The organism is Macrococcoides goetzii (genome assembly GCF_002742385.2).
Lineage (GTDB): Bacteria > Bacillota > Bacilli > Staphylococcales > Staphylococcaceae > Macrococcoides > Macrococcoides goetzii.
This window is the reverse complement of the sequence record NZ_MJBI02000001.1, coordinates 1-57,671: the sequence shown is the minus strand read 5'-3', so window position 1 is coordinate 57,671 and position 57,671 is coordinate 1. Positions and strand designations below refer to the sequence as shown.

69 protein-coding genes, 2 pseudogenes, 2 riboswitches and 1 other annotated feature (1 of these 74 running past the window's edge) are annotated in these 57,671 nt (G+C 33.3%); of the genes and pseudogenes, 22 read left to right on the top strand and 49 right to left on the bottom strand.

From position 1 onward, the window contains the following. On the bottom strand, positions 1-439 hold the 5' portion of the coding sequence (locus BFS35_RS00345) for an MDR family MFS transporter (RefSeq protein WP_099579789.1). The gene continues 731 nt to the left of window position 1, outside the view; only the first 439 of its 1,170 coding nucleotides appear in the window; its start codon is at positions 437-439; its stop codon lies off the left edge, out of view. Between the two features lie 88 nt (positions 440-527). On the opposite strand from BFS35_RS00345, the gene BFS35_RS00340 reads away from it, so the two are divergent. Both BFS35_RS00340 and BFS35_RS00335 read left to right on the top strand, forming a co-directional pair. Next, entirely contained in the window at positions 528-1,475 is a 948-nt protein-coding gene (locus BFS35_RS00340) for a tRNA modification radical SAM protein MnmL/YtqA (protein ID WP_099579787.1), read from the top strand. Further along, a complete protein-coding gene (locus tag BFS35_RS00335; protein ID WP_099579785.1) occupies positions 1,476-2,027 on the top strand; it encodes a tRNA 5-(aminomethyl)-2-thiouridylate-methyltransferase MnmM in 552 nt (183 codons plus the stop codon). Positions 2,028-2,069: 42 nt separating this feature from the next. Here the strand turns inward: BFS35_RS00335 and BFS35_RS00330 are convergent, their stop codons facing one another. Together BFS35_RS00330 and BFS35_RS00325 are read right to left on the bottom strand one after the other, a co-directional pair. Then, a complete protein-coding gene (locus tag BFS35_RS00330; protein ID WP_099579783.1) occupies positions 2,070-2,477 on the bottom strand; it encodes a transcriptional regulator, SarA/Rot family in 408 nt (135 codons plus the stop codon). A 32-nt stretch (positions 2,478-2,509) separates the two neighbouring features. Then, positions 2,510-3,328, bottom strand: a complete 819-nt coding sequence (locus BFS35_RS00325) for an alpha/beta fold hydrolase (protein WP_099579781.1) — start codon at positions 3,326-3,328, stop codon at positions 2,510-2,512. Between the two features lie 83 nt (positions 3,329-3,411). On the opposite strand from BFS35_RS00325, the gene BFS35_RS00320 reads away from it, so the two are divergent. Further along, on the top strand, positions 3,412-3,936 hold the full coding sequence (locus BFS35_RS00320; RefSeq protein ID WP_099579729.1) for a gamma carbonic anhydrase: 525 nt from the start codon (positions 3,412-3,414) through the stop codon (positions 3,934-3,936). Positions 3,937-3,975: 39 nt separating this feature from the next. On the opposite strand, the gene BFS35_RS00315 is transcribed toward BFS35_RS00320, so the two are convergent. The 5 genes from BFS35_RS00315 to BFS35_RS00295 form a co-directional block, all read right to left on the bottom strand. Beyond that, positions 3,976-4,308, bottom strand: a complete 333-nt coding sequence (locus BFS35_RS00315; RefSeq protein ID WP_099579727.1) for a hypothetical protein — start codon at positions 4,306-4,308, stop codon at positions 3,976-3,978. Positions 4,309-4,444: 136 nt separating this feature from the next. Beyond that, positions 4,445-5,110: an NAD(P)H-dependent oxidoreductase gene (locus BFS35_RS00310; protein WP_331466694.1), complete on the bottom strand. Its 666-nt coding sequence runs from the start codon at positions 5,108-5,110 to the stop codon at positions 4,445-4,447. Positions 5,111-5,184: 74 nt separating this feature from the next. Beyond that, positions 5,185-5,559 (bottom strand): VOC family protein, encoded by a 375-nt coding sequence (locus BFS35_RS00305; protein ID WP_099579723.1) that lies wholly within the window; start codon positions 5,557-5,559, stop codon positions 5,185-5,187. Between the two features lie 77 nt (positions 5,560-5,636). Beyond that, positions 5,637-6,362: a nicotinamide riboside transporter PnuC gene (gene pnuC, locus BFS35_RS00300; protein WP_099579721.1), complete on the bottom strand. Its 726-nt coding sequence runs from the start codon at positions 6,360-6,362 to the stop codon at positions 5,637-5,639. Between the two features lie 11 nt (positions 6,363-6,373). Further along, positions 6,374-7,468, bottom strand: a complete 1,095-nt coding sequence (locus BFS35_RS00295) for an AAA family ATPase (RefSeq protein WP_099579719.1) — start codon at positions 7,466-7,468, stop codon at positions 6,374-6,376. A 156-nt stretch (positions 7,469-7,624) separates the two neighbouring features. Between BFS35_RS00295 and BFS35_RS14090 the strand changes: the two genes are divergently transcribed. After that, the gene (locus BFS35_RS14090; protein ID WP_275068208.1) at positions 7,625-7,756 is read left to right on the top strand and encodes a hypothetical protein; all 132 of its coding nucleotides are present in this window, start codon (positions 7,625-7,627) and stop codon (positions 7,754-7,756) included. Between the two features lie 168 nt (positions 7,757-7,924). Further along, on the top strand, positions 7,925-8,914 hold the full coding sequence (locus tag BFS35_RS00290) for a proline dehydrogenase family protein (protein WP_099579717.1): 990 nt from the start codon (positions 7,925-7,927) through the stop codon (positions 8,912-8,914). Positions 8,915-9,162: 248 nt separating this feature from the next. On the opposite strand, the gene ribH is transcribed toward BFS35_RS00290, so the two are convergent. From ribH to BFS35_RS00255, 7 genes are all read right to left on the bottom strand, one after another. Further along, positions 9,163-9,627: a 6,7-dimethyl-8-ribityllumazine synthase gene (gene ribH, locus BFS35_RS00285; protein WP_099579715.1), complete on the bottom strand. Its 465-nt coding sequence runs from the start codon at positions 9,625-9,627 to the stop codon at positions 9,163-9,165. Further along, positions 9,624-10,814: a 3,4-dihydroxy-2-butanone-4-phosphate synthase gene (ribB, locus tag BFS35_RS00280; protein WP_099579713.1), complete on the bottom strand. Its 1,191-nt coding sequence runs from the start codon at positions 10,812-10,814 to the stop codon at positions 9,624-9,626. The genes ribH and ribB overlap by 4 nt, the downstream gene beginning before the upstream one ends. Further along, positions 10,814-11,437 carry a riboflavin synthase gene (locus BFS35_RS00275; protein WP_099579711.1) on the bottom strand — a complete coding sequence of 208 codons (624 nt, stop codon included), beginning with the start codon at positions 11,435-11,437 and terminating at the stop codon, positions 10,814-10,816. The genes ribB and BFS35_RS00275 overlap by 1 nt, the downstream gene beginning before the upstream one ends. Then, the gene (gene ribD / locus BFS35_RS00270; RefSeq protein ID WP_158554218.1) at positions 11,418-12,467 is read right to left on the bottom strand and encodes a bifunctional diaminohydroxyphosphoribosylaminopyrimidine deaminase/5-amino-6-(5-phosphoribosylamino)uracil reductase RibD; all 1,050 of its coding nucleotides are present in this window, start codon (positions 12,465-12,467) and stop codon (positions 11,418-11,420) included. The genes BFS35_RS00275 and ribD overlap by 20 nt, the downstream gene beginning before the upstream one ends. A 136-nt stretch (positions 12,468-12,603) precedes the next feature. Then, positions 12,604-12,730: riboswitch (FMN riboswitch) on the bottom strand. A 122-nt stretch (positions 12,731-12,852) separates the two neighbouring features. Further along, complete coding sequence (gene hutI, locus BFS35_RS00265) at positions 12,853-14,082, bottom strand: imidazolonepropionase (RefSeq protein ID WP_099579707.1); 1,230 nt, start codon at positions 14,080-14,082, stop codon at positions 12,853-12,855. Between the two features lie 54 nt (positions 14,083-14,136). Beyond that, on the bottom strand, positions 14,137-15,786 hold the full coding sequence (gene hutU / locus BFS35_RS00260) for a urocanate hydratase (RefSeq protein WP_099579705.1): 1,650 nt from the start codon (positions 15,784-15,786) through the stop codon (positions 14,137-14,139). Between the two features lie 20 nt (positions 15,787-15,806). Further along, positions 15,807-17,081: a YjiH family protein gene (locus BFS35_RS00255; protein WP_099579703.1), complete on the bottom strand. Its 1,275-nt coding sequence runs from the start codon at positions 17,079-17,081 to the stop codon at positions 15,807-15,809. 123 nt (positions 17,082-17,204) lie between these two features. Between BFS35_RS00255 and BFS35_RS00250 the strand changes: the two genes are divergently transcribed. Beyond that, positions 17,205-18,089 (top strand): LysR family transcriptional regulator, encoded by an 885-nt coding sequence (locus BFS35_RS00250; RefSeq protein WP_099579701.1) that lies wholly within the window; start codon positions 17,205-17,207, stop codon positions 18,087-18,089. Here BFS35_RS00250 and hutG read toward each other — a convergent pair. Beyond that, entirely contained in the window at positions 18,049-19,017 is a 969-nt protein-coding gene (hutG, locus tag BFS35_RS00245; RefSeq protein WP_099579699.1) for a formimidoylglutamase, read from the bottom strand. The genes BFS35_RS00250 and hutG overlap by 41 nt on opposite strands. Before the next feature lie 2 nt (positions 19,018-19,019). Next, entirely contained in the window at positions 19,020-20,477 is a 1,458-nt protein-coding gene (locus BFS35_RS00240; RefSeq protein WP_099579697.1) for an FAD/NAD(P)-binding protein, read from the bottom strand. A 119-nt stretch (positions 20,478-20,596) separates the two neighbouring features. On the opposite strand from BFS35_RS00240, the gene BFS35_RS00235 reads away from it, so the two are divergent. The 5 genes from BFS35_RS00235 to BFS35_RS00215 all read left to right on the top strand — a co-directional run bounded on the left by BFS35_RS00235 (position 20,597) and on the right by BFS35_RS00215 (position 24,968). Beyond that, positions 20,597-21,727, top strand: a complete 1,131-nt coding sequence (locus BFS35_RS00235; protein ID WP_099579695.1) for a betaine/proline/choline family ABC transporter ATP-binding protein — start codon at positions 20,597-20,599, stop codon at positions 21,725-21,727. A 2-nt stretch (positions 21,728-21,729) separates the two neighbouring features. Further along, positions 21,730-22,374: an ABC transporter permease gene (locus BFS35_RS00230; RefSeq protein WP_099579693.1), complete on the top strand. Its 645-nt coding sequence runs from the start codon at positions 21,730-21,732 to the stop codon at positions 22,372-22,374. Further along, complete coding sequence (locus tag BFS35_RS00225; RefSeq protein WP_099579691.1) at positions 22,371-23,282, top strand: osmoprotectant ABC transporter substrate-binding protein; 912 nt, start codon at positions 22,371-22,373, stop codon at positions 23,280-23,282. Before BFS35_RS00230 ends, BFS35_RS00225 begins: the two co-directional genes overlap by 4 nt. Position 23,283: 1 nt before the next feature. Next, positions 23,284-23,970 carry an ABC transporter permease gene (locus tag BFS35_RS00220; protein ID WP_099579689.1) on the top strand — a complete coding sequence of 229 codons (687 nt, stop codon included), beginning with the start codon at positions 23,284-23,286 and terminating at the stop codon, positions 23,968-23,970. A gap of 80 nt (positions 23,971-24,050) precedes the next feature. Further along, positions 24,051-24,968, top strand: coding sequence for a DUF6612 family protein (locus BFS35_RS00215; RefSeq protein ID WP_099579687.1), 918 nt, complete (start codon positions 24,051-24,053; stop codon positions 24,966-24,968). 44 nt (positions 24,969-25,012) lie between these two features. Here BFS35_RS00215 and BFS35_RS00210 read toward each other — a convergent pair whose 3' ends face one another. From BFS35_RS00210 to BFS35_RS00175, 9 genes and pseudogenes are all read right to left on the bottom strand, one after another. Further along, the gene (locus tag BFS35_RS00210) at positions 25,013-26,647 is read right to left on the bottom strand and encodes a peptide ABC transporter substrate-binding protein (RefSeq protein ID WP_099579685.1); all 1,635 of its coding nucleotides are present in this window, start codon (positions 26,645-26,647) and stop codon (positions 25,013-25,015) included. A 118-nt stretch (positions 26,648-26,765) separates the two neighbouring features. Next, on the bottom strand, positions 26,766-27,614 hold the full coding sequence (locus BFS35_RS00205; RefSeq protein ID WP_099579684.1) for an N-acetylglucosaminidase: 849 nt from the start codon (positions 27,612-27,614) through the stop codon (positions 26,766-26,768). A 104-nt stretch (positions 27,615-27,718) separates the two neighbouring features. After that, positions 27,719-27,916: a DUF6440 family protein gene (locus BFS35_RS00200; protein ID WP_099579681.1), complete on the bottom strand. Its 198-nt coding sequence runs from the start codon at positions 27,914-27,916 to the stop codon at positions 27,719-27,721. Further along, complete coding sequence (locus BFS35_RS00195; protein WP_158554217.1) at positions 27,916-28,239, bottom strand: general stress protein; 324 nt, start codon at positions 28,237-28,239, stop codon at positions 27,916-27,918. The genes BFS35_RS00200 and BFS35_RS00195 overlap by 1 nt, the downstream gene beginning before the upstream one ends. Before the next feature lie 87 nt (positions 28,240-28,326). Next, positions 28,327-28,992, bottom strand: a complete 666-nt coding sequence (locus tag BFS35_RS00190) for a YjjG family noncanonical pyrimidine nucleotidase (RefSeq protein WP_117945928.1) — start codon at positions 28,990-28,992, stop codon at positions 28,327-28,329. 102 nt (positions 28,993-29,094) lie between these two features. Continuing rightward, positions 29,095-30,237: a 5-methyltetrahydropteroyltriglutamate--homocysteine S-methyltransferase gene (locus BFS35_RS00185; RefSeq protein WP_099579675.1), complete on the bottom strand. Its 1,143-nt coding sequence runs from the start codon at positions 30,235-30,237 to the stop codon at positions 29,095-29,097. 104 nt (positions 30,238-30,341) lie between these two features. Beyond that, positions 30,342-30,584 (bottom strand) — a binding site (T-box leader). A 287-nt stretch (positions 30,585-30,871) separates the two neighbouring features. Further along, positions 30,872-31,522 (bottom strand): SDR family oxidoreductase, encoded by a 651-nt coding sequence (locus BFS35_RS00180; protein ID WP_099579673.1) that lies wholly within the window; start codon positions 31,520-31,522, stop codon positions 30,872-30,874. A 99-nt stretch (positions 31,523-31,621) separates the two neighbouring features. Next, entirely contained in the window at positions 31,622-31,798 is a 177-nt protein-coding gene (locus BFS35_RS13785) for a hypothetical protein (protein WP_158554216.1), read from the bottom strand. Positions 31,799-31,860: 62 nt separating this feature from the next. Next, positions 31,861-32,245: pseudogene (locus BFS35_RS00175) on the bottom strand (VOC family protein). A gap of 88 nt (positions 32,246-32,333) precedes the next feature. On the opposite strand from BFS35_RS00175, the gene BFS35_RS00170 reads away from it, so the two are divergent. Together BFS35_RS00170 and BFS35_RS00165 are read left to right on the top strand one after the other, a co-directional pair. After that, positions 32,334-32,861, top strand: coding sequence for a GNAT family N-acetyltransferase (locus BFS35_RS00170; protein ID WP_099579671.1), 528 nt, complete (start codon positions 32,334-32,336; stop codon positions 32,859-32,861). Between the two features lie 11 nt (positions 32,862-32,872). Then, positions 32,873-33,502, top strand: a complete 630-nt coding sequence (locus BFS35_RS00165; protein ID WP_099579669.1) for a hypothetical protein — start codon at positions 32,873-32,875, stop codon at positions 33,500-33,502. 386 nt (positions 33,503-33,888) lie between these two features. Here the strand turns inward: BFS35_RS00165 and BFS35_RS00160 are convergent, their stop codons facing one another. Beyond that, positions 33,889-35,454: a BCCT family transporter gene (locus BFS35_RS00160; RefSeq protein ID WP_099580141.1), complete on the bottom strand. Its 1,566-nt coding sequence runs from the start codon at positions 35,452-35,454 to the stop codon at positions 33,889-33,891. Positions 35,455-35,748: 294 nt separating this feature from the next. On the opposite strand from BFS35_RS00160, the gene BFS35_RS00155 reads away from it, so the two are divergent. Both BFS35_RS00155 and BFS35_RS00150 read left to right on the top strand, forming a co-directional pair. Then, positions 35,749-36,228 carry a hypothetical protein gene (locus BFS35_RS00155; RefSeq protein WP_099579667.1) on the top strand — a complete coding sequence of 160 codons (480 nt, stop codon included), beginning with the start codon at positions 35,749-35,751 and terminating at the stop codon, positions 36,226-36,228. A gap of 9 nt (positions 36,229-36,237) precedes the next feature. Beyond that, positions 36,238-36,450 carry a helix-turn-helix domain-containing protein gene (locus tag BFS35_RS00150; RefSeq protein WP_099579665.1) on the top strand — a complete coding sequence of 71 codons (213 nt, stop codon included), beginning with the start codon at positions 36,238-36,240 and terminating at the stop codon, positions 36,448-36,450. Between the two features lie 19 nt (positions 36,451-36,469). On the opposite strand, the gene BFS35_RS00145 is transcribed toward BFS35_RS00150, so the two are convergent. From BFS35_RS00145 to BFS35_RS00095, 11 genes and pseudogenes are all read right to left on the bottom strand, one after another. Beyond that, positions 36,470-37,285: a thermonuclease family protein gene (locus tag BFS35_RS00145; protein ID WP_099579663.1), complete on the bottom strand. Its 816-nt coding sequence runs from the start codon at positions 37,283-37,285 to the stop codon at positions 36,470-36,472. A 115-nt stretch (positions 37,286-37,400) separates the two neighbouring features. Beyond that, positions 37,401-38,708: a hemolysin family protein gene (locus BFS35_RS00140; protein ID WP_099579661.1), complete on the bottom strand. Its 1,308-nt coding sequence runs from the start codon at positions 38,706-38,708 to the stop codon at positions 37,401-37,403. 37 nt (positions 38,709-38,745) lie between these two features. Further along, complete coding sequence (locus BFS35_RS00135; protein ID WP_158554215.1) at positions 38,746-39,141, bottom strand: MerR family transcriptional regulator; 396 nt, start codon at positions 39,139-39,141, stop codon at positions 38,746-38,748. A gap of 136 nt (positions 39,142-39,277) precedes the next feature. After that, complete coding sequence (locus tag BFS35_RS00130) at positions 39,278-40,372, bottom strand: hypothetical protein (RefSeq protein ID WP_099579657.1); 1,095 nt, start codon at positions 40,370-40,372, stop codon at positions 39,278-39,280. A gap of 599 nt (positions 40,373-40,971) precedes the next feature. Further along, positions 40,972-41,787, bottom strand: coding sequence for an aldo/keto reductase (locus BFS35_RS00125; protein ID WP_099579655.1), 816 nt, complete (start codon positions 41,785-41,787; stop codon positions 40,972-40,974). Positions 41,788-41,867: 80 nt separating this feature from the next. After that, a complete protein-coding gene (locus BFS35_RS00120; protein ID WP_099579653.1) occupies positions 41,868-42,170 on the bottom strand; it encodes an excalibur calcium-binding domain-containing protein in 303 nt (100 codons plus the stop codon). 88 nt (positions 42,171-42,258) lie between these two features. Then, on the bottom strand, positions 42,259-42,486 hold the full coding sequence (locus tag BFS35_RS00115) for a hypothetical protein (protein ID WP_099579651.1): 228 nt from the start codon (positions 42,484-42,486) through the stop codon (positions 42,259-42,261). A 2-nt stretch (positions 42,487-42,488) separates the two neighbouring features. Continuing rightward, a complete protein-coding gene (locus tag BFS35_RS00110) occupies positions 42,489-43,379 on the bottom strand; it encodes a helix-turn-helix domain-containing protein (protein ID WP_240628314.1) in 891 nt (296 codons plus the stop codon). Between the two features lie 190 nt (positions 43,380-43,569). After that, positions 43,570-43,977: pseudogene (locus BFS35_RS00105) on the bottom strand (rhodanese-like domain-containing protein); the annotation flags it as partial. Between the two features lie 131 nt (positions 43,978-44,108). Further along, on the bottom strand, positions 44,109-44,522 hold the full coding sequence (locus tag BFS35_RS00100; RefSeq protein ID WP_099579649.1) for a universal stress protein: 414 nt from the start codon (positions 44,520-44,522) through the stop codon (positions 44,109-44,111). Position 44,523: 1 nt separating this feature from the next. After that, positions 44,524-45,987: a SulP family inorganic anion transporter gene (locus tag BFS35_RS00095; RefSeq protein WP_099579647.1), complete on the bottom strand. Its 1,464-nt coding sequence runs from the start codon at positions 45,985-45,987 to the stop codon at positions 44,524-44,526. Between the two features lie 124 nt (positions 45,988-46,111). On the opposite strand from BFS35_RS00095, the gene BFS35_RS00090 reads away from it, so the two are divergent. Both BFS35_RS00090 and BFS35_RS00085 read left to right on the top strand, forming a co-directional pair. Then, positions 46,112-46,654, top strand: a complete 543-nt coding sequence (locus tag BFS35_RS00090) for a recombinase family protein (RefSeq protein WP_099579645.1) — start codon at positions 46,112-46,114, stop codon at positions 46,652-46,654. Positions 46,655-46,709: 55 nt separating this feature from the next. After that, on the top strand, positions 46,710-47,222 hold the full coding sequence (locus tag BFS35_RS00085) for a GrpB family protein (protein ID WP_099579643.1): 513 nt from the start codon (positions 46,710-46,712) through the stop codon (positions 47,220-47,222). A gap of 264 nt (positions 47,223-47,486) precedes the next feature. Here the strand turns inward: BFS35_RS00085 and BFS35_RS00080 are convergent, their stop codons facing one another. The 3 genes from BFS35_RS00080 to BFS35_RS00070 form a co-directional block, all read right to left on the bottom strand. Next, positions 47,487-48,143: an anti-sigma factor family protein gene (locus tag BFS35_RS00080; protein WP_099579641.1), complete on the bottom strand. Its 657-nt coding sequence runs from the start codon at positions 48,141-48,143 to the stop codon at positions 47,487-47,489. Continuing rightward, on the bottom strand, positions 48,133-48,630 hold the full coding sequence (locus BFS35_RS00075; protein WP_099579639.1) for an RNA polymerase sigma factor: 498 nt from the start codon (positions 48,628-48,630) through the stop codon (positions 48,133-48,135). Before BFS35_RS00075 ends, BFS35_RS00080 begins: the two co-directional genes overlap by 11 nt. 170 nt (positions 48,631-48,800) lie before the next feature. Then, a complete protein-coding gene (locus BFS35_RS00070; RefSeq protein ID WP_099579637.1) occupies positions 48,801-49,043 on the bottom strand; it encodes a hypothetical protein in 243 nt (80 codons plus the stop codon). A 289-nt stretch (positions 49,044-49,332) separates the two neighbouring features. Between BFS35_RS00070 and BFS35_RS13745 the strand changes: the two genes are divergently transcribed. Then, the gene (locus BFS35_RS13745) at positions 49,333-49,500 is read left to right on the top strand and encodes a VraH family peptide resistance protein (RefSeq protein WP_147329895.1); all 168 of its coding nucleotides are present in this window, start codon (positions 49,333-49,335) and stop codon (positions 49,498-49,500) included. Positions 49,501-49,873: 373 nt separating this feature from the next. Here BFS35_RS13745 and BFS35_RS00065 read toward each other — a convergent pair whose 3' ends face one another. Genes BFS35_RS00065 through BFS35_RS00055 form a run of 3 tightly spaced genes read right to left on the bottom strand, consistent with a single transcriptional unit; the run spans position 49,874 to position 50,952 of the window. Then, a complete protein-coding gene (locus BFS35_RS00065) occupies positions 49,874-50,119 on the bottom strand; it encodes a hypothetical protein (protein ID WP_099579635.1) in 246 nt (81 codons plus the stop codon). A 59-nt stretch (positions 50,120-50,178) separates the two neighbouring features. After that, the gene (locus BFS35_RS00060) at positions 50,179-50,709 is read right to left on the bottom strand and encodes a hypothetical protein (RefSeq protein WP_099579633.1); all 531 of its coding nucleotides are present in this window, start codon (positions 50,707-50,709) and stop codon (positions 50,179-50,181) included. Positions 50,710-50,757: 48 nt separating this feature from the next. Beyond that, positions 50,758-50,952: a hypothetical protein gene (locus BFS35_RS00055; RefSeq protein ID WP_099579631.1), complete on the bottom strand. Its 195-nt coding sequence runs from the start codon at positions 50,950-50,952 to the stop codon at positions 50,758-50,760. A gap of 161 nt (positions 50,953-51,113) precedes the next feature. Then, a riboswitch (SAM riboswitch) is annotated at positions 51,114-51,215 on the top strand. A 73-nt stretch (positions 51,216-51,288) separates the two neighbouring features. On the opposite strand from BFS35_RS00055, the gene BFS35_RS00050 reads away from it, so the two are divergent. After that, positions 51,289-51,525, top strand: a complete 237-nt coding sequence (locus BFS35_RS00050; protein ID WP_099579629.1) for a hypothetical protein — start codon at positions 51,289-51,291, stop codon at positions 51,523-51,525. Between the two features lie 32 nt (positions 51,526-51,557). Here the strand turns inward: BFS35_RS00050 and BFS35_RS00045 are convergent, their stop codons facing one another. Next, on the bottom strand, positions 51,558-51,800 hold the full coding sequence (locus BFS35_RS00045) for a hypothetical protein (RefSeq protein ID WP_099579627.1): 243 nt from the start codon (positions 51,798-51,800) through the stop codon (positions 51,558-51,560). Positions 51,801-52,073: 273 nt separating this feature from the next. On the opposite strand from BFS35_RS00045, the gene BFS35_RS00040 reads away from it, so the two are divergent. Then, positions 52,074-52,292: a helix-turn-helix domain-containing protein gene (locus tag BFS35_RS00040; protein WP_099579625.1), complete on the top strand. Its 219-nt coding sequence runs from the start codon at positions 52,074-52,076 to the stop codon at positions 52,290-52,292. Between the two features lie 18 nt (positions 52,293-52,310). On the opposite strand, the gene BFS35_RS00035 is transcribed toward BFS35_RS00040, so the two are convergent. The 4 genes from BFS35_RS00035 to BFS35_RS00020 form a co-directional block, all read right to left on the bottom strand. Continuing rightward, positions 52,311-52,889: a hypothetical protein gene (locus BFS35_RS00035; protein WP_099579623.1), complete on the bottom strand. Its 579-nt coding sequence runs from the start codon at positions 52,887-52,889 to the stop codon at positions 52,311-52,313. Positions 52,890-53,018: 129 nt separating this feature from the next. Beyond that, complete coding sequence (locus BFS35_RS00030; RefSeq protein WP_099579621.1) at positions 53,019-53,276, bottom strand: hypothetical protein; 258 nt, start codon at positions 53,274-53,276, stop codon at positions 53,019-53,021. A 176-nt stretch (positions 53,277-53,452) separates the two neighbouring features. Continuing rightward, on the bottom strand, positions 53,453-54,037 hold the full coding sequence (locus BFS35_RS00025) for a hypothetical protein (RefSeq protein WP_099579619.1): 585 nt from the start codon (positions 54,035-54,037) through the stop codon (positions 53,453-53,455). A 126-nt stretch (positions 54,038-54,163) separates the two neighbouring features. Further along, positions 54,164-54,568, bottom strand: coding sequence for a very short patch repair endonuclease (locus BFS35_RS00020; protein ID WP_205757129.1), 405 nt, complete (start codon positions 54,566-54,568; stop codon positions 54,164-54,166). A 177-nt stretch (positions 54,569-54,745) separates the two neighbouring features. Here BFS35_RS00020 and dcm point away from each other — a divergent pair, with 177 nt between their 5' ends. Both dcm and BFS35_RS00010 read left to right on the top strand, forming a co-directional pair. Beyond that, on the top strand, positions 54,746-55,987 hold the full coding sequence (dcm, locus tag BFS35_RS00015; protein ID WP_099579617.1) for a DNA (cytosine-5-)-methyltransferase: 1,242 nt from the start codon (positions 54,746-54,748) through the stop codon (positions 55,985-55,987). Positions 55,988-56,122: 135 nt separating this feature from the next. Beyond that, entirely contained in the window at positions 56,123-57,439 is a 1,317-nt protein-coding gene (locus tag BFS35_RS00010) for a Sau3AI family type II restriction endonuclease (RefSeq protein WP_147329894.1), read from the top strand. Positions 57,440-57,671 lie beyond the last annotated feature (232 nt).

Here is a 57,671-nt window from a genome sequence, read left to right as displayed (position 1 = left end):
CTGCCCCTAATGCCACTCCTATATTTTGGGATAAATAGATGGCATTAAATGTTTTACGTCCCCCTTGTGGCCAAGCTGTACCTGCCATCGCATAGATAGAAGGAAAAACTATACCAGATCCAAACCCTAAAATGATGAGCCACACAGCATACCATGGCCATCCATGTAAGAATAAAATACCGATTAAACTAAGCATTGAAATAACGATACCAATCAGTATCGAACGGTAGCCACCGTATTTATCGAACATCGTCCCACCTAACAAGTTGCCAAGCACAGAAGCACCAGAATTAAACATTAATACTAATCCTGCTAAACTTAAACTTTTCCCTAGTTCATTATGTAAATAGATGGTATTAAGCGGCCATACTAAACTTGCACCTGTAACATTTACTGCCATTCCGATGACAAGAAGCCAAACGAGTTTTGGCATTTTCATTGCATTTACCTCACTTTCTTAAAATTTATTTTTTCCGATTTCCTCTATTATATGTTAAAATCCATATGTTAAGAAAGAGGGAGACATAATGACACAATTTAAATATGCACTAGATTCAAAACTTTATCATACATGGAACTATCATTTAAGACAAAAATTCGGTACAAAGATATTCAAAGTCGCTTTAGAAGGTGGATTCGATTGCCCCAACCGTGACGGTACTGTAGCGTTTGGCGGTTGTACGTTCTGTTCTGCTGCGGGAAGCGGTGATTTTGCAGGTGATCGTGTAGATCCTATCCCTGTCCAATTTGAAAAAATAAAAAATAAAATGCATGAAAAATGGCATGACGGTAAGTATATCGCCTACTTTCAGGCTTATACAAATACACATGCTCCACTCGAAGTACTAAAGGAAAAATACGAAGCCGCACTAGCGCAACCTGGTGTAGTCGGATTATCTATTGCAACACGTCCTGACTGTCTACCGGATGACGTCGTTGAATATTTAGCAGAATTAAATAAAAGAACATACCTCTGGGTTGAACTTGGACTACAAACCGTTCACGAAAAAACTTCTAACATCATCAATCGTGCACATGATATGCAGTGCTATTATGACGGTGTTGCGAAACTGCGTAAACATAATATCAATATTTGTACACATATTATTAATGGATTACCGTTAGAAGATTATGACATGATGATGGAAACTGCGCGAACTGTTGCACAAATGGATGTACAAGGCATTAAGATTCATTTACTTCATCTATTAAAAGGCACACCAATGGTTAAACAATACGAAAAAGGCATGGTCGAATTTATGAGTCAGGAAGATTATGTGAAACTTGTTGCCGATCAGTTAGAAGTTTTACCGGAAGAGATGATCATACATCGTATCACAGGTGACGGACCTATTGACTTAATGATTGGACCGATGTGGAGTGTCAATAAATGGGAAGTATTAAACGGGATTGATGCGGAACTCAAAAATCGAAATAGTTATCAAGGTAAATTTTATAAGAAGGAAACAGTATAAATGAAAGCTTTAGGTATACTCCCTTATGCACGTGCACTTATAACAAATTATATTGAACCGGACGATATCGTTATCGATGCTACGTGCGGCAATGGAAACGATACTTTATATTTAGCCCAACTTTTGAATAATACAGGTCATATACACGCATTCGATATTCAGACGCAGGCAATTAACAATGCTAAAGAAAAAACTAAGGGTTACCATAATATCAGCTATCATCAGACAGGTCATGAAAATGTGCTGGATGTGTTAAACCAAACTGTAAAACTTGCTATTTTTAATCTTGGTTATTTACCGAAAGGTGATAAGAGCATTGTAACGATACCAAAGACAACTATTCAGGCCATCGACAATATATTTTCAATACTTGAAGTTGGAGGCATCATCATACTCGTCATCTATCCTGGACATCCTGAAGGACAGGTTGAAAAAGATGCAGTACTTGACTATCTTAAACAAATAGATCAGAACAAGGCGCATATCTTTAAATATGAATTCATTAACCAGAAGAATAATCCACCATTTGTCGTAGGGATTGAAAAAAGATAAAAAAAAAGCAAGTGTTTGTCATTAGACATCCACTTGCTTTTTCTATAATCCACAAATCTCTAATATCGAATCAAATTGTTGCTTTAACTTTTCTTTCTTACCTTTCAGGTTAGAACAAGCTGCATCTACTATCTTTTCTTTTTCAGGTAGACGATCCTCATTGTAATATATCATAACAGTACGCTCATCATCTGCCGGACGAACTTTCTTAATCCAGCCATTCGCTACTAGATTATTGTAGAAACGCGTTCTTTTATATGGCTTAATATCTAAATATTTGTCTAATTCTTTCATCGGCATTGGTCCCTTGTCCCAAAGTGCCACCATTACGATATATTCTTCTTTCGTTAAGTTAAATTCTGAAGATATCATTTCGAAAATTTCATCTATTTCTTTCTGTAAGTCATTTAACAGAACCATATCACTTACTTCATGTTTATCTTTTGACATTCATTTTCACCCTCTAAATTTGCAATATCTTATTATATACCCACTTCCTCTGTAATCAATCCAATATAATTCATTCTATTGTTCATAAATGATTCGATATAGTATAAAACATTGTCTTTTTCAGGCTCATTGTGAAGTTCATGAAATAGCGTACGCCAGTTTTTAATATAAATTTCAGAAGACTTAATTTCCTGTGAAAATAATTTAATCTGTTCGATATCTGCAATTTGGTCTTGTTCTGAATACATAATTAGTACGGGAATATCATTGATTTTGTGAATATTCTCCATCGTCTCCTTCATGCTTTCAATAATTGACTTATACCAATTAAAACTAACTTTTTGGAGCATCAAAGGATCGCTTTTCATTTCAGCAATAATTTCTTTATCACGCGAGAAATCTTCTAAAGGAATATTCATATCAAACTTCGCATCCTTTGAAATAGAACTTAAACTTGATGCGAGGAAATTTTTACGTGTAGTGACTGTGTTCTGGAACCCAAATAAAGGTGAAATCAGCATCACACCTTCTAATTTTATATTTACCTTTTCAAGTAAATTGACAGCGATTAAGCCACCTAGTCCAACACCTAGTAAAAATACCGGAAGATGATATTCTTCTGCAACTTCAATCCATTCTAATACTTTCTCTCGATATTCATCGAAATTTTCGATATGACCTCTATTTACACGAGAAGTTTGTCCTTGTCCCGGTAAATCTCCCATAATCACATGATAACCATCACGTCTTAAATGTGTAATAAACCATGCATATCTACCATGATGCTCTAATATATTATGTACAATTACAACTATCCCTTTTGGTGCCTTTTCAGTTTCCCATTTCCACATAATGATACTCCTTTAATAATTTCTTTATCCGCCTTTTTAATGATATTATTATTATATCAAAACTTAAGAAAGGTGGTTACAATATGTTATATGAATATGATGGCAAGTATCCTGAAATTGATGATAGTGCCTTTATCGCACCGAATGCAGTGATAACTGGTGATGTAAAAATCGCAAAGGATGCTTCAATCTGGTACGGTACAGTAATCCGAGGAGATGTCAGTCCAGTTGTTATCGGAGAACATTCAAATGTCCAGGATCTATGCTGCCTCCATCAATCACCGGATGCACCACTTATCATTGAAGAGAATGTAACGGTTGGACATCGCGTCACACTTCATTCAAGTATTATTCGTAAAGGCGCACTCGTAGGAATGGATTCTACAGTTCTTGATGGTGCCGAAATTGGTGAAGGTGCATTTTTAGGAGCAGGATCTTTGCTTACACAAGGTAAAAAGATTCCACCAGGTATGCTCGCTATGGGCAGACCAGCTAAAGTAGTAAGAGCTTTAACGGAAGAAGATAAACAAGATATGGCACGCATCCAGCAGGAGTATGCTGATAAAGCAAAAGTATATAAAGCGATGCATGAAACGCATAAACAATAAAAAGGTGAAGCCGAATCGGCTTCACCTTTTTTAAAATAATTATGCAATTCCAAATTTCTTATGCATGAATGGTAATCGAGCGATAATATAGCTGAATACGAACTCATAGAACATTGAGAAGAAATTAGCAAAGAAATATGTGAATGTATGACTTATTACCGCACCTATACCTTCAGCAGCAAAAGCAAAGTTTGCATCAATAGCACTATCCACTAAGTTTAATAAAATAATTACAATTCCCATTAACCACGCTTTTTTCGTTACCATTGCAACAATTACAGCGATAATTGTAATAACAATCGGTTCAAAAACAAATAATTGGAAAAACGGATCTAAACCACCGAAAATATAATACGCCATATCTTTAAACATATAGACACCTCTTCATTGATATACTTTATAATTCACCTTTTATTCTAACATTGAAAAGGAATAATCAATATTAAGATTATTTAAAGATTACTCAGTTACATTTACAAAGAATTTACAAATGACTAGTGACGTTGATTTAGAACCATGTGATCACTTCGTCAACAGATTTTCTTGCTTTTTCGTGTCGCGGGTCCAACTTACGATAACCAAACGAAACCATTACGGAAATTCCTTCTTTCTGACGATCGATGATTCCCGCTTCTTCTAAAATAGCATTCACCTTACGATAATCGAACCCTTCTATCGGACATGAATCAATACCAATTTGTGCAGCAGCAGTCATCATATTCCCAAGCGCAATATACGACTGTTTACTTGACCAGTCAAATAGAGTACGCTCTGAATCTACCACTTCGATATGTTCTGTCTGAAATTCTTCATAGATTGAGAGCATACGCTTTAATTTATCTTCATCTGGTTGACGTCGCTTAAAATGCTCAATAAAATACTCTGAATCATAACGTACATCCTTACGCGCTAAGATTAATACGAAATGACTTGCAGTCGCCAGTTGTTTCTTTGCACCCCAGGCTACATCGCTAATCTTATTCTTTATTTCTTCATTCTCCAATACAACAAATCTCCACGGCTCTAATCCCACTGAAGATGGACTAAGTCTTGCCACTTCCAGAATAAAATCCATATCCTCTTTAGGAATCTTCTCTTCATTATATTCTCTTGCAGCATGTCTAAAGTGATGTGCTTTTAGTATTTCTTCCTTGATTATTGATTTATCCATCATTGTCACCTCTTACATTATATATACAACGCCTATATGAAAAATCAAAATAAAAAGACTCAACTGAGTCTTTTAAATTATTGCTTTTGTGTTACTGCAAAGTAGTTACCTTCAAAATCTGAGAAGTTGAATACTTTACCTGTCGGCATCTCAACAAGCTCACCGACTGTTACATCCATTGACTTCATTCGATTATATAATGCTTCTAAATCATCTACTTCAAACATTAATGATGGTGGATCAAGTGTTACTCCAGGACTATATTTTTCGATAAATGCTCTATCAAATAACACAATCGTCGTTTCACTTTCTTTCGTCGCACCAATTTCATAAGATTTATATTCTTCCATTAGCGCTGACTCATTAATGATTTCAAATTGCATCACTTCAGTCCAGAACTTAACCGCCTGCGACTGATCTTTAACATAAAGCATCACACTTTGTAATTTCATCTGTTTCTCCCCTTTTTTATCCATTATATATGAAACATAAAAAACTCTCCCTAATAAATATAAGAGAGAATAAAAATTTATTGTTGTGTTTCAATCTGAAGTTTCTTCCAGTAGTAGTAACCGTAGACACTGTTAATCAGGAATCCAACCCACATCACAACCATTGTAACACCTGTTGCATCGATTGCACCTGTATGCATCATTTTTCTCACCCAAAGTGTAATAGATACGATATTTACAACAATCCAGAAGAACCATTGCTCTTTAAATCGAAGTGACATCAATACTTGACCTGTTAAGTTTAAACTGACATTTAACGCATCAAGAAATGGTTGACCTGACTTAATACTTTCAAGATATTTAGCAAATGCGAAGTAAAAAGCTCCGCCAAGTAATAAAGTAATGACCCATTGTAAAGCAGTTAAACCTTTCGTATCAACTTCCTGAACTTCTACTTTAGGTGTGCTTAACGTGTGCATATTACGAATCCATGCATATAAACCGATAAACTGGAATACACCAAATACAACCTGTAAGTAAACTTCACCCATTAAATTTGCCTGATAACTGATCCAGCCATATGTGATGACCTGAATTAAACCGTATAGGAATGTACTTAAACGACCTTTCGCACTCATGATCACACATAGGATACCAGAAATACTTGCTATGACGTTAATCCAGTCAATTTCCTTCGTTTTGATAAAGAAATATACAAGAATAGCCACTTGAGCTAATAGAAATAACCCAAAGAACATTTTTTCATATTTCGTAAATCCTCTAAAGTCTTTAATTAAAAACATATCCCATCTCCTTAGTTATCTTTTCCATCTGCTAAAATTTCATCTACAAGACGATGTGCTTCTTCATATTTTTCCTGGAAGCTGTCCCCTTTAAGCACAACCATCTTATCTTCCAGTCCTTGATATTTTATTTCATCTAAGAACATCTGATGCATATCAAGACGTGCTTTCTGATCCGCCATACTCATATCACGGAAACCATCATCGACGTACTGCGTCGTAGGAGGTAATACGATGATCAATGCCCATGTCTGTAAAGAAATATAATAATCGAAGACCGGTGCAATTTTTTCGTAATCTTCTGGTAGTGCATATAATTTCGTATAAAGTTTTGTTGTCATCACGTCTGTATCTGCAAAGAATACTTTACGTGTACCTGGCGAATGAATATGCTTACGATTCAGTTCAAACTGACCGATTCCAATTGCATGTAAGTCTTTAATATCAAGTTCATCATCACGCACCTGACGTGTCGTCTGATATTCTCTTGAATATTCTAATGAATACGAAGTAGAATAACGACGTGCTAAATCTCGTACGAGTGTTGTTTTACCCGTGCTTGCCGTTCCGATAATCAATATATTCTGTACAAAGAAACGTCTGAATGGGCGCGTTACAAAATCCCAGTTTAATATCGGATTCTCACGAATAGAAGTTCCGCTTATACCAGTGATACGACGATCCACTTTCGTAATCTGAACGTCGCTTGATTTGAATACACCTTTAAAATACTCATCAAGCGGCTGAATATATTCTTCTTCACCAACATAAAATGTTACAGATTCCATCGCATAGTCATTTTCTTTTGCTGCTGTTTCAATCTTTTCCTGAAGTAAAGCAAGCCATGGACCCCAACCGTCAGGATAACGTGGAATATTCGTTTCATCCAATGTTAAAACAGTAACATTCGTGTCATCCTTTAATAATTCACGCATTGCTTTCACACGGTTTGTTAAACTCATACCTGCTAAATCACCACGATCACCATCATATCCAGAAACAATTACTAACGCATGCGCATTTTCACGTTTCGCTCTAATAATCTGTTCCAGATGTCCAACATGACACGGTGCGAACGTACCAAAATAAATTCCTAAATCTCTCATCTGTCTTACCCCTTTTATGTAAATTAATATCATTATAGCAATTATACGATAATTATCTATCTTATTATTATTTACAATTTCTATATCAACACTTTACATATAATTCATTGCTTCTTCACATTCAAAGTTTAAACTGAAATATGAAGGAGGCGCGTTATGAAATTTATAAAAAAATTAATTATCGTTTTAGCTATCTTTTTAGCTTTACCCCATTTTATAGAAATTAGTAACGAACCTATCGAAAAAACATTCGTCGCAGATATGAAGAAAGCTCAGTCAAATGACTAAGCTTTTTCTTTGTTTTAAAAGTGAATTTTTTGTGAATTTAGTGTTAAATGATACTTAATTTTTTATGATTATTTAAATTTTCCTTTGACCTTTAAAAGCGTTTTCATTATGATTATTCTATTAGGGGATTGTAATCAGATGATTACTATAATTAAGGAGGAACAATAGATGGGATTATCAAGAGATTTTTTTATTGCTTTAAGTGAGAACGCAACTTTAAATGAAGCCGCTAAGAAGTATGGTTTAGCATTAGGTGCTAACAAAGTTGTTGCTGGAACTGATGTTGAAACAACAATCGAATCAATTCGTGCATTAAATGCACAAAACATTTCTGCAACTGTTGATAATTTAGGTGAATTTGTTTTCTCTAAAGAAGAAGCAACAGCAGCAAAGAACAATATATTAACGATGATCCAGGCATTATATGATGCTGGTGTAGATGCACATATGTCTATCAAGTTAACACAAATCGGTTTAGATGTAGATCCGGAATTCTGTTACGAAAATGTACGTGAAATTCTTTTAAAAGCACATGAGTGTGGTAACATGCACATCAACATGGATACTGAAGACTACAATCATACAGTTCAAACTTTTGAAATGTTAGATCGATTAAAAGGTGAATTTAAGAATGTTGGTACAGTAATTCAAGCTTACTTATTCCGTGCAACTGAAGAAATCGAGAAATATAAAGATGTACGTTTACGTTTAGTTAAAGGTGCTTATAAAGAAGATGCATCTGTTGCTTACCAATCTAAAGAAGATATCGATGCAAACTACATTAAAATTATCGAACAACGTTTATTAAACGCTAAAGCAATGACTTCAATTGCAACACACGATCATAATATTATCGATCACGTGAAGAAGTTTATCGCGCAACATAACTTAAATAAAGACTTAATCGAATTCCAGATGTTATATGGATTCCGTTCTGAGTTACAAGTTGAAATCGCAAACTCTGGTTACAACTTCTGTACGTATGTTCCTTACGGTGAAGACTGGTACGGTTACTTTATGAGACGTTTAGCAGAACGTCCACAAAACTTACAATTAGTTTATAAATCAATCGTTACACCTGAAGTAGAGCGTGGTGCGATTGTTGCTGGATCTGCATTAGCCGGACTTGTAGTATTAAGAAAATTATTTAAGAAATAATCGTTTGAAGACCGTGAACAAGATAGTGTTCACGGTCTTTTTTTGTTTTTGAGATTATGAAATTGGGAGTTCGCCAATTTCGGGTGTGATTTCGAGCGTGAAATTGGGAGTTCGCCAATTTCGGATGAGATTTCAGGCATGAAATTGGGGGATCACCAATTTCGCAACAGATTTCGCCCACCAAATTGGGGTTTCACCAATTTCGCAACAGATTTCGCCCACCAAATTGGGGTTTCACCAATTTCACACTAGATAGATTCAACCATCTTATTAAGATTTGCCATTTCTATAGCACCGATTGCCGCTTCTCCACCTTTATTGCCTGCTTTCGTACCTGCTCTTTCAATCGCCTGTTCGATTGTTTCAGTTGTAACTACACCAAATATTACTGGTATTCCATATTCTCCAGCTTTAGCAATCCCTTTTGCTGCTTCATTACATACGTAATCATAGTGTGTTGTCGCACCTCGTATCACACATCCTAAAGTAATGATTGCATCGTATTTTTTCTTTTGTGCGAGTTTACTCGCGATAAACGGTAATTCAAACGCGCCTGGTACTAAGAAAGTGTCAATATTCTCACTATCAACACCATGTCTTTCTAAAGTGTCAACCGCACCTTCTGTTAAACGGTCTGTTATAAAATGATTAAATCTTGATGTAACAATCGCAATCTTCAAGCCTTGTCCTGTTAATTGTGCACTATAGTTCATATTAATTTCTCCTCCAGTAAATGTCCTAATTTTTCTTTTTTCGTTTCTAAATAGTGTTTATTTATCGCATTGCTTTGAAATTGATGTGGAATTCTTGTTTCAACTTCTATGCCATATTTGATTAATCCGTTAATCTTTCTTGGATTATTTGACATCAGATTTACTTTACCTACACCTAAATCTTTTAATATTGAAGCAGCTACGGCATAATCACGCATATCACTATCAAATCCTAATGCATGGTTTGCTTCGACTGTATCAAGTCCTTGTTCAATCTTTTCGTATGCTTTAAGTTTATTGATCAGTCCGATACCTCGACCTTCTTGTCGTAAATAGATTAAAATACCGCCATTTTCTTCAACATGTTGCATGCCTTTTTCTAGTTGTATCCCGCAGTCACATCGCTTACTGTGGAACACATCACCTGTCAGACATTCAGAATGTATTCGAATATCAGGAACACCCTTATAGTCCTTTACATATACAACGTGTTCTTTATCGCTATAGATTTCACTAAATCCATACATCGTAAATTCACCAAATTCAGTTGGCATATTTACTTTAGCTTCGCGTGTTACGAGTGGCTTTTCACGTTTTATATACTCAACTAAATCGGCAATAGTTATCATCTTTAATCGATGTTCATCTTTATATATTGCAAGATCATCTCTTCTTGCCATCGTTCCGTCATCTTTAATAATTTCACAGATAACACCTGTCTCACTTGCACCACAAAGTTTTGCTAAATCTACACATGCTTCTGTATGTCCGACACGTTCAAGGACACCGTTCGGTTTAGCAATTAACGGGAATACATGTCCCGGTTGATTGAAGTCACTCAATGTAACATTTGGGTCCGCCAATGCCTTCACTGTACAATATCTTTCAAATGCACTGATACCTGTGGTCGTTGAAACATGGTCGATACTAATGGTAAATGCAGTTTTACTTGGATCCTGATTATTATATGTCATCGGCTGTAAATTCAAGCGCTCATTTAACGCTGCAGATATTGGTGCACACACCAATCCTCGAGCATGTGTAATCATAAAATTTATCGTATCTTCAGTCATAAAATCTGTTATCGCTACAAGATCACCTTCATTTTCACGATCTTCATTGTCGACCACGATAATTGGCTTACCTGCCTTTAAATCTTCTAATGCACTTTCAATAGCATCAAACATTACATCATCATCTCCAATTTAGATAAAGAAAGACCACTTTCTTCTTGTTTACTGTTCAATATATACTTTCCTAACATATCGAATTCAATATGTACTTTATCACCTGATTTAAGTTCTGACAGCATCGTACTTCTTACCGTTTCAGGTATAATATTCAGCTCAATTGCATGATTTAATTTAAATATCGTTAATGATATACCATTAACTGCGATCGAGCCTTTCGGTATAACAAATTTACGAAATTCATCTGGAAGTCTGAGCTTTAATTGCATTGTCTTTTCCATGTGTTTTACGCTTTCTACAACGAGACTCGTATCGACATGACCGCTTACAAAGTGACCACCAAGCCTTGTTGTCGGTAATAATGCACGTTCTAAATTTACCTTTGTACCTTGCTTCATATTTCGAAACAACGTAATAGCACGCGTATCTTCTAATATATCCACATTGAAGCTCGATTGATTAAAGGCTGTGACTGTAAGACATACACCGTTCACACTGATTGAATCACCTATGTGCATGTCTTCTATAATACGATTACACTCAATCGTCATAAAGGTAGTATCTCCCTGTTTATTCAGTTGTGCTATGACACCAACTTCTTCAATGATGCCTGTAAACATCAACATCATCCTTTCTGTAAATCAGTAATACATCCTGGTCGAAAGTCTTAACAGAGACAAGAGAAAGGTCAGTAATTTCTGACATTTGTGAAGGTTGATCAGTTGTTAAAAACTGATGTTTTGAGGATCCACCTAAAATTTTCGGGGCAATATACTGGTGTATTTCATCAAAAGTTCTGGCAGTTACAAACGAACGAATCGTCTGCATACCGCCTTCTATAATTATGCGGTTAATTTTATGTAAATATAATGATTCTAAAATGGTTTCAGGATGTAGATCAGTGAGTACAATTACCGTAACACCATCAATCGACTGTTCAGTTGTCGTCACAACGATTAATCGTGACTTATCATAATCGTTATCATCTTTATCATTCAACTCGAATAATCCTTTAGAAATAACAACTTTCCTGATCCATTTATCTTTATAGTTTCTACTATCCAGTGTTGGCTGGTCATGTTTGTATGTATTGTAGCCTACAAGTATGGCATCATTGGCATAACGCACACGGTGTGCATGATTTCTTGATGCGTCATTAGTAATCCACTGACTAACATCCCTATCATCTGCGGTCTTACCATCAAGCGTTACACCCATCTTTAATATCGTATAAGGTGATTTGTGCAGCTTCGCTTTAAAAAATGGCTGATAATAGTCGTAAATTTCACTTATATATTCTTGTTCTACAACGATGCCGTGTGCTTTCATATCATCGATACCAGAATGCAGTGATTCATCACGCACTGCAAAGACAACGCGTTTAATACCACTATCAATAATCTTTTGTGTACATGGCGGTGTCTTACCAAAATGACTACACGGTTCAAGTGTACAATAAAGCGTAGCACCGTTTGCATGTTCACCAGCCATATTGAGTGCATTCACTTCTGCGTGTGCTTCACCTTCCGTAAGATGTGCACCAATACCTACAATTCTATTATCTTTTACAACAATACAACCTACAGCAGGATTACTGCCTGTTTGACCATCTGTCCATTTTACAAGTTCAAATGCTTTATCTAAATACAAGTTATTATTCATCTCCTATAAAAAAATGCCCAAATCAAAGGATTTGGGCATGTGTATTTTAGGTTCAATAAATAAGACCATGATAATAGTATTCGTAGAATTTATGCATCAACAAATAAACCATCAAAATGGCACCTTATTCTTTCTCCCATCCAGACTATACTGTCGGTTTCTGAGTTTCACAGAATCAGCATCAAATATATATTATCAGCTCACGGACTATCACCGCCGGTTGGGAATTTCACCCTGCCCCGAAAGAATAGTTATTAACTTGTCTGTCAATTAAGACAATTTCATCATAGCGAAGATTGTATGAAAAATCAATGCAAATAATTTATTTCATCAAAAAATAATGCACTCTATCAATTGATAGAGTGCTCTGAAATTATAATTTAAATTGGTTATTAACAATCACTTTACCGTTATGGATTACTTTTTCTGCATGATTCACACCATAATGATAAGGAATATATTCATGATTCTTTGCATGCCAGATGACCAGATTCGCTGCATCACCAGCATCGATCGTCCCTGCGTCAATACCGATTGCTTTCGCTGCGTTAATCGTTACTGCATTCCAGATTTCTTTTGGTGATAACTTCAACTTAAGTCCTGCTATACTCATTACCATCTGCAAATTACTTGTAACACAGCTTCCCGGATTATAATCTGTTGCGATTGCAATTGCACCATTGTTGTCTAACATGCCGCGAGCATCTGCATATTCTTCTTTATTTAAATAGAAAGTCGTTCCTGGTAATAATACAGCTACTGTATCACTATCATTTAACATCTGCTTACCTTTTTCGCTTGCTGCAACAAGGTGATCAGCACTAATTGCTTCTTCTTCTATCGCTAACTCTAAGCCACCTAACGGGTCGATTTCATCTGCATGAATCTTAACTGGTAAACCAGCCGCTTTTGCTGCCTGCATATATTTACGAGACTGCTCTATTGTAAATACACCTGTCTCACAGAAAATATCTGCAAAATCTGCTATATCCTTAACTTCCTGTAAATCTTTAATACATTCATCAATAAATGTTTCACTATCTTTATCTTTTGGTACAGCGTGCGGTCCAAGATATGTGTGTTTCATATTGATGCCGTATTTCTCCTGAAGACGTTTAGATACACGCAGTTGCTTTAACTCATGTTCTAAAGATAAGCCATATCCACTCTTGCTTTCTACACTTAATACACCGTGATGAATCATTCGTAGTAATTCATGTTCAGCTTTCTCGAATAGTTCTTCTTCAGATGCTTCACGCGTGGCTTTCACAGTTGAATGAATACCGCCACCTTGTTCTAAAATTTCAAGATAAGAAACACCTTGACGCTTTAAACTCATCTCATGTTCACGTGAACCACCATGTACTAAATGTGTATGGGCATCAACAAGTGCAGGAGACACAGTTTTGTGCGTTCCATCGATCGTCTCTTTAGCCTCAAAGTCTTCGCTAAATTCACCAGCATATATAATCTTGCCATCTTTTATCACAACTGTACCATTTTCAATTACTTTTAGCTCAGCAAGTTCAGCACCTTTAAGCGGCTTTTCTGTCTTCTTTGGTAAGATCAGTTCACTAATATTCTGAATGATAATATCGTTCATTTTTGACATCCTTTCAAATATATATTTATATCTTAATATCTGTATTGAACTATTTTATTTTTCTAACATCGGTACATTGATACCTTTTTCTTTCGCAACATCAATCGCAATATCGTAGCCTGCATCTACGTGTCTCACTACACCCATACCTGGATCAGTTGTTAACACACGTTGTAATCGTTCTTCAGCATTCTTCGTACCATCAGCCACAACAACCATTCCTGCATGTAATGAGTAACCCATTCCTACACCACCACCATGATGGAATGAAATCCATGATCCACCTGCTGCAGTGTTAATTAAAGCGTTCAGTACTGCCCAGTCACCAACTGCATCACTACCATCTTGCATGCTTTCAGTTTCACGGTTTGGACTTGCAACACTACCTGAATCTAAATGGTCACGACCAATTACGATTGGTGCAGAAATTTCACCTGTCTCAACAAGTTTATTTAATGCTAATCCCATTTTAGCGCGTTCACCATAGCCAAGCCAAGCGATACGAGAAGGTAATCCCTGGAACGCAATCTTCTCACTAGCTAAATCTAACCAGCGCATCAATTTCTTATTATCCGGAAATAGCTTTCTCATCTCTTCATCTGCACGTTCAATATCTTTTGGGTCACCACTTAATGCTGCGAAACGGAAAGGTCCTTTACCTTCACAGAATAGCGGTCGAATATAAGCAGGCACGAATCCAGGGAAGCTGAATGCATCTTTAACCCCTTCATCAAAAGCAACTTGTCGAATATTGTTTCCATAATCGAATGCGACAGCACCACGCTTTTTATATTCAAGCATGTATTCTACGTGTTTTGCCATCGATTGCTTCGCTAAACGTACAACTTCTTCAGGATTTGTCTTACGTAACTCAATTGTTTCTTCCAGTGAATATTCAACAGGTACGTAACCATTTAACGGATCGTGTGCTGACGTTTGGTCAGTTACAATATCAACTTTGAAATCTTTTTCAAGTAATGCTTTATAGACATCAACAGCATTTCCTACTAAACCGATGGATAACGCTTCACCTTTTGCTTTTGCTTCATTCGCTAAACGAATAGCTTCATCTACGTCATGTGTCTTTACATCACAATAACGTGTTTCAATACGCTTATCGATACGTGACTCATCAACATCGATACCGATCACAACACCACCATTCATCGTTACTGCTAAAGGTTGCGCACCACCCATACCACCAAGACCTGCAGTTAAAGTGATCGTACCTTTTAAATCACCATTAAAATGCTGGTTTGCAAGTTCACCGAACGTTTCATAAGTTCCTTGCACAATACCTTGAGAACCAATATAAATCCAGCTTCCTGCAGTCATCTGACCGTACATCATTAGTCCTTTCTTATCTAGTTCATTGAAATGTTCCCAGTTTGCCCATTTAGGTACTAATACTGAGTTTGATAACAGGACACGTGGTGCCTGATCGTGCGTTTTAAACACTGCGACAGGTTTACCAGACTGTACAAGTAAAGTTTCATCTTTCTCTAAGTTGCGTAAGCTTTCAACGATTGCATCAAAACTTTCCCAGTTACGCGCTGCTTTACCGATACCACCGTAGACAACTAAATTCTCTGGATGTTCTGCTACCTCTGGATCTAAATTATTATATAACATACGAAGAACAGCTTCCTGCTCCCATCCTTTACACTCAATCTCTAAACCTTTCTTTGCTCTAATATTTCTCATCTTTAAATCCTCCTATTATATTAAAAAATAAATAATGCAAATGGAATTGTTATTAATAATGTTAATACGACTCTTTCAAACCAGATTACTACCAGTTTCCAAATTGGAATCTTAATATCAGTAGAAACGATAACTGGTACTACACTTGAGAAGAAAATAATTGCCGAAATACTCATAACACCTGTCGTAAATCTCGTTATCAAATCTGCATCCTGAGATATTGCTGCCGGTAATAACATTTCAATAATTGAAAGTGTAGAAGCTTCAGCAAGAACAGGTACGTCAATACCAGGGAATAATGATAATATCGGATAGAATATTAATGATGCATATTTAATAATTGGTGTATACTTCGCTACGAGTAAACCCAGAAGTCCAATCGACATGATTGAAGGCATAATCGCCATCGTCATGACCACACCATCTTTAATGTTAATAATGATGTTTTGTAGTAATGTATTCGCATGCTTTATGGCCTCTTTTGCTTCTAAATATGCTTCTTTCAATAAAGGCATCTCTTTACTTATCTCCTCTTTATAAGGAATATCATTATATGTTTTATTCGACTCAAATTTAATCGGCGGAATATGTACAGTGATCGCAGTCACTATAAAAGTGATAACCAATGTACTCCAGAAAAATAAATTCCAGTGGTCCATTATTCCTAATGTTTTTGCAACGATAATCATGAAAGTTGCAGATACAGTTGAGAACCCGGTTGCGATGATAACAGCTTCTTTATGTGTATAATGTCCTTCTTTATATACTTTATTAGTAATCATCAATCCGATTGAATAACTACCAACAAATGAAGCTACAGCATCAACAGCTGATTTACCCGGAGTATTAAATAGAGGTCTCATAAACTTTCTACAAAGTACACCGATAAATTCAAGTAATCCATAACCAACAAGTAAAGAGAGAAATACCGATCCTATCGGAATCAATAAACTTAACGGTATCGCTAATTTTTCAAATAAAAATGGTCCTAAATCAGGTAGTAAAACAAATTCTGGACCCACTTTAAATACAACCATGAAACCAACGATTACACCTAAAATCTTAAATATTGTAAATGACAGATCAGTTAAGCTCTTATTCCAGCTCCCTTTAATAAACGGATAAATCGCTCCAATCGTAATTAAAAGCAATACATAATAAGGTAGAACAGGTGCTAAACTCACCTTTAGCCAATTCACGATATGATCGATAATAATCGTATTATTTTCCCCAATCGTGATTGGAATAAAGAAACATATAATGCCTATGATGCTATAAACATAAAACCTCCACATCTACATCCCCCTCATTTTCTGAATATTCTATCTACATTTTCATTATAATTTGGTATCATATAGATATCTAATATTAATAAACTAATAATTAATAGCTTAAATCTATAAATAAGAGGAGATTATATGAAAATCCTGCATTTTGAATATTTTATCGCCGTTGTAGAACACAATAGTTTCACGCGTGCTGCAGAATATCTTCACATCGCTCAACCATCGTTAACAACAGCAATTAAAAAATTAGAACAAGAATTAGGATATGCACTTCTTACACGTTCGACAAAAGCAATCAAAATTACTGAAAAAGGCATATTGTTCTATCAGTATTCAAAAGAAATTGTCAAAGCTTATCACCATACTGTTGAAAAGATGTATGATTTGAACGAGAGTGATTTCCCTAAAATAAAGATCGCTATATTGGAGTCAACAAATCGATGGGTATCACAAGTCGTCAAAAATCACGCAAATCAATTTGAATCACAGCGATATCAAATTAAAGAAATTCTTTCGGTCAGAGATTCTTTAAAAACATTGATGAACTATGATGTGGATATTGCAATTACAAATGAGTTGATCAATGATGAAGCGATTGAATCCCTACCTCTATACACTGAAGAATATATTATTTTAGGAAATCAAAAAGATTTGGCGGATAAAGTAGTTACATTAGACCAACTACCGTTAATATTACCGAATGAATCATTTCAAGTTAGACAACATTTAAACGATTATTTTAATCGTCATGCAATTAGACCAAATATTGTCATGGAAGTCGACCGTTTCGATACTGCTTCTAATTTTGTGCATGACGGTTTAGGATATGCAGTTGTTCCTAAAATATATTATCAATCCTTTAATGCAAATCAACTCACTGCGCATAAAATTGAGCCAACAATTAATCGTACGATTTACATCAACTATCACAAAAAAAGAAAGCACTCATCCAGAGTACTTTCTTTAATTGATAGGTTTATTCAATATTGGAATTTCGATGCAGCATACGAAACATAATATGACCGACCATTTTAGCAGTACGTCCGTCAATATCATATTTCGGATTCATTTCAGCGATACTGATATGTTGCGTTTTATCATACTTCAATACTTCTAAAATTAATCGTAAAACCTGCTTTGGACTTAATCCAAAGCTACAAGGAGCACTAACGCCTGGTGCATATGCGCTATCAATAACATCGAGACATAACGTAAGCATAATGACATCATATTTATCAATAAATGATGCGATGCGTTCGTTAGTACTGTCCTGATCAATATGTTCAGCGAGCACATATTCAACACCACGATCATTAGCAATATTAAACAGATGCTGCGTATTTCCTGCTTGCTGAATGCCAAGTACGAGATAACCTGCTTCAGGATCTTCATCTATAATCTGCTTAAACCCTGTGCCACTTGTTGCATGTTTTGCATCACGTAAATCGAAATGCGCATCAATATTAATTACACCAATGGATTGATGTGGATAAATCTGTCTTAATCCTTTGTAATGCGCATATGAAATATCATGACCTCCACCTAATAACAAATGAAACTTCGCAAGTGAATGGCTTTTCTTAATCATATGCGCATATTCAGTTTGCACGTTTTCAACATAGGTTTCATCAGTCGATATATTCCCAAAGTCACCAATCGTTATATCGTTCATCAAAGCCATATTGCCAAATTTTTCTCTTATTGCGTCCGGTCCCTGTTGTGCTCCCACGCGACCTTGATTTAAATACACACCTCGGTCAACAGCATATCCAAGTATGCCCACATCGTATTGAGCTGTATGTTCTTTAATCTGCTCATTTTCACGATTATCATCTATTCCTTTAAGATTAACTACATCAGTAACCTGAAAATTTCTAAAATGTTCTTTTTTTTCAGTATCATCAATTCTACCAGTCCATAATTGTTCATCGCCCTTTGTATACACCACTATTCCCCCTTCGTACGTTGTACAAAGCCTTTAACAACACGTTTCGCTTCTTCAGCAAGTTCAACGATGCCATTGTTATAAATATTGACACCACCTGATTTTTGGCCAAGTAAATAAAAATGCTCTAACTTACCTTTTGCACTTATCACTTCATTATTGACTGGTGTTACATAAAAACCACCATCTGGATGGGTAATCAACAAGTTTTGATCCACAAGATTGTCGATAAGTTGATTAGGTTCAATCGCATCTTTATAATCTTTCGCTGGTCCAGTTGCATTAATCACATAATGTACGCGAATTTCTTCATGCTTCGTATGAATTCTATATTTATTATATTTATATTCAACTGAAGTCATATCACTTAAAATTTCAATTGTATTGTTGTTAATGCCTTCAATCATCGCTTTTGCTGTAGCTTCCGGCATTGGATTTGAATAGGCAGTAATCACATCTGCATAATGAACCTTATAATATTGTTTATCTGACTTCGTCATAAATGGCCAGATTAAAGGCGCTGTTCTTGTTAATTCTAAGACGAAAGATTGAAGGTATCCGACTTCTTTAGGATTTGCTAAATCAAATGTCATCGCACGCAATGGGTTTACACGACTTACATTAAATAATTTATCCGCGTTAATGTTATGATATTCAACTTCTTTATCAAATAAAGCTTTTAATTCTGTTAAAGGCAGGAAGCCATTATGCTTTGATTTTATTTTCTCTAATTGAGATAACGTTATATATTTAAATGTTATTTCTGCCATCTCACCACGTACAGATTGTACTTTACCATCCCTACTCACAAGATAAAGCTTCGTTTTTAATTCCGGTGTAAAATAACGCACAATATCTACTGCCGATAAGCCGGAACCGATGACCGCATAATCTTTTTCCGGTTCAATCTTTATACGATTTAACGGGTATGGCCATTTGAAATAATTCGGCGTATCAATCAGTTGATACGGATCCATCGGACCGAACTGACCCGGTGATAAAAACACAGCATCGACTTCAAATGACTCATCCTGTGTTGAGACAAGATATCCGTTATCAATCTGCTCAATATTTCTTACATGATTACTGACAATCTTGACGTTTTTCTTCTTAGCAAATTTCTCGAAATGATCTGTCATATATTTACCGAATAACTGTCTTGAATAATATTGATTGTGAGATTTATTTTCATCATCTTCTTTATGAATATCTAATTGAATCGTATCATCATGCTTAGCAATCCACTTTACAAAATCATCTGGTTTATTTGGCTTCATACTAATTAAATTACCTGGATAATTCATAAGTAACTCCGGATCATCATATTGAAACGCACGACCGTTTCCTAAATATTTCTGATCATCGAAACAAATCATCTTGAAGTCATCTAATTTATTTTTTGATAAGTATTTCAGGACACTTACACCCGCTACACCCGTACCTATTATTGCAATTTTCATAAAAAGTTCCTCCTTTTATATATATATTATCAAAAAATAGGGTAAACAAACTTAATGAGCGGGATTTAATCATAAACAAATATATTTATCTTGCAAAAACAACAATTAGAGGTGACATTATGTTAGAAATCAACAATGTCTCGAAAGTATATCGAGGCGGAAAAAAGGCAGTCAACAAACTAGATATGACAATCGAGAAAGGTGAGTTTATCGCCTTCATCGGAACTTCTGGTTCAGGTAAGACGACCGCAATGCGCATGATTAACCGCATGATTGAACCGACAAGTGGTTCAATTGTATTGAACGGAAAAAACATTAAAGATATGAACCCCGTACAATTACGCAGAAATATCGGTTATGTTATTCAGCAAATTGGCTTACTCCCTCATATGACAATCCGTGAAAATATTACACTTGTTCCTAAACTTCTCAAATGGTCAGAAGAAGACAAAAATAAAAAGGCAGAAGAATTGATTCAACTTGTAGACCTTCCCGTAACTTATCTCGATATGTATCCATCTCAACTTTCAGGTGGTCAGCAACAACGTATTGGTGTCATCCGCGCACTCGCTGCAGATCAGGAAATCATTTTAATGGACGAACCTTTTGGAGCATTAGACCCTATTACACGAGATACCCTTCAGGATTTAGTAAAAGAACTGCAAGTCAAATTTAATAAAACATTCATTATGGTAACGCATGATATGGACGAAGCGATTAAACTTGCGGATAGAATCGTGATAATGAGCCATGGTGAAGTGATTCAGATTGACACGCCAAATAACATATTACGCAATCCGGCAAACGATTTCGTAAAAGATTTCATTGGAGAAAACAGATTAATCCAAACAACGCCAAATATTAAAACAGTTGATGAAGCAATGCATCAACCAATATCTATCACTCCAGAAAAATCGATTGGTGAAGCAATTAATTTAATGCGATCAAAACGTGTAGATACACTGTTTGTTGTTGATGATCAAAATGTACTTGTCGGTTATGTTGATATTGAAGACTTATCGGAAGCACATAAAAAACATTTAAGCTTATCGCGCATTATGAACCATAAAGTATACTTCGTACGTACCGGGGTTTACCTTCAGGATACTGTTCGAACGATACTGAAAAGAAACATACGCGTCATCCCTGTACTGGATAAACAAGATAGATTATTAGGTGTTATTACACGTGCCAATTTAGTAGATATCGTGTATGACACAATTTGGGGTGACGAGGAAGAGGAGGCATAAACATGATTGAATTTTTAAAGGAAAATCAAGCCGAACTCTTTACGAAGACGATTGAACATATCTCAATATCACTACTGAGCCTACTCGCAGCAATAATCGTTGCCGTTCCACTTGGCATCTTGCTTACGAAGTCAGAAAAACTAGCGAAAGTTGTACTCTCTATCACAAGCGTATTACAAACCGTACCATCACTTGCGATACTTGCGATGATGATTCCATTCTTCGGAATTGGAACACTACCTGCCGTCATCGCGTTGTTCTTATATGTCTTGTTACCGATCTTAAATAACACATATTTAGGTATACAGTCGGTAAAGAAAGATGCGAAAGAAGCTGGACGTGCGATGGGAATGACATCTAACCAAATTCTCAGAATGGTAGAATTACCGCTTGCTGTACCAGTCATTATGAGTGGTATAAGATTATCAGCAGTTTACGCGATCAGCTGGGCAACACTCGCATCATATATCGGTGCAGGTGGACTCGGAGACTTTATCTTTAATGGGTTGAATTTATTTGATCCAAAGTTAATTGTTGCCGGAGCAGTAATGGTTACACTGCTTGCTTTAATTACTGATTTAGTACTGTCAATTATCGAAAAAATAACTACCCCACGTGGTTTAAAAGTTTCTAAGGGGGATTTATAATGCGTCTCAAAAAATATTTAATCGTTGTTATCGCTCTTCTATTAATTCTTAGTGGTTGTGGCAATAATAGTAATGGCAAAGATACAGTCAAAATTGCATCAACCTATATTTCTGAAAGTCAGGTTCTTGCACATATGATCAAGATTCTAGTAGAAAGAAACACTGATAATCCTGTCGAACTGATCAATAACCTTGGTTCAGGTACAGTAATGCATCAAGCGATGGTAAGAGGAGATGCCAATGTATCTTCAACTCGTTATACAGGTACAGATTTAACAGGTGCATTACAAATGGATCCAATCACTGAACCAAAAAGAGCTCGAAAAGTAGTAGTGGATGCATTCGACAAAAAGTTTAATCAAAAATATTATGATTCATATGGTTTTGAAAATACCTTTGCATTTATGGTTACTAAAGAAACTGCAAAAAAATATAATTTAAAAACAGTCAGTGATATGAAAAAACACGCTGATAAACTGAGTGCCGGTGTTGATTCAACATGGATCAAACGTAAAGGTGATGGCTATAAAGGATTTATTAAGAAATATGGCTATGAATTTAGTGATATCCGTCCGATGCAAATTGGTTTAGTATATGATGCACTTGCCAATAAAAAAATGGACGTTGTATTAGGCTATACCACAGATGGTCGTATTCAAAGTTATGATTTAGTCATTTTAGAGGATGATTTACATTTCTTCCCGCCGTATGATGCAGCACCAGTTGCTCGCAAAGATTTAATCGAAAAGAATCCTGAAATCGATAAAATTTTAAAGCTACTAAAAAACAAAATCTCAACTGAAGAAATGCAGAAGCTAAACTACGAAGTGGATAACAATTTAAAAGAACCTGCTGTTGTCGCTGAAGCATATCTGAAAAAGCATAACTACTTTGAAGGAGGTAAATAAGATGGAAAAAATGAATACATTCGAACAATTCATCCATTACTTCCAGGATAATGCTGGTTATGTATTTCAATTGTTTATCGATCATTTTCTAATCAGTATCTACGGTGTACTACTAGGTGCGCTTGTCGGTATTCCGATTGGTATCTGGATTGCGCGTCATAAACGTTTGGTTGGTCCTATTATCGCCATCGCAAATATTATTCAGACCGTTCCAGCAATCGCCCTACTCGCTTTGTTGATGTTAGCGTTAGGTTTAGGTAAAACGACTGTTATTACAACTGTGTTCCTATACTCACTACTCCCTATCATCAAGAACACGTACACAGGTATTAAATCTGTTGATACACATTTAATTGATGCAGGTAAAGGTATGGGTATGACGAAACGCCAGTTACTGACAATGGTCGAACTGCCATTAAGTCTATCCGTAATTATTGCAGGTATTCGTATCGCGCTCGTTATCGCAATCGGTGTAACAGCAATCGGTTCATTCATCGGTGCACCGAGTCTTGGTGATATTATCATCCGCGGTACAAATGCTACAAATGGTACTTCAATCATATTAGCCGGCGCATTACCTACTGCTATTATGGCTGTATTGGCTGACATCATTTTAGGATTTATAGAGCGACGTCTCGATCCAATCAAACGTAATAAAGTGTTGAAACAAGCACCTCAAGACAGATAATAATATCCTGCTTAAGTCTTATTTTAATAAATTAAAGTTTTGTGCTATGATTTATTTAATGACTTAAGGAGGATTTTTCTATGAAATCAAAACATTTATTATCAGCATTACTTGGTACGACTTTAATTTTTGCAGCTTGTGGCAATGATTCTGCCGATAAAACTGAAGATAAAGCAAAGACTGAAGCAACAAAATCTAATACTGATAATCAAACAACTGAAGAAGCTAAAACAACTGAAAGTAAAGAAACTACCTCTGAAACAGCAGAAACTACTAAAGAAAACAAAGATGCTGTAGACTTAATTGAAAAAGCAAAAGATGCAGGTAAAGATACGAAAAGTTACCATGCTGTATTAGATACGACGATGACATCAGATGGTAAAGATACAACTGTGAACATGGATATGAATGTTGATGACAAAGGGACAACTCAAATCACAACTGAGTCTATGGGTCAAAAGATGGATATGTATATCTTTGATAAAAAGGTTGTAATGTCACCTGACAGTAAGACATTTATGGATGTGACAAAAGCAATGGGCTCTCGTGTTCAAAAGCAGCTAGAACAATTAGATTATGCGACTGCTTTAAATTCATTAGATGGATATAAAGATGCTGAATTTAAAGAAACAGCTGATGGTTACAGCTTAACTAAGAAATTTAAAAATTTAGCTGAGTATAAAAAGATTGCCGAACAAACAGGTTCTCAGGAATTAATTTCATCGATCGAAAAACAAGTTGAAGACGTGAAAGGTGAAGCAGTTATTAACTTTGATAAAGATTATATGATGAAGACAACTGAAACAAAAGTTGATATGACGATTAAAGATAAGAAAATTGCAACTGAAACGAAAGCAAATTATGATAACTATGATAAAGTTCCAGCAATTACAGTGCCTGCTGCTGCAAAGTCAGCAAAACCACTAGAAGAGGTTCAAAAAGAAATGCAGGACAAAATGAACAGTTCTTCTACTGAAACATCAACTGAAGCAAAATAATACACAAAAAACTACCTTGAGGTTTTTCCTCAAGGTAGTTTTACTTATTTCTTGCCTTCAATGTAAGCTTCTTTATAGTTATTAATACCAGAGCTGTTTACGACAACGCCTTTCACATATGGTTTATCCATAAATGCTGTTCCACGTTGAATCACCGGAATTAAAGCTGCATCATCCAGTAACATCGTACTTGCTTCACCTAAAGCTTTCCAGCGTGCTTCAGGGTCTTTCAGTAACGGCCCTTTTGCATCTTCAATTAACTTATCGTAAGCTGGATTATTATATCCAGTATTTGTTTCAGTTGATAAGAATAAATCTAAGAATGTCATTGGATCTGCATAATCCGGGAACCAGTTACCATATGAAATATCATACTGACCTTTTTTCTCTAAATCTAATTTTTGTTTAAATGGTTGTTGTTTAATCTTAATTGTTAATCCATCTAAGTTAGATTCTAACTGCTCTTTAAAGTATTCAGCATCTTTCTTCGCTGTATCGATATCAACCGTTAATAATTCTAACTCTAATTTATCAACGCCTAAGGCAGCTTTCGCTTTCTTCCAGTCCTCTTTAGCACTTTCTCTATCAAATTTTAAGTTTTCTCCACCAGCAATTTCAGAGAAGTCACTGCCGTCTGGTCCTTTATAGACATCTTTTGGTGTTAATTGATTTGACGCCACAGAACCATTATTTAAGTTGTTCTTCACATACTTATCTTTATCGATAGATTTCGCTAATGCTAAACGTAAATCTTTATTCGATAATTCTTTCTTATGATTACCTTTATAAGAAATTCTGAAGAATGATTGCGCTGCAGATAATTCTGTTTTAAAGTCTTTATTAGACTTATATTTATCTACGTTTTCAGCAGATACACCCACTGAATCCACTTTACCTGTTTCATATAAATTCAATCCAGTTTGCGCATCTTTAATCACTTTATAGTTGATTTCATCTAACTTCACTTTGTCTTTATCCCAGTACTTATCGTTCTTAACGAGCTTTACGCTTTCTTCTGTTTTCCACTCAGCCATTTTAAATGGTCCGTTGTATAATGTCGATTTTGCATCGATACCATATTTATCCCCTAATTTCTTAGCAAACTTTTCATTTTTAGGCATAAATGTTCCGAATGCGAGTAAGCCTTTGAAATATGGCTGATTATTTTTCAGTTTAATTTCAAGCGTGTTATCATCAATTGCTTTAACACCAAGCTCTTCAGGTTTCTTTTCACCTTTGTTAATTTCTTGAGCGTTCTCGATATCATACATAATAAATGCATATTCTGAAGCCGTCTTAGGATCTACAACATTTCTCCATGCATAGACGAAGTCGTTCGCTGTAACAGGATCTCCATTCGACCATTTTGCATCTTTACGTAATTTAATCGTCCATGTCTTACCACCATTAGTTTCTTTTGGATCTCCTTCAGCTAATGCTGGTACCGGCTTCGTATCTTTATCTAAACGATATAATCCTTCCATAACGTTCTCATACATCTGGAAACTTACCATATCAGTAGCCAGCGCTGAGTTCATCGATGGAATATCGGATGACGTTACTAAATTTAATACTTGTTTCCCCTTGCTATCTTTCTCGCCACTGCCCCCACTACAAGCAGCGAGTACACTTGATAATACTAATACAAATGCAATTAACCACGAATAATTCTTCCTCATGCTTTCTCCCCCTAAATGAATAAAGTACTAACTTAAAATTATTTTATATTAAAAATTCTGATAATTCAATCTTTTATTAAAATAAATTTTTATGTATAAAAAAACAGCAAGCATTAGCTTACTGTTTATAATAATAACGTGTAAAGTACTTACCCTCTAAATTTAATCGTTGATAGTCTTTTGCAATACCGCGTGCGTTATGATGTGCCCAGCGTACATCTGTAGCATATTGATGTTTGCCAGGATGATTTGGATTAAATCGCATGCCGTATAAAGTATTTTGATGTGCTTTAGATATAAATTCATCTTTAATGAATTTCGCACCACCCATCACAGCTTTCTCAGGTGTATCCCATCCTTCTTTAAAGGCAAACTTCGCCGCTTCATTTACCGGGTCATGATCATACGCGCCAATACCGAAGAAATTATAATATTTCTTATCCCCTTTACCAACGCGCCCTTTATCATCGACTTTAACGCCACGCGCTAATTCACTCTTACCTTTACCAGTCTCAAGTAACGCATGATTGACCAGATAGATTTCATTGATATCTTCTATACGACTTGCTTTAGCGAATGTTGTACCGAGACCATCTAAAATGCCCTTCCCTTTAAGTAAGGTATTTAATTTAGTAGCAGACACTTTCTGACTCATGCCTAGATTTAAGAACTGGTAACGCTGTTCCGGATGGTGATAGTATTTTTTAGGATTTAAATAATAATCAACCTGTTTTTTTGTCGCATTTTTCCACACGACGCCATTAGAAAACTGAGCTGCACTTTTCATCTGTTGATTCAATGCAAATTGATATGAATGTGGCATTTCAACTTTATAATTCATCATCTTTTTTTCGTATTGTTTAATCGAATAACCTACCATTAAATAAATGATGCATGCAATGCCGCAAAGTATCAATAACAATATCATTTTATTTCTTTTTTCCTGTCGTTTAGTAATTTTCGCCATCTTGCACTCCTAATTTAATCTATTTAATTATTTATTATACTATAACTCTTTTTGTGAAATTAAACACATATAAAAAAAGACGAGACCTAAGTCTCATCCAATCTCTATTTCGGATAGCCAGGGGCAAGTACTGGTTTACCTTCACTATCCAATATCGGTGTTAAACCGGCACCATAACCCATTGCAGCGTACAAATACTGCACACCAGTTTGTTCATCAGTAATGATATAAGTACTCATCATCTTTGAACCTTTATCTGAACCGTCTTTAATATTTGAAAATCTTTTATTTTCACGAGACATTATTTTTCCCCCAGTGATTTGATAAATAGTAACATCTGTCCTGCATCGAGTGATCTTTTGTAATCAATCTTTGAAATATTAGATAAATTTTCCGCTTCATAATGGTGACTAGAAACGTCTTTACCTGTAAAGAATGCTTTAATCTTGTCCGGCATATTTCCATCAGCACTAATATAGTTAACATCCTGATCAATCAATGCCAGTCCGTCTATCTTACTTTTAGAAACGATAAATAAATCACGCGTATCAATACCTTCTTCTCTTAACTGTTCAATCTTGCCATGTAAAGGTTGTTCACTAGTGAAAGCATCTACAAATTTCACGTTAATCTCCTCCCAAGCATTGTGTTACCTTACTATTCCCATAACAACTTATTATGAAACAAAACGAGTAATTTTACGTAAGAAGATTTAAATAATATTTTTAAGTTCTAATAAATTATGGATACGATATTTCGCCTTGCTCTCTTTATTCGGACCGAAATAACAGGCATCAATACCAGCATTGATGGCACCATTAATATCTGAAGTTTCAGTATCACCAATCATCAGAACTTCTGATAAATCTGTAATATGTAATGATTCAATAATTACATCGAAAAACGCTTTCTGTGGTTTCTCGTATCCTACTGCTTCTGAAATAAATTGATGGTCGAAGTATGAAATAATATTAGCATCCGTCATGCGACGCATCTGAGTATGTAACACTCCATTTGTTGCTGAACAAATCACATAACCTTTCGACTTAACGTATTCAAGAATTTCAACTGCATGGGGCACAAGCTGATGATTCTCATTAATACCGATTCTAAAGATATCCTCTTTCTCCTGAGGATTTACTTTAATACCTTTCTCTTCAAAGAACACTTCAAAACGTTTCGTCAGGACCTCTTGTTTCACAAGCTTACCCTCTTCAAGTAAGCCCCACATCGATTTGTTAATCTCTGAATAACGTTTAAAGTTTTCCTCACTATCCTCAACACCTTCAGATTGAAATACAGCACGAACCGCTTCTCTTTCACCTTTGCTGAAATCTAGTAACGTATTATCTATATCAAATAGAATATATTTGTACATTGTTAAACCTTCTTTGTTTTTTTCTTCTATTATAATATAGTTGTCAATAATATCTATCACTAAAATAATAACCTAAGCATGGGCTTAGGTTATTATAAAAGTTTATTTAACTAAAGAATCCGCAAACACCTCTTCACTAATCTCTTTTATGAGCTGCAGCTTCTTCCATTGATCTTCTTCTGTGAGTATATTACCTTCTTCTGTTGATGCAAAGCCGCATTGTGGACTTAAACTTAATCGCTCAAGTGGAATATATTTTGTTGCTTCCTTAATTCTTTCTTTAATCGCTTCTTTATCTTCTAGCTCTGGAAACTTAGAAGTTATCAAGCCTAACACAACTTTCTTCTCTCCACTTACTTTTTCTAGAGGCTCGAATCCACCTGCGCGTTCTGTATCGTACTCTAAATAGTAGCCATCGACGTTTTCTTTACCAAATAACTCTTCAGCTACTGCTGTATATGGTCCGCTTGATGCATAATCAGATTTATAATTACCACGGCAAACATGAGTATTAATGATTAAATCATCTGGCGCATTCGCAATGACACGGTTGTTAATCTCTAAAATTTCCTGAATCAACGCTTCGCTAGATTTATCCGTACCTCCACCTTGTCCATGAATTTTTTCTCGAATTTCCGGTGAGATATGAATGCCCCATGAACAGTCATCCAGCTGCAGAACTTTTAATCCTTCTTTATGTAAGTCATCGATTACCTGTTTATATGTTGTAACGATATCATCATACAATTCTTTTTTATCCGGGTACACAGCATCTACTGTCTCTTTTACACCAGGTCGTGTTAATTCAACGAGTAACTGCGCAGGTGCAGGTATTGTCTGCTTTACTGTTAAATGACTCGGTGCGTTATCTCTTACAAATTTAAAATGCTCAACGAACGGATGATCTTTCCCATTAATTTTACCCACGAACTTTACTGAATCACTACGTGTTTCAATATTGTTAAATTGATAGCCATGATCTAGAAGCTGCTGTTCAATACCATTGAATCCAAAGAAGAAATCCAAATGCCAGTAGCTACGTCTGAATTCACCATCCGTCACTGTTTCATAACCAAGTTCATCTAATTTTTGAATTAACTTTAAGATTTCTTCATTTTCAACTTTTGTCAGTTCATCCTGCGTAATTTCATTATTTTTAAATTTTTCACGTGCCACTTTTAATGTCTCAGGTCTTAAGAAACTACCTACGTAATCGAATTTTGGTTGTTTGATTGTATTAGTCATATTGATAATCCTCCAGTAAGTTTAATTTTTTGTTTATATATATTTGCATGTCGCACATATCACTATCAGCCATAATAAAAAACCCCACACTCCTTTACACTTTAGTAAAGGGTGAGGGGTTTCCCACGGTACCACCTTTATTCATATAGCCATCACTGACTATACCTCATTGAGTACAAATAATACTCTGACGTTGATAACGAGCGCCAATCCTCGGACATAACCTACTAGAATACGTTCAGCATGCAACTAAAGAGGCCATTTTCAACTTAGTTCAAACACTCCATCTCACCACCTGAAGCTCGCTGTAGAAATTCATAAGTTTACTTTCCTCTGTACGTTTTGTAAATATTGAATTAATACACATTATAAGAACGATGTTTCTATTTGTCAACAACAATTCTGAAAATTCTTATTTTTTAGATGATTTTGGTGTTATTGAGTGATTGGATGGATGGTAGTTTATTACTTTTATTGCGCGAGTTTGGTGTGGTACGCGCAAATTTTGTTAAATACTTACTTTTGGTGCGCGAGACTGTAAGCAGCGATTTACTTTTTTATACAATTATTGCCCACCTCTAAATTGAAGTGGACATTGATTTACTATATTTACCATAGACTCGATGCTATAACCTTATAACCTACCAATCGCTTCAGCAATCTGTGTGTCACCATTAACCACTTGGAACTCTTTGCCGACAGTTTTATCATTCTCAATAACAGTCTTCAAAACTTCAGCCACGTCTGCTCTTGTAATATTAGCAACTTCTAATGTTTCAGCAACTTTAACATTACCAGTTTCAGCATCGTCTGACAAAATACCTGGATGAACAATTGTATAATCTAGTCCAGCTGCTCTTAATACGTTATCTGCATAATGCTTTGCTACAACATAAGGTCTGAAACCAGCATCAGCTTCTTGAATTGCGTTACGTGTTGTATCAAACGAACTCACCATAACAAAACGTTTAATGCCAACTTTCTTAGCTGTATCAATCGTTTTCACGGCAGCATCTAGATCAATCAGCATTGTTTTATCAGCACCTGTACTTCCACCAGAGCCTGCTGTAAATATTACGCTATCGACGTCTTTAAATACACTATCATATGCCGGAAGATCATCTTCCAAATCTAAAATTCTCGTTTCGACATTTAATTCATCAAAATATGGCTTTTGTTCTTCCTTACGAATGACCGCGATAGGTGTTACATCACTATTCTTCGCTAACTTCTCAACAAGTTGTTTACCTACCTGTCCATTTGCTCCGATAATTAATATGTTCACTAAAAATCACCCTTTCGAATTTGTACCATCATTGTACAGCACACAATACAAAATTCAATTGATCTGTTTACATCAAAAAAACCACCACATTTGTGATGGTTATAAATTAATGCCGCTTTGGTTATTATTTAATACTTGAGCAGGTTTCTCACCTAGTTTTTTCTGCATTTTATTATCGACGGTTTGATTAGCATCTGGATTATATTCACTTGTCGCATGTTTCGGTGGATATGTACTCTTTGTTTCTTTCCTTTTACGCTTGAAAAACTTTAACATATTGACACCCCTATATTATTTTATACACATATAATAGCTAAAATTTCATAATAATTCCATCTTTATTCTGTCATTTCAATCTGATTTCCTTCAGGATCTTTGATACAACTTTCATAATATCCATCACCTGTCGTACGAGGTCCCGAAATATGTTCACATCCTGCATCAATCAGTGTTTGTGTTAATTGATTCACTGTCTCTTTACTTCCAACACTCATCGCTAAGTGTGTAAGTCCGTATACACATAAATCATCAGATGCTTCATTCACACCAGGACGCGTCATTAATTCTAAACGGGCACCGTCTTCAAAAGTAATAAAGTATGTCTCTAATCCAGTCTTTGGATTATAATACTTTGAATTCGCTTTTTCCGTTGAAATGGTGACAATAAAATGCCTTCATCATCACTAAATCTTTCACATACATCGCAACATGTTCAATCTTCATGATAGAATCTCCATCTTTCTTAATTCTTAATATAAATTTAACATATCTTAGTGTATAATCATAAAAAAATATAAAGGGGGTTATCATAATGACAAATCTAAGACTCGTTCGACCTACACTACACTATAAAGAAGATATCTTAAGATACCAGCAAGAATTTAATGCGACAAAAGAAGTGATCCACGGTTCGTCGTCACTCCACAAATTCGAAGATTTCGACGAGTGGTTTAACAAAGTACAAAACAGCGATAACCTCGAACGTATTCCTCATGGCATGGTCCTTGCAACGCAATTCTTATGTGTAAATGAAGATAATAAAATAGTTGGCATGGTAAATATCCGACACTACCTCAATGAATATTTATTACAAATTGGTGGGCATGTCGGTTACTCTGTAAGACCTGATGAAAGACGTAAAGGGATTGCGAAATGGATGTTACAAGAATCTCTAAAATTCCTAAAAACGAAAGATGTAAATCAAGCGCTTGTCACTTGTGATTACAATAATATTGGAAGTAAGAAAACGATACTCGCATGTGGCGGTATTTATGAAAATAGTGTTCACGATGATCATGACGATGTCGATGTTGAAAGATATTGGATAGAAATAAAATAGTGAGGTCAAAAATGGACAACATAACAATCAACTCTTTCGCTAGTACTGTTGGAATTAATCTTTACGATCACACATCTATGTTCTATTTACTACAAGATGAATATCCTGATACAGATGAAGTACCAACAGGTGAAATATTCAAAAAAATTGAGCGTATTGAATTAAAAGAAAATGAAGGATATTTCGTAGGTAGTATCGAATTAATATCCAATGATGAAATCATAATTCCTAAAAGTATTCATACAGGTGACTTGTATCTACTTTGGCATGATTTATATTTATCAACAACGTATCAATCATATGAATTTTCTTACTTAGATAATAATTACACGATTAAAACCGAAATCATTACAGATCAAATAAAGTTTCAAATACAAGATACTGAGTTGAATAAGAAAGGCAAGCGCTTGACTGAAAATGTTTTTGTAGAAGATATTAATCAATACGTTGAGGAAGTAATCCAAACACATTCATTTCATTTAGAAGATTATAAATCTGCAGTAATTGAAGGACTCATTACGTTTTTTGAACACCTGAATCATGATTTTAAACGTAACAAATTTGACAGTCCTTATTATTTTGATTTGGAAAAATTCTATAAATCTGTCATGGATAATAAAATTAAAAATAACTTTCAATAATCTTTGCGGAGCGTGATTCTTTTAATATACTATATCCATTAAACAATTCATTGCCAAAATTGTTACTTAGAATTGGAGGATTGTTATACCGAATTCAATAAATAATATAGTTTTATACTAAAATATAGACAATAATAAATTATTGTCATGCCATTATTTACAGGACGAAAACTTATACATAGTGTCGCTCATAAATATATCTAAAACTATAATATCTATTGAAACTTTTGCGATATTGTTGAAATCACCCACATATCTTCGCTCAAATAACTTAGACTATTCATAATACTACCTATACAAAACGATCAGTATGGGCATAACATTGATGTCACAATTGCCTCAAAAAATACTCACTAGCACATGCTAGTGAGTAAAATTAGATTAATTTAATATACTTCCTCAGTTGCTTCACGTTCTAATTCATAATTCTCATCTTTTCTTGTTTCTTCAACATACTCTTCCATCTTCTCTTTATCTGGTGTAATCGTTAATCCAAGATGACGTCTTTCTAAGTCTGCATCTTTATAGAACGAGATCATCATTAATATAATAACCAAACTAAACGGAAATGCTGAAATAATTGCTGCAGATTGTAATGCACCTAGTCCTTTATCACCACTTGATAATAATAGAACGAAAGCTATGAGTGACAATAAAATCCCCCATGTTACTTTTATTTTTGCCGATGGTGTTAATGACCCATACGATGTTTGCATTCCTAATACGAATGTTGCTGAGTCAGCAGATGTAATAAAGAATGAACTTACAAGCAACATTGCAACAATAGATAATATTGTACCGAATGGTAATTCATTAAATATACCGAATAGTTGCGTTTCAGTCGTTAAACCAAAAATTCCAGGTACTTTCTTCGCAATCTCTATACCAGTAACTCCAAATACACTGAACCAAACTATACTTACTAATGTCGGTACAAGTAGAACGGCAATAATGAATTGTCTAATTGAACGTCCTTTAGATACACGCGCAATGAATATCCCTACGAATGGACTCCAACTAATCCACCAACCCCAGTAGTAAATTGTCCAACTTTCTAACCATTTCGCTTTTGAAGCATTCAGTGGTGCAACATCTAAACTATTGAAAATAAATCCATCTAAATATAATCCTGTCGCTGAAGTCATCACTTTAAAGATTAGTGCTGTTGGACCTACAATCATTGTGATTAATAATAGAAGTCCAGCTAATCCCATATTTAAATTACTTAAATATTGAATACCTTTACTTAATCCACTCCATGCACTTGCTAGGAACAATACTGTTGCTACCATAATAATAATAGCTTGTACTAAGAAGTTTTGTGGAATACCAAATAAGTAATTAAGTCCACCATTAATCTGCATAGTACCAATACCTAATGATACAGCTACACCGATTACTGTAGCAAATACTGCAAGTACATCAATTACTGTACCTAATGGACCTTCTACTTTGTCACCAAATAAGGGACGTAATGTCTTTGAGAGTAATCCATCTTCATTCTTTCTAAATTGGAAATATGCTAAAGAAAGTGCAACGATACCGTACATTGCCCATGGATGAATACCATAATGGAAAAATGTTGAACGCATCGAATCCATCATCGCTTTCTTTGTTTCAGGATCTGCATTTGGAGGTGATAAATAGTTCGTAATCGGTTCAGTTGCACCATAGAATACTAAACCAATCCCCATACCTGCACTAAATAACATCGCTAACCATGAAATCGTTCTAAATTCAGGTTCATCATCAGGTTTTCCGAGTTTCAACTTACCGATAGGGCTAAAGATTAAAAACAAACAGAAAAACACGATAATTGTCATCGTAATCATGTAGTACCATCCAAAATTGTTAATGATCCAACTCCCAATGTCTCCGGAAACTTTTCCGAATCTGTCGGGGAAGAATACACCCATTACAACCATAATGAAAATTAAAATGGCAGAGTACATGAAAACTGGTGAAATTTTCTTACCTTTTTTCAAAATAAAACTCCTCTACTTTTTAGTATTTAATAAAATAATACGTAGTAAATGGTAACATATTAGATTTGTAATAAAAAATAATAAGTCATAGTTTAAAAAATAAAATAACTATTAATAGCGAATGTGCCACAATGATTTTTCAAAAAACAAGTCTTTTTATTTCTCCTATTTTCATAATCTATCGATTTTCAATAAATTTTATTGTTTTTCGATAAATAATATGATATATTTTTATTGTAAAACGATAAAAGGAGTGTTTCTATGTCAAACAGTAATAAATCATTAACATTCACAAAGTATTTTATTGTGATGACCTTCATCATTGCTTCATTATCAGCACTATTTACTATATCTGATTTTTTCTCAAAACCAATAAGTAATAATTTGCTGAATTTATCTAACAAAGGACTATATTACTTTTTAGCTTATGCAATTCAAATGTTAATAATCCTCACTATTCTTATTCTTGCTTATCAATTGGTTCTAAATATCAATATCAAAGACTATTTCAACACAATTAATTATGATAAACTATTGCTAATCGCAATCCTAACAATTATTTATGGTGTTTTAAATTTATTAAAAAAATATTTGAATATCACTCCTGAATATAGAAGCTTATTAGATACTACAGTAGATACTAATCAATTATTATTTCTCTTAAGCTTAGTAATTCTAACTTCACTATCAATATACGAAGAATCTAAAAAAATCAAAGAAGAAAACGACTTAACAATCTAGGTGTTAAAAATGATAAAAATAAAACTGGATGAAGTATTAAAAGATAGAAATGTATCTTTAACCGATTTATCAAAAGCAGTAAATGTCACAATCGCTAACCTTTCAATTTTAAAGACAGGTAAAGCAAAAGCCGTTCGTTTCAGCACGCTAGAAGCGATATGTGATTATTTAGACTGCCAACCTGGTGATATCATTGTAAACGAAAAGAAGACGTCTGATTAATTTCAGATGTCTTCTTATTTTAATTATTCGCAAACCAACTTTGATACTGCATACCTGACGACTCGCAGCCCATTCTATCTTTGTCACGATCAAACTTCGGTTGATACGAGATATGACTATCTGTAATACCATAAGGATAGTATTTTTTTACTTCAGTACAATTTGCGAGTACTGTAGGTGCCCCACTTCTATAACGTGAAGTCGGATATCCTGCACGAGATGTTGTTGGTGATTTTTGAACACTACTTGTGCTTGGCGTTGAAACAATATTTGATACTGTATTATATTTCGTAGTTGATTTTACTACCGGTTTATTTCTTGTAATAAACCCTTCACCTAAAGGATTAACGTATCCTTTTATTGACCAAATTTTATATTGTTTTTTCTTCGCATGAGCTTCACTTTTCTTTAATGTATTTAAATAATATTTCTGCGAATAAATAAAGCCCACTCTTGCATACCCATAGCGCACCATCTCATTATTCACTAGTTTCCCGTTCGCATATAAATATACTAAATGACGGCCATATCTATCTAACTTCTGACTATTATCATATTGTATTTGTAATCGTCCATAACGCATATGGTTCTCTAGAAATTTAGCGGCTTCTTTCGCATAGGGTTGTACTGGTTTTCTAGGATCTTTTGATTCTGGTGTGTCGATGAGTAACATACGAATCTTAATCGTCTTTTTACCAAGTTTTACGTACGCTGTGTCACCATCAACCACTGAAACGTATTGGACATTGTATTTCGATGACAATGCCTGTGATTCTTTTTGTGGAACGAGGATAAATAATAAAATTATTGCAATAAACATTTTTAACAGTTTCATAAAAATTCCCCCAAATGAAATAATCTACTTAGAGTAAGTATATATGATTTATTTGTAATTGGGGTGAATATTTCTAAAAAAACAGTACTTAAAAATAAGTACCGTTAATTTACTACTATTCTATTGGTTCATCTGATTCAAAAACTTCAATTTCCTCTATATGATTACCATCTCTTTTAATAATTTTAAATAGATAGTTATCATGATAAATCTCATCTTTATTTTCACTGATAAAAGATAACATCCAGCCACCGATAGTGTCGACATTATCTACCTCAAATTGAACACCTAAAAGTTTTTCTACATCACTAATTAATACACTAGAATGCATCTTATAATGATTATCATCCATTCTAATTATCTTTTCTTTCTCATCAGCATCAAACTCGTCACGAATTTCTCCGACAAGCTCTTCGATAATATCTTCTATAGTAACCAATCCGCTTGTACCACCATATTCATCCATTAGAATTGCTAAGTGTACTCGATTTGCTTTCATCTTATGCAGAAGTTTAGTTAAAGCTACTGTTTCAATTTCTCTCATAACTGGATGGATATAATCAGTTAATTGCTTCTCTTGTATAATCTTAATATCTTGTAATGTTAAATCAATAAAATCTTTTATATGAACATAACCTACAATATTGTCTTTATCAATTTCATATACTGGATATCTTGTATAACGTTCGTGCTGTATCATTTCTATGACGTCAATAATATTAGCATTGATATCAATTGCAATAATTTCGTTTCTTGGTGTCATTACTTCTCGAGCAACTTTATCATCAAACTCAAATGCGTTATTAATTACTTTAAGCTCATTGATATTGATTTCACCAGATTGATAACTATCTGCAAGTAACATACGCAATTCTTCTTCAGTATGGGTTAATTCATGTTCTCCTACTGGTTTGATACCGATTGCTTTCAATAATAATCTTGCTGAACCATTTAATAACCAAATAAACGGATAAAGTATTCTATAGAAGAACATTATCGGTTTACTAAACGCTAATGTCACTGCCTCTGCTTTCTGTATCGCAATTGTTTTCGGAGCTAACTCACCCACAACTACATGTAAAAAAGTAGCGATTATGAATGCAGCAACTAAAGTAAAAATATGAATTAAATCAGTTGGTATACCTATCATCTCAAACATAGGATGAAGGATAAATTCAAAAGTCTTTTCCCCAACCATACCTATACCTAATGCTGTAATTGTAATCCCTAATTGACAAGCACTTAAATATTCATCTAAATGATTTACTACTTTACTAGCAGATAAAGCGCCAGGCTTGCCTTCATTAACAAGCTGATTTAATCTTGAATGTCTTACCTTGACGATTGCGAATTCTGTTGCGACGAAAAATGCGGTTAAAATGATTAGTATCGTAAATATAAGTAAATTTATAGTTGTTTCCAATAATATATTCTGTCAAATGACAGAATACTCACCTCCGTTAATTTTGTATAAATAATAGTAATGCTTTAATTAAAGCTAAATCTTTCTTGGCTAAAGATCTTGCTTCGGTTATATCTTCAGACTGTGCAATATGCTTAATATCATGTTCTAATTGATTTATCTTTAATCTTAAATCTTGAATATCTATGACTTCATGTGATGTAAATTTATTTTTAATTTCATTTAAATGCATACCTTCTTGTTTAAGCTGCTCAATTTCCTTAATTCTGTTTACCATTGTGTTTGAATAATATCTGTAGTTTGATTCACTTCTATTAAATTCTAATAATCCAAGATTGGTGTAATAATCCACCGTTCTGTTTGTTACACCTGCTAATTTAGCTAGTTCGCCTATTTTTAATATGTCCTTCCCAATTAGCTCTCCTCCATCCAAACCATCACGTGATAGTTTATATATTAAAGAATCTTTAATATAACCTCAATAAATATGTATATATATCTGCAAAATATTTTTATAATTGTGAACATTTTCGACACAAAATAAAAACACCCTTTTCAGGGTGCTTCATCTAATCGATTAAACCAAGAATAAAAATATCCTGGACAATACCATTATCATCAAAATCTACTCTTACAAGAAATCCATTTGTTTTATCGTTATCATAGAATATACTATTCTCTTTACGGATATCAACCTTACTCTTCCAAGCTTTCTCTAATGCATCAATGTGCACATTTTGATCAGCAACATTGAGCTTGAGGCCAAGCACTCTATCCTCTATCATCTCAAAACCGAAATTGCCAAATTCTTTAATTGTACCATTTTCACTATATTCACCAAGATCATCAAGATTTGGAGTATCTCCTAAACCTATACCGTTAATCTTAAATGCTGCGGTACATACTTGATATGCAAAATCAAAGTTTGTAATGTCAGGGAAATTGTAATATGCAGTGCCATCACGCATTTCTATTTTTGGGTCATGTACAGATGTGTTATTTACTGTATCACCATTCTTATAATCACCTTTACGGATATTAATAGTTTCAACTATATGATCAGCATTTTCAGTTACTACAACATGATAACCGTTATTATTAATACCATCATAAATAATCGATGATTCTGTATTATGCGTAACTTTTACACCCCATGCTTTAATTAAATCATCCGTTCGTACGCCTTGATCTTTAACCTCTAGAACAAATGTACTAAAATCTCTCGTATAAATATCACCACCAAGAACCATTTCGAAATTATCATATTTTAAGCTGTTTTCGTGTGATAATTTTCTATCTTCTCTAAGAATACTTGGCACATTTACCTCTTTGTTGATTCCCCATCCTTCAATATTAAAGGTATTACTTAATATTGAATCAGCAAAACTTTTATTTAATATTGACGGAAAATTATAATGAGACACCCCATTAACTAACGTTAACTGACCTTCTTTCGTTGATTGCTGGGTATCCTCATCCCTATCTTCAGTAGTAACGGCTTCTTTCTTCTCACTATTCGATACTTTCTTATCCTTTGTATCATCTTGTGATGTATTACTTTCGATTTTTGTTGCACCTTTTTCTTTCGTCTCTTCTTCTCCACAGCCACTTAAAATTAATGAAAAACTAGCTAAAGTAATTAAAAATTGCATACTTTTCTTCATAATAATTATCTCCTATGATAATATTTGGTAACTATTTTTATTTAATTATAATAAATTTTATTTCTTATTACACTATATTTTTAATAAACGTCGGAGATATCATGATTGAAATACACTTTACAAATCTATTTTTTACCATCACAATGAAAATATAACAACACTATGAGGTGGTAATAATGAATCCATTCTATTTGTTTTTAATATTATCCTTGAACTTATTCCTTGGTTTTTTCATAAAAGAAAACGGATCCGATATTATGTTCCATTTGATCATGAGTAACCTCTTTACAGCATTTTTATTCTCTGACGAAAAGAAAAAACAAACTTTATTATCAAAAGATTACTATAACTATATTTTTATCCATATAATCTATAGTGTTATATGCGTAACTATTCTGAGCATCTTTTTTAATTACTGGATTAAAATCGGATTATTCATAATGCTCTTTATTATTGTCACTACTTATCTAAAATTTATTAAAAATAAATAAGCCCTACTAATGTAGCGCTTATTGTAATTCTGTACCAAAGGGATTTATTTATGCGATAAACATAATAAATCCCTTTCTTTTTCTAAGTGCTTATGTTTATCCATACTCCTAATATTCTTTCTCAATATCCATCGACTGTGGCCAGCCGGATATAGATTGTTTCTTATCGAGTAAACGCAATAAATTCATATCTTCATTTGTAATTTTAAAATCAAAGATATCAATATTATTCTTAATATGTTCTAAGCGTGTAGACTTTGGAATAACGACAACCTGTTCCTGGATTAAGAATTTTAACATAATTTGTGCCGGTGACTTCTTATATTTATTTGCTAATTCTTTCACGACTGAGTTGCCTAATAAAGCACCTTCTCCAAGTGGCGACCATGCTTGATGAACTATTTCTCGTTCTGATAAATACTGATGTAACTTCTTCTGCTGAAAATTTATATGCGTCTCTACTTGATTCACTACAGGTTTAACAGTAGCAATATTTAGTATTGCTTCAGTCTCTTCTGAATTAAAGTTTGATAAACCGATTGCACGGACTCTTCCGTCTTTCACGAAACCTTCTAATGCCTGATACGTACCGATGCTATCATTTGTCGGCCAGTGAATAAGTACGAGATCACAATAATCGACAGCGAGTTTATTAAATGAATCGTTCAATGCAGCAATTGTCGCATCATATCCATCAGACATTACTTTCGTCGTTAAGAATATATCTTCTCTTGCAACACCAGACTTTTGAATAGAGTGACCAACCGCCACTTCGTTATGGTAATATGCAGCTGTATCAATTAAACGATAACCTGCTCGAATCGCCTGCTCCACGTACTTTCCGATATGCGTATTGTCACTTAAATATGTACCAAACCCCAGTACCGGCATATCCATTCCGTTATTTAACTTAATCGTCTCCATCCGTATCATCTCCTTAAAGAAATTATACTTCAGAAAACAATTCAAAAAAAATAAAAGCCCTGCATTTGCAGGACTTAATATTAGTTTTTCGCCATCCAAGTTTTAAATACCATATCTTTTGCTTCACATGCCATTTTGTCTTTATCTCTATCAAGACTTTTTGCATAAGAAACATGGTTATAAGTAATACCGTAAGGATAATATTTATTTACTGTCTTGCAATTCGAGAATTTTTTAGGTGCACCTTTTCTATATTTAGAAGTTGGGTATCCAGCTTTTGTAGCTGCCTTTACTGTGTTAGAATCATTTACAGTATCAATTTGTGAAAATGGTAAAGCTACTGTTAATAAAGCAATTGATGTTAATACTTTTAAAGTTTTCATGTTTTATCCCCTGTCTGTACAATAGTTACATATATATGTTAATTATATGTAATCATATTTATTAAAGGATGTAAATAACCATTTATATTTATTTTTTACTTTCAATTGCTTCTCCATATATCTCTAAAAATATAACAAGTCCAACTAATGTTACCGTAATTAATGTATTAGCATATGGAAAATTAATCACTTCAAACAGTTTCAAATCATAGTTGAATATATAATGACCTACCCAGTAAATAAATTTTGAAAGAAGAATTAAATATATTAAACCTATACAAAGATTGATAAACTTCAGTTTAAATTTTCTATTCATATTTAGCTCTCCTCAAAATCCAGATTTGTTGGTAATGAAGGCAAATCTTGTGGCTTAGTTAATGTGTCTGTATTAGGAATAGATAAATCTACTTCTTCTACCTTAAACTGATCGATCCATACTTTGCCTTTACCTAATAGTATTACACCAAAATGCATTGAAGCTGCATTTTCACTAACATCCAGTACGACAGAATAATAATTCCATTCATTTGTACCGATAATTGCTCTATCCATCATATTATCAAACTGCAATATATCGTATTTTGCGTCATCAATTCTCGCCCAAACGCCACATTTATCAACCGCTTCTGTCTTAATAAACGCTGAGAATTTCACACGTTTATTAGTAAAAGATTTTGCAGAGATACTTTGCATTAATGTACCAAAAGTATTCTCATTAAATGTTGCATCATCATTTTTTGATGATAATAAAGCTGATTTTTGACCACTATGAAATACTTTTGCATCCAATCTTGTTTCGTAAAGATGAGGTGCCGTCCCAGTCATAATCCATCCTTTAATATTTTCTGAAGTCATCACTGCTTCCTCCTTGTTATCATTTGTTAATCCACTCATCAATTTTCTATATTTACCTGGTGGTAATCCGTACACTGATTTAAACCTTCTCGAGAAAGCTTCCTGAGATTGAAAGTTCAGTACAAAAGCCAGATCGATAATACTAATATCGGTATACAATAAATATTGTGAAGCATAAGCAATACGTCTACTTATTATATAGTCATAAAATGTATAACCAGTCGCTCTCTTGAACATTCTCATCAAATGGAACTTTGAATAACCTGTGCGCTTTACATAATCGTCTAACGTATAATTTTCTAGTAAGTTTTCCTCAACAAGTTCAATAATTTGATTGATATTATCCTGATTCAATATGTATCACCTCATAAATATTGTAACTGTTACTTGCGATTTGTTTTTGATAAATGTTGCTGTATTATGAAAATAAAAAAATCCAGAACATCTCTTAAGACAAAGATTTTCTGGATTATGATAATAATATTTATTTCTGTTTTGAAACATCCTTCAGCATATTAATATAATTCTGGTAGTTCTTATTGCCTCATGATAGATTATAGACTTTCTCGAAACCAAGATTGATAAGTACATTTTGAGCTGCATTTCCTGTTGTACCTTTATTACAATAAGTGACTATCGGTTGCGTCTTATCTAGTTGCTTAGCATAATTTCCTAAATCCTGTAACGGCACATTTATCGCTGATTTAACATGACTTTGTTCAAACTGTTTATTACTCCTTACATCTATCACATGGATGCTAGAATCATCAATTCTTTCTAATAATTTTTCTGGAGTGATAAGCTTTCTTTCTTTTTTAATGTTACTTGCAATCATACCTGTATATAATACCGGATCTTTAGTAGTAGAAAAAGCCGGCATATATGCACAATCCAGATGAAATAAATCATCTGCTTTTGCACCAAATGTGATTGCTGTAGTCTGTATCTTTATCAAATACAACTATTTCAATATCCTCATCATTTCAAATCTATAAATTTTAATATATTTATTGTGCAAATGACAAAATAGATACCCAAACCATTATGATTCAAATGATTTGGGTATCTTTGCTTAAAATATCGTTATTTTACAATCAACACAGGAATTTCAGAACGTTTAGCAACTTTATGACTCACACTACCCAGGACCATTTCTTGTAAACCATTTAATCCTCTTGTACCTAGAACAACTATTTCATATTGACCACTATTTGCTGATTCTACGACTTTTTCTTTAGGTTCACCTTTTTCAATCCTTACAGTATATCTTATATTGTTACTATCAAAAAGTTCTGTAATTTTTTGTAACTTCTTCTTCCTCTTATCCCCAGCGCCTTGTCCTTCAACTGAATGTAATACATTATCAACAGATTCATCTATTGACTCAACGGTCAATATTGTAACTGTTGTATTATCACTACATAAATTTAATACTTCCTTTGCAGCTCTATAACTATTATCAGATCCATCTGCAGCAAGTAAAATAGATTTATACATATTAAGACTCTCCTTTTATAAGATGTTTTTGATTCATACTACTTAATTCAGAAATAATTTTATGACTATCATCATTTAAATTAATTACATATACTTCATTGTTTTTCTCATTTAGTTTTCTAATAAGTATATCAACTGCTTCAACTGCAGAATCATCCCATAGATGTGCATTTTTAAAGTCAATTTCTATTTTTTTATTTTCATCGTTTAAATTGATTTGATTCATCATTGAATCGATTGATACGAAGAAAATCTGGCCTTTAACCTGATACTTTACATATTTATCAACTTCATACTTTATAACTTCGACATTAGATATCTTTGTTGCAAAGAATAGTGCACTAAAGATGACACCTACGATAACACCTATCGCTAAATTATGTGTAAAAATTACCATTAATACAGTTATAATCATTACAGCAACATCCGTTTTAGGAGCTTTCTTGATATATTTAAATGATCCCCAGTCAAATGTTCCTATTGAAACCATTACCATAATTCCTGCCAGAATAGGCATTGGAATTTGTATAACGTAGTCACCTAATACGATAATCAGAAACATTAAGAATACACCTGCTGTCAAAGTTGAAAGACGTGTAGTTGCTCCGGATTTCACATTGATGATGGATTGTCCAATCATTGCACATCCGCCCATTCCACCAAAGAAACCTGCGATTATGTTTGCAATCCCTTGACCTCTTGATTCTTTATTCTTACTGCTGAAAGTATCAGTAGCCTCATCAACGATCTTTGCTGTCAATAAACTTTCTACTAATCCGACTAAAGCCATTGAAAGAGAATATGGAAAGATTATGCTTAATGTCTCCATATTTAAAGGCACATTCGGAACAAGAAGATGAGGCAAACTACGTTTAATCTCTCCCAAATCACCGACTGTATTAACTTTTGCACCTGTCAACATATAGATGATAGTTAATAATACTATGGCGATTAAAGGCGCAGGAATAGCTTTGAAATACCTAGGCAGTATATATACAATCAATAATGTAATAATCACATAAACATAAGTATCTATAGATATTCCAAATATATGTTCAATTTGAGACATAAAAATTAATATACCTAACGCATTCACAAAACCAATCATCACTGAATTAGGTATGAATTTCATAAGACGTCCAACTTTTAATAGACCTAATGCGACTTGTATTACACCCATTAATATAGTCGCAGCTAATAAATAATCAACTCCATGTTCTTTTACTAAAGGTAATATCAGCAATGCGATAGCACCTGTAGCTGCAGAAATCATAGCTGGGCGGCCGCCCACAAATGATATCGTTACAGCAATAATGAATGATGCATACAAGCCTACCATTGGATCAACACCTGCAATAATAGAAAAAGCTATTGCCTCCGGAATTAATGCTAAAGCTACGACGATACCAGCAAGTATGTTTGTTTGCGGATCTTTTAACCATTGTTCTTTTAATAATACGTTCATATTTCCTCCTTTTAGTTTCATATAGTTACTTTTATGAGACTAAGTGTACAGTAAAAACGATAATATGTATACCCCTTTATGAAACTATTTTGTTATAATATAAAATATAAAGGAGATGTCCAAAGTGAAATATGGTTATATAAGACCTATAGAATTAAACGACTCAAAAGAAAAACAAATTCAAAAACTATTAGATCAAACTGATCATTTACTTTGCGAAGAACACGCGAAAAATAAAAAAAGAGAAGTTCTAGAAAACTTATTAAATCATCAACTGAAGCCTAATGATGAAATAATCGTGACAGATCTATTTATACTTGCTGATTCAACAAAACATTTAATGGATATCGTCAATACGCTACAAGAAAAAGATGCTAGCCTGAATGTATATAATCTTAGTTTGGTGATTACACCTGAAACTGAATTATCCTTTATAAAATCACTTGAACTTATCACACAGTTTCAATCAGATGTCGTAAGATTCCGTACTAAGTTAGGTATTGAAAAAAGTAGAGAAGAAGGCAAACAAATCGGTAGACCAAAAAGAACCGATGATAATTTAAATAAAGCAATCGATATGTACCTATCTAAAAAATACACATTAGATGAAATAAAAGAAAAAACAAATATTAGCAGAGCAACACTGTACAGACATATAGACAAATAAATAAGTTATCTTAATTTACAATAAAATTTTAACCATTTTGGAAAGGAAGTAACCAATGCGCAAACTAGAGATTGTCCCGTATAATTCTGAATGGCCAAATATGTTCCAAAATGAAAAAATCGCATTATCTCAAATTCTGAACGATGAAGTGATTAATATCCAACACATTGGAATTACTTCAATACCTGGTCTAATCGCTAAACCCATTATCGATATCTTAATCGTTGTAAAAGACATCAAAAAAATCGATGAATATAATACTGCTCTTGAAGTAATTGGTTATGAAGCAAAAGGAGAAAATGGTATTCCTAATCGACGATATTTTCAAAAAGGCGGCGATAATAGAACACATCATCTGCATATCTATGAAGTGAATGACTTTAATATTATAAGACATGTTGCATTTCGGGATTATTTAATCGCACATTCTGAACAAGCGAATCGATATGCAGATAAGAAACTAGCGTTAGTTAAACAAAATGCCACTGACATAGAAGCATATATAGAAGGAAAAAATGATCTCGTAAAAGAATTAGAGGAACATGCGATTGAGTGGTATGAAAAATAATAATATAAAAAAATCACTATTTTCTAAAAAACTAATAATTATTAAAAAATAAGGCAGCCATATAGCTATGACTGCCATCTGTTATTTATCTTTCTTTTTATTTGTGACTGGGAATAGGACTAAGAATAAAATAGGCAGCATAATGATGATCCAAAAATACCATTCCAAAAGGGCTTCCTCCTAAATTATCACAAATTGTATTTCATCTCATAATATATCATGGAGAAGAAGCATTTAAAATTAATAATATCATTATATATATATCTATTTTTCAGCGTTCTTATACAAATCCATAATTTTATATTTAACCTCTTTATCTTTAAACCTTAAAACAATAACATCTTTCTCGTCTATTTTTTCTTTTTCATTATCTGAATTGATTATCGTATTTTTATTTAGAAAAGTTATAGGAATATCAATACCTTTATGTAATGAAGCAGGATCATTCAAGCCCTTTCGTCCTTCATATACAAGATAAATTCTTTTATTTTTTGATTTAATATAAATTTCTTGACTTGGTAATACAAAATGATGTTTATTCTTTGCTGTAATATGCAAGTTTGCTGTGTCAGCTTTAAATTCTTTTTGTACATTCACGTTATTTGCGTCAGTAACCCATTGTGTGGCATATAAATAAATATAAATACCAAATAAAACTGTAGAAAATAATAAAGCTCCTAATATAGATAAAATAACTTTCTTTTTATTCGACTTCTTAACTTTCTTTAATGCATCAAATTCTCGTGCTTCCTGATGTTGATAATCAGTTTCTTCACTCAATTGGTCTTCCTGTAAACACTCATATAGCGCTCTGCAAGCTTCACATTTATTCATATGGTCATTCATCAATTCATTTGTTTCATCACTTGTCAGACCATCGATATAGTTAGGTAACAAGTCTTTAAATAAACTATGATTCATTATGATACACCTCGATTAATTTTTGTTTTGCTCTAAAATAAGTAACCCTAGCCCAGTTTTCAGTTTTACCAAAGACAACCGCTATTTCATTGAATGTGAGATCTTTCTCAATTCTTAGTAACACGATTTCTTTTTCAAGTGGTTTTAATTGATCAATCAAATAATACAATTCGCCTAATTGTTCTTTTAATAGATAATCCTTTTCGACGTTCATTGTAGTACTGTTAATATTATTCGATAATCTATCCACTAAATTTCGTTGTTTAGTATTCTTATGTAGAGCTTGTTTCGCCAGATTTAACGCTATTTGACATAACCACGATGAGAATTTGGTATTCTTATCAGGATCAAATTTATCTAACGACTTAATCGCCTGATAAAACGTTTCCTGCGTTATTTCTTCAGCAAGATCTGCATTATTCATATACTTTAACAAGAACTTATAAATAAAATCACGATATTCTATATAAATCTGATTATCATTCATCCTGAACCTCCTTCTATATATTATTCATTTTTCTAATACTTTCGTTACAAAAATATATTTTAAAAAACAAAACGCATAAAAAGTTCTAGACAAACTTTTTATGCGTTGCTTAAGTATTTATTAGCTATTTTGGTAAAAGATATATTTCTTTGATTATGTAATTTTTTATTCTATCGATTAATTTTCCTAACATTATATTCTTTAATAACAATTAAAATTATTAAGAAAAACACCAAAAATGGAATAACATTATGAGATACCTCTGACCATTCCCATACATTACCTGTAGTAAAATAGCTCATAAAAAATTGAACGAGCAGTACACCGAAACATCCTCCTACAGCAGCGTAAACAACATCTTTATTTGTTTTCATATTTAATAAACATTCCTTTACAAGTTGATAATCTGGCAAGAAACAAACACTATCATAAATTTTCAATAATATTTAGGTAAAAGCGTTAACAACAGTTATAAATATTAATACAACAATAGCACCTATCAACCCTTTTTTTATATTTTCATTTTTAAATTGTCTCTTCGAAATAGCAATAAGAAATATGAAAAGTAATAGTACATAAAATAAAGCAAGTATATTCATGATCAATAATCATTCCTTTATGTATTTATATATAATTATAAACATATATGCTAAAATATGTATATAATTATAATGCTATAAATTTAATTGAGGAGGATTATTAATGACGATAAAAGAATTTATAAACCACCTATTAGAAAAGAAATGGACGATGGAAGATTTATTATATATATTCTTATCAGCTTGTATTGCTGGTGTGATTGTAACACCAATATATGCTTTACCAGTAGGATTAATTATTTATTATTACTTCTTCTATGATGAAGAATAAATTTGAAAAAAATAGAAAATACATAAAACGTTAAAGACAATCACTTTATGCATTTTTGATTTTTTGTAGAGGTGATTTACTTGAAGAAGAAAGTTATAACACTCAATATTCTAAATTACTTATTGTATATTGGTTTGATGTTATTTCATATTTACGGAAATAGTATCATTGAATTGGAAGGTATTTGGGTGTACTGCTCAATTGGTATAAGTTCATTAATGATTATTTTTTATATGTTTCATCTGCTGGATAAATATCCTGGATATAAAAAATTATTATATTTTTCACTCACAATTAATTTTTTTAATATTGTAGTATATATGCCAGTGATGTACTTGATATTACTTTCATTCCCTTAATACCGAGTTATCACTTATATTCGATACCTTCTCCATTTTCCTACAGGCATATCCTCTAAGTCTTCTTTGACTTTCTCTGCAGTTAGGATAATGGCTTCAAGGATTAGAATAATACTGAGATAATAGAATTGGTCACCTAGAGCGATGAATTCATAAGGGAATATCTTACTTCCGAAATAATATAATAGTGATAACGCAATAACCGTATCTAGACTATACATGACGATTCTTAATATAGTTATATGTCTTTTATAGTTCATTTTAATACTCTTTCTATGTTTAAGATTTATAAATATAAATTCTTCAATGAAAATATATTTTAATACTCCCCCAGCCACTCCGCTTCTGTCATTACCTCATCAACATCAAAGTCATGCGCATAATCATATTTATATTCCTGCTTAATCCACGTAATAAGCGCTGTATCCTTTGAAATAACATCAATGTAAAACGGACTTAATCGAATAAACGTTTTATCATTATAAAGATAACTAAAAAATGGCATCTTTTCTTTCCTTTTATGATATCTCACGTAATTGATCGCATCTTCTAAAGGTAATCCTTTAATATTAACATGCGTAAAATCTTTCTTTAATTCTTCATTATAGACGATATACTCATTGTATCTTTTGATATCAATAATCTTTCCTAACCTATAATGCTGCGCATTAATATCAAATCCATTGTATAGCAAATCATATTTGTTTGAGATTTTCTTTAGTAACTTCATATAACCAAAGTACGTAAGTCTAGATTCATAAAATCTTACACGTTTATCATTCTCTACAAACATAAAAGGCGATACCATTTGATTTAAAATATCGATACCAGCAACTTTAATTGATGTCATGATTCGTCTCCTTTACTTTGTATTAATATATAGTATTCTTTCAAATCGTCACGACTGTCTTCCGTTCTCAAGATGAGTTGCTAAATTCTTAAAATACATTGGCATACCGATCATTAGAAGTACACCTGCAATGAGTCCGTGAATGCTATCCGGTTTAATATCATATAGTAACGCATATCCAATAAATATAAATCCGATGATACTGAGCTCCGCACCAATAAAAAATTTATGACATGATTTCATTACTTTTATCACCTTATTTTCTTTTTATTATACTATCTCAATACATGTACTTTACCTTAAACTTACCTTAAAAATATGGCTCAAAAAATATTACAAAATGATTTCGAAGGGCTCTGAATAAAAAAAGTATGTTATAATTAACTTACAAAAAAATAGCTCGTATCTTATTCAGAGAAGGTGGAGGGACTTGGCCCTATGAAACCTCAGCAACAGGCTTATGCACTGTGCTAATTCCAACAAGATGATATCTTGAAAGATAAGAAGTTCTTACTTAAGCTCTTCTTTCTTTAAGATGAGCTTATTTTTATTGTAAAAACGATTTAAGGAGTGTTTATAATGAGAACAAGAGCAGACGTATTAGCAGAATTAGTAGAGGCACAAATGAAGAAACCGAACAGTTGGTCATCAAGTATGGCAAGAACTGGTAGGATTTCTCAGCTTAAAAGTGAATTAAATGCATTAGATGCTGAGCTTTATACACAAGTGCCTGAAGAACCAACTATTGTCAAAGAGAAGCGTAAAGTTGAGTTTGTTATTAATGGCTACAAAGTGACCGTAGAACCACAGTTTTAATAAAAGTGCCTATCAAGCGATAGGCACTTTTTTCAGTATTTCACCTGATTGTTATATGCAGTCATAAAGAGTAGTCCCTTTTTAGTTACTTCAATATTAAGTAAAGTTTCGAACACGTTATCATCGATTAAGACATTGAACTTGAATTCCACTAAGCCCATCTCTAGTAAGATGAATATGATGTCGTCTTCTTTAAAGTAACCGTAATAGTCTGCATCTGGGTGATCGATTAATGTTACTAAAATCTTATGTATGCGACCAAGCTCAAAATCCACGGAGTCACCTCCTTTGCAATATGATAAATTCATCATAATATGGAAATTAATACATAAATTAAAAATTTCTAATTTGGAAATTTCGCACTAAAATTTCCGAGAAAAACATATAATAATTTAGTAAAAGACATTATTTTTTAACATTCGATTAAAACATTAACTTTCAATTATAATATAATTCACAAACAAATTGTGGGTATTTTCCGAGTTGGAAAATACCCACTTTTTTATGATTTTCTTTGTTAATTTCACCTAAAAAAGAGGTGGAATGCATTGAATAACTCCGACTTTGCGAAAGCAATCAAATACCATAGAGAGAATCTAGATTTTACTTCGAAAGAAATGGCACATCAATTAAATATAGGATTATCAACCTATTCTAAGTTAGAAAATGATGAACGTAATATAACAGCAGTTGATTTGTATAACATCAGTAAAATATTCAATATGTCGATGGACGAAATCATAACGAAACAAGGTAGAAGGAAATAACGATATGATTTATCATTCTTATATTTCTATATATGAATTGTCATAATTAAGAATACCCATAAATAGTTTATGCTTCTTCATATTGATAACAACATCCGATTCCGGTAAATATAATTTGTGTTTCGAAAAAATAAAATCATAATTATTATTTTTTAGTGGTTGAGTATATATCACGTATTTAGGAGATTCTTTAATCCTATCCGTAGATACAGAGATTGAGTATGCCGCTACTGAATAATGGTTATCTTTTTCATTAATATAAAATGGAGCGATATGTAACACTTCATGTTTTTCATTATCTACCGGCATGTTAAAAACGATAACGCCTGGAATCTGATGTTGTTTTTGATATTTAGTGGTCGCTTTATAATACACATCATATTTTGAAACCTTCGCCTCTTCAGTGTATGTCTTTGCAAACTCATCAACCGCTTCATCAATTGAATTAAATGACTTACCTTTCATCTCTTGCGGTGTAGAACCGAAATACCCGACTAAATTAGGCTGTTCGGGTTTATTGGACTCCCATAATGCAATTAAACCTATAATCGTTAATCCAATTAATATACTAGCTATCCATTTTGCTTTAGTTCCCATAAAATACCTCCTTTATTTATATTCATTATACATTTGAAGATATTATTGGAATCTTAAAGTTACCTTAAATATCAATTTACCATAAATGAAATTAACTTAAACAAAAAAGAGTATAATTCTGCATTTATATCAATAATACCTTCTCCATCTATATCTCTTTGCTGATTTATATAATATTTCATCTTCCATATTTTCAATCTCTACTTCAAGAATTGATGAAATGATTGCTGCTACAAGAAATATAATAATGAAATATTTATCGATGATATCTATGACTTGATAATCAAAAAATATACTCCCTACTAAATAAACAGCAATGGCTGCTACTAATGATTTAATAAGTAAATTGAAAGTTTTAAAAAAGAATATTAATATTTTTTTATTCATAAGATTAACTCATTTCATATTGGTTAAGACTATCATACAACGATAATAAACTAAATAAAACTACCCTCACACCTTAAAGTGCGAGGATAGTGATTATTAATGATATAAATAGCAGACGTTAATAATATAAATCAATAGATCACATGTTAATAGCACATTATGTAAATAAAGTTCTATTAACCTTCCATTTCATCAAAAGAATCTTTATACCTTTTAATCCCCATATATATTTCATGCTTTTTCAAATGGATAACAACATCAGATTTCGGTAAATATTTCTTGTGTTTAGAAACGATGAAATCATAGAAATAATTTTTTAGCGGTTGAGAAAATGTTGAATACTTAGGCGATTCTTTAACTCTACTCGTTGTTCCAGAAAGCGCGTATGCTGCTACTGAATACTTGTTATTCTTCTCATTGATATAAAATGGTGAAATATGTAGCATTTTATGATTTTCATTATCAATTTGGAAATCAAATGTCATTACACCTGGTATTTGATGTTGTTGTTCAAATTTATCTGTTACTTTATAGAATGTATCATAGCTCGAAACACCTATCTCTTTTGCATACGCTATTGCAAATTGATTAACAGCTTCATCAATAGTATCGAACTCTTTTCCCTCCATACTTTCGGGGGTACCTCCAAAATGTGCAATGTATTTCGGTTGTTCAAATTTATTAAATTCCCATAACGTTATCAGCCCAACGATTGTTAAAACAATTAAAGCACTTGAAATCCATCTCGCTTTAGTTCCCATAAAATACCTCCTCTGTTTGTATTTATTATACTATTTATCAGAGGTTTCAGAACCTTAAAGTTACCTTAAAAATCAAACTAAAAAGTACCAACCTATCGATTGGTACTTCATTTTATATTTATATTATTAACCATTCACTATCATGTCATACAAATCATTTAACGTTTCTTCTCTATCGTTCTTCTTCAAGCCACATTCCCAAACAACAATCACACGAATTCCTAATTCATTCAATTCCTCAATATTGCGTTCATCTCTGGATACATTTCTATTAAATTTTTTAACCCAAAAGTCTTGGTTACTTTTTGGCATTACAAATAACTCACAATTATGCACGTGCCAAAAACATCCGTTAACAAAAATTGCAACATTGTACTTCGGTATAAATATATCTGGTGAGCCTGGATATCTCTTATCATTTTTTCTGTATCGCAATCCTTTGGAATATAAGAATTTACGAACTATTTCTTCAGGTTTACTTTTCTTCTTTGAGTTACCTTTCATCGCCATATTGATAGAATTTTGTTCCATGACTTGAACACCACACTTTCAATATTCACATACCCTTTTTAATTATAAATATTATTTTTAACCTCTTTACAACACGAACGATCGTTCGTATAATGGAATTAATACAAAAACGTATCAATCATTCTTGATCTTTGTTAAAATATAAAAGTTAATCATAAATCATTAAGGAGGCCCACTATGGAAAAAATCAAAGTAGCAGAAATGTTTGCAGGGGTTGGTGGCTTTAGAATCGGTTTAGAAAACACCGATAACAATATGTTTGAAGTTACTTGGGCAAACCAATGGGAACCTTCTAGTAAAGTGCAACATGCTTTTGATTGTTATTCAAGAAATTTCTCTACTGGTATACACAGTAATGAAGATATTACTCAAGTATCAAATGCTGAACTTGCTTCTACTAACGTAGATATGATAGTTGGGGGATTTCCTTGCCAAGATTATTCTGTAGCGCGTTCACTTAATGGTGAGCTAGGTATGCAAGGAAAAAAAGGTGTCTTATTCTGGGAGATTACCCGATTCATTCAAAACGTTGCTCCTAAGTATATCTTGCTTGAAAACGTTGATAGATTATTAAAATCTCCTTCTAAACAAAGAGGCCGTGATTTCGGAGTAATGCTTTCTACATTAAATGAACTAGGATATGACATTGAATGGCGTGTAATCAATGCTGCTGACTATGGAAATGCACAAAGAAGACGACGCGTGTTCATTTTTGGCTATCGCCGTGAAACAAGTTATGCTAAATCAATTGTTAAGAAAACTCATGAGCAGATTGTATTTAAAGATGGGTTCTTCGCAAAAGCATTTCCTATCACCGATGAAATAGTTAAGAATCGTGTTTCTACTACTTCACTTTCGAGTGATATTGTTAGTGTTTCTGATAATTTCTCTTATACATTCCATCCATCTGGTTATATGAAGAATGGAGAAGTTTATACAGCTCATACTGTACCGAAATATGAAAAACCAGCTACACTCGGTTCTGTCCTCGTTAAAGAAGTTCCAGAACAATATTATCTACCTCAAGATAAGGTTGAAAAGTTCAAGTATTTAAGAGGAGCAAAGAAAATTGAGAGAATAACAGCAGATGGTCATAAATATATCTATAGTGAAGGAGGTATGTCTGAAAGTGATGACGTCAACCTCCCTGCTAGAACGATGCTTACCAGTGAGTCATCAGTGAATCGAAGTACACATTTCATTAACGATCAAGAAGGAAAGTATCGAACACTTACCCCTGTCGAAGCCGAGCGATTAAATGGTTTCCCTGATAACTGGACAGAAGGCATGCCAGAGAAGATGAGATTCTTCTGTATGGGGAACGCGTTAGTTGTACCTTTGATTACGAGAATGGGAAATCAAATCGAAAAAATCGAAAAACAATATCCAGATGATATAACCCAATTAAATCTTTTTTAGTCTACCAATTGATGGTAGACTTTTTTATTTGAGAAAAATATACTTGTAATAAGTAAACTAGATTCATGTTAATTATCAAGATGGAGGGTGATTAATATTTCTAAATTCGAATACGAATCTGCAAGTGAATTGATAATGTATGCCAAAGAAGCAGAAGGAAAATATTTGTATGAAATTGATAAGAAAGATATTTTTGATAAACCAAATAAAAAAGGATTAGTGGGAACAATCATTGAAGAAAGTTATTTTGGTATTGAGACTAACAATCGACCAGAACCTGATTTTGCTGACGTTGGAATTGAATTAAAGTCGACTGGTATCGAACCATATAAAAAGCAAAATGGATATAGAGCTAAAGAAAGATTGGTACTTAATATTATTAACTATAATGATGAAGCTAAAAGAGACTTCTATTCATCATCGTTTTGGTTAAAAAACAATAAGATATTACTGTTTTTCTATACATATGTAAGAAATGAAGATGGAAAACCAGATTATCCAAATTTCATTATAAAAAAAACGATTTTACACGAGTTTAGTGAGTCCGATCTTATTATGATTAAAAAAGATTGGGAAATAATTAATAATAAAATCAAAGCTGGGTTAGCACATGAATTATCCGAAAAAGATACTGACTATTTAGCAGCTTGTACCAAAGGCAAAAATGCATCCTCATTAAAAGAACAACCATTTTCAGATATTATGGCAAAACAAAGAGCATACTCCTTGAAACAAGGATATATGACCTCGTTGGTTAAAAAATATATTGAACACGTGGATATGCCATCTTTCGCTTCCAAAAATGAATTAGTGAACTATTCGATACCAGAGTTAATTAATAAAAGTATGCAACCATATATGGGATTAAGTACAGAAGAGATAGCATCTAAATTAGGGACTACTCTTTCTAAAGCTAAACATAAAAATCAAATTTTAGTTAGTGAAATTTTCGGAGTTAAAAAGACAAGTTTGAATGATATTGAGGAATTTTCAAAAGCCAATATTAAATTCAAAACAATAGTTATTAATAGTGTTGGAACACCAACTGAAAGTATATCATTTGAAAATTTAGATTTTGATGAGATTTATAATGTCGAATGGGAAAATTCAACTCTTCGAGATAATTTCGTATCTATTAAATGGTTATTTATTATTTTTGAGAAGAATAGCAATGGAAAGCATTATTTAAAAGGAACAAAATTATGGACTGTGCCTGAGGAGATTCTAGATAGTGAAATAAAAGGATTGTATAATTATTTAAAAAAACAAATGAAGAATAATAACCTTACTGATCATCTACCTTCTTCTGTTAAGTTTAATGGAGTTTGTCACGTTAGACCCAAGGGTCAAAATAGAGAAAAAAGCTTAATAAAATTGCCTAATGATGAAGTGATACCTCATCAATGTTTTTGGTTTAATAGTGGCTATATAAAAAATATAATTCTAATATAATATCTTCACAAATAAAATTTATTTGTTAAAATTTTTAGATTATTAATAAATCCCCAAAAGTTAAATTTGGTTCTATGTCAAATAGGACTGATGCTGTAATTAGAGATTAAGCGACAACTTTATGTTGCTTAATCTCTTTTTTTGATTCAGGTAAATATAATCTTGAACATAATAAAACTCTATTTTTTAAATTATTATAATTTCTGTAACCAAAAGAAACTCTTTTTATTAG

Excerpts from the sequence above, each read along its gene's own strand:
- BFS35_RS00340 (WP_099579787.1), top strand. The coding sequence starts at position 528 with ATGACACAATTTAAATATGCACTAGATTCAAAACTTTATCATACATGG.
- BFS35_RS00335 (WP_099579785.1), top strand. The coding sequence starts at position 1,476 with ATGAAAGCTTTAGGTATACTCCCTTATGCACGTGCACTTATAACAAAT.
- BFS35_RS00330 (WP_099579783.1), bottom strand. The coding sequence starts at position 2,477 with ATGTCAAAAGATAAACATGAAGTAAGTGATATGGTTCTGTTAAATGAC.
- BFS35_RS00325 (WP_099579781.1), bottom strand. The coding sequence starts at position 3,328 with ATGTGGAAATGGGAAACTGAAAAGGCACCAAAAGGGATAGTTGTAATT.
- BFS35_RS00320 (WP_099579729.1), top strand. The coding sequence starts at position 3,412 with ATGTTATATGAATATGATGGCAAGTATCCTGAAATTGATGATAGTGCC.
- BFS35_RS00315 (WP_099579727.1), bottom strand. The coding sequence starts at position 4,308 with ATGTTTAAAGATATGGCGTATTATATTTTCGGTGGTTTAGATCCGTTT.
- BFS35_RS00310 (WP_331466694.1), bottom strand. The coding sequence starts at position 5,110 with ATGATGGATAAATCAATAATCAAGGAAGAAATACTAAAAGCACATCAC.
- BFS35_RS00305 (WP_099579723.1), bottom strand. The coding sequence starts at position 5,559 with ATGAAATTACAAAGTGTGATGCTTTATGTTAAAGATCAGTCGCAGGCG.
- pnuC (WP_099579721.1), bottom strand. The coding sequence starts at position 6,362 with ATGTTTTTAATTAAAGACTTTAGAGGATTTACGAAATATGAAAAAATG.
- BFS35_RS00295 (WP_099579719.1), bottom strand. The coding sequence starts at position 7,468 with ATGAGAGATTTAGGAATTTATTTTGGTACGTTCGCACCGTGTCATGTT.
- BFS35_RS14090 (WP_275068208.1), top strand. The coding sequence starts at position 7,625 with ATGAAATTTATAAAAAAATTAATTATCGTTTTAGCTATCTTTTTAGCT.
- BFS35_RS00290 (WP_099579717.1), top strand. The coding sequence starts at position 7,925 with ATGGGATTATCAAGAGATTTTTTTATTGCTTTAAGTGAGAACGCAACT.
- ribH (WP_099579715.1), bottom strand. The coding sequence starts at position 9,627 with ATGAACTATAGTGCACAATTAACAGGACAAGGCTTGAAGATTGCGATT.
- ribB (WP_099579713.1), bottom strand. The coding sequence starts at position 10,814 with ATGTTTGATGCTATTGAAAGTGCATTAGAAGATTTAAAGGCAGGTAAG.
- BFS35_RS00275 (WP_099579711.1), bottom strand. The coding sequence starts at position 11,437 with ATGTTTACAGGCATCATTGAAGAAGTTGGTGTCATAGCACAACTGAAT.
- hutI (WP_099579707.1), bottom strand. The coding sequence starts at position 14,082 with ATGAACGATATTATCATTCAGAATATTAGTGAACTGATCTTACCAAAG.
- hutU (WP_099579705.1), bottom strand. The coding sequence starts at position 15,786 with ATGAGAAATATTAGAGCAAAGAAAGGTTTAGAGATTGAGTGTAAAGGA.
- BFS35_RS00255 (WP_099579703.1), bottom strand. The coding sequence starts at position 17,081 with ATGTGGAGGTTTTATGTTTATAGCATCATAGGCATTATATGTTTCTTT.
- BFS35_RS00250 (WP_099579701.1), top strand. The coding sequence starts at position 17,205 with ATGAAAATCCTGCATTTTGAATATTTTATCGCCGTTGTAGAACACAAT.
- BFS35_RS00240 (WP_099579697.1), bottom strand. The coding sequence starts at position 20,477 with ATGAAAATTGCAATAATAGGTACGGGTGTAGCGGGTGTAAGTGTCCTG.
- BFS35_RS00235 (WP_099579695.1), top strand. The coding sequence starts at position 20,597 with ATGTTAGAAATCAACAATGTCTCGAAAGTATATCGAGGCGGAAAAAAG.
- BFS35_RS00230 (WP_099579693.1), top strand. The coding sequence starts at position 21,730 with ATGATTGAATTTTTAAAGGAAAATCAAGCCGAACTCTTTACGAAGACG.
- BFS35_RS00220 (WP_099579689.1), top strand. The coding sequence starts at position 23,284 with ATGGAAAAAATGAATACATTCGAACAATTCATCCATTACTTCCAGGAT.
- BFS35_RS00215 (WP_099579687.1), top strand. The coding sequence starts at position 24,051 with ATGAAATCAAAACATTTATTATCAGCATTACTTGGTACGACTTTAATT.
- BFS35_RS00210 (WP_099579685.1), bottom strand. The coding sequence starts at position 26,647 with ATGAGGAAGAATTATTCGTGGTTAATTGCATTTGTATTAGTATTATCA.
- BFS35_RS00205 (WP_099579684.1), bottom strand. The coding sequence starts at position 27,614 with ATGGCGAAAATTACTAAACGACAGGAAAAAAGAAATAAAATGATATTG.
- BFS35_RS00200 (WP_099579681.1), bottom strand. The coding sequence starts at position 27,916 with ATGTCTCGTGAAAATAAAAGATTTTCAAATATTAAAGACGGTTCAGAT.
- BFS35_RS00190 (WP_117945928.1), bottom strand. The coding sequence starts at position 28,992 with ATGTACAAATATATTCTATTTGATATAGATAATACGTTACTAGATTTC.
- BFS35_RS00185 (WP_099579675.1), bottom strand. The coding sequence starts at position 30,237 with ATGACTAATACAATCAAACAACCAAAATTCGATTACGTAGGTAGTTTC.
- BFS35_RS13785 (WP_158554216.1), bottom strand. The coding sequence starts at position 31,798 with ATGTTAAAGTTTTTCAAGCGTAAAAGGAAAGAAACAAAGAGTACATAT.
- BFS35_RS00170 (WP_099579671.1), top strand. The coding sequence starts at position 32,334 with ATGACAAATCTAAGACTCGTTCGACCTACACTACACTATAAAGAAGAT.
- BFS35_RS00165 (WP_099579669.1), top strand. The coding sequence starts at position 32,873 with ATGGACAACATAACAATCAACTCTTTCGCTAGTACTGTTGGAATTAAT.
- BFS35_RS00160 (WP_099580141.1), bottom strand. The coding sequence starts at position 35,454 with ATGTACTCTGCCATTTTAATTTTCATTATGGTTGTAATGGGTGTATTC.
- BFS35_RS00155 (WP_099579667.1), top strand. The coding sequence starts at position 35,749 with ATGTCAAACAGTAATAAATCATTAACATTCACAAAGTATTTTATTGTG.
- BFS35_RS00150 (WP_099579665.1), top strand. The coding sequence starts at position 36,238 with ATGATAAAAATAAAACTGGATGAAGTATTAAAAGATAGAAATGTATCT.
- BFS35_RS00145 (WP_099579663.1), bottom strand. The coding sequence starts at position 37,285 with ATGAAACTGTTAAAAATGTTTATTGCAATAATTTTATTATTTATCCTC.
- BFS35_RS00130 (WP_099579657.1), bottom strand. The coding sequence starts at position 40,372 with ATGAAGAAAAGTATGCAATTTTTAATTACTTTAGCTAGTTTTTCATTA.
- BFS35_RS00125 (WP_099579655.1), bottom strand. The coding sequence starts at position 41,787 with ATGGAGACGATTAAGTTAAATAACGGAATGGATATGCCGGTACTGGGG.
- BFS35_RS00120 (WP_099579653.1), bottom strand. The coding sequence starts at position 42,170 with ATGAAAACTTTAAAAGTATTAACATCAATTGCTTTATTAACAGTAGCT.
- BFS35_RS00115 (WP_099579651.1), bottom strand. The coding sequence starts at position 42,486 with ATGAATAGAAAATTTAAACTGAAGTTTATCAATCTTTGTATAGGTTTA.
- BFS35_RS00100 (WP_099579649.1), bottom strand. The coding sequence starts at position 44,522 with ATGTATAAATCTATTTTACTTGCTGCAGATGGATCTGATAATAGTTAT.
- BFS35_RS00095 (WP_099579647.1), bottom strand. The coding sequence starts at position 45,987 with ATGAACGTATTATTAAAAGAACAATGGTTAAAAGATCCGCAAACAAAC.
- BFS35_RS00085 (WP_099579643.1), top strand. The coding sequence starts at position 46,710 with ATGCGCAAACTAGAGATTGTCCCGTATAATTCTGAATGGCCAAATATG.
- BFS35_RS00080 (WP_099579641.1), bottom strand. The coding sequence starts at position 48,143 with ATGAATCATAGTTTATTTAAAGACTTGTTACCTAACTATATCGATGGT.
- BFS35_RS00075 (WP_099579639.1), bottom strand. The coding sequence starts at position 48,630 with ATGAATGATAATCAGATTTATATAGAATATCGTGATTTTATTTATAAG.
- BFS35_RS13745 (WP_147329895.1), top strand. The coding sequence starts at position 49,333 with ATGACGATAAAAGAATTTATAAACCACCTATTAGAAAAGAAATGGACG.
- BFS35_RS00065 (WP_099579635.1), bottom strand. The coding sequence starts at position 50,119 with ATGAACTATAAAAGACATATAACTATATTAAGAATCGTCATGTATAGT.
- BFS35_RS00060 (WP_099579633.1), bottom strand. The coding sequence starts at position 50,709 with ATGACATCAATTAAAGTTGCTGGTATCGATATTTTAAATCAAATGGTA.
- BFS35_RS00055 (WP_099579631.1), bottom strand. The coding sequence starts at position 50,952 with ATGAAATCATGTCATAAATTTTTTATTGGTGCGGAGCTCAGTATCATC.
- BFS35_RS00050 (WP_099579629.1), top strand. The coding sequence starts at position 51,289 with ATGAGAACAAGAGCAGACGTATTAGCAGAATTAGTAGAGGCACAAATG.
- BFS35_RS00035 (WP_099579623.1), bottom strand. The coding sequence starts at position 52,889 with ATGGGAACTAAAGCAAAATGGATAGCTAGTATATTAATTGGATTAACG.
- BFS35_RS00030 (WP_099579621.1), bottom strand. The coding sequence starts at position 53,276 with ATGAATAAAAAAATATTAATATTCTTTTTTAAAACTTTCAATTTACTT.
- BFS35_RS00025 (WP_099579619.1), bottom strand. The coding sequence starts at position 54,037 with ATGGGAACTAAAGCGAGATGGATTTCAAGTGCTTTAATTGTTTTAACA.
- BFS35_RS00020 (WP_205757129.1), bottom strand. The coding sequence starts at position 54,568 with ATGGAACAAAATTCTATCAATATGGCGATGAAAGGTAACTCAAAGAAG.
- dcm (WP_099579617.1), top strand. The coding sequence starts at position 54,746 with ATGGAAAAAATCAAAGTAGCAGAAATGTTTGCAGGGGTTGGTGGCTTT.
- BFS35_RS00010 (WP_147329894.1), top strand. The coding sequence starts at position 56,123 with ATGTATGCCAAAGAAGCAGAAGGAAAATATTTGTATGAAATTGATAAG.